Raw genomic sequence first — 57671 nt, forward strand, 5'->3', positions numbered from 1 at the left:
CCGCGAAAGCGGCTTGAATTTGCTACGCCAAGAGAGGTATTCTCCGAGTACCTGTTGCGCTGACCGTTAGAACTCGCCGCGCTTTCCGGGAACAGAACGGTGCAATCTCTCGAACGCGCCCGCAGCCTCCTTCGTGCGACCGCTCCCTCGCGAACCCGCTCGCTCCGTCTCGATCGAGGGCGACCGCTTCCTCGCGAACCCGCTCGCTCTCTCGCTCGCTCTCTCTCGAGCGCGGCCGTTCCCTCTCGAGCGAGCGCGCCCGCTCTCGCGGGCCGTGACCGGACGGATCGGCGCGCGACCTGCGACGGAACATTTGTGCTTGACGGATGTTCCGCGACGGGCCTAGCCTCGACCCTGCCCGACCCCACGGGATGGACCCCATCGAAGGAGATGACCGCGATGAGCGAGACCCAGACGATCCCCGCGACCGACCCCACCGCCGCGACCCCGGCCCGCGAGATTCCCGCCACCATGAAGGCCGTCGTGATGCATGCCCCCGAGGACTACCGCCTCGAGGAGCTGCAGGTCCCGACGCCCGCCGCCGACGAGCTGCTGATCCGCGTCGAGGCCGTCGGCGTCTGCGCGAGCGACCTGAAGTGCTACCACGGCGCCACGAAGTTCTGGGGCGACGAGAACCGCGACCGCTGGGTCCAGCCCGGCGTCACCCCCGGCCACGAGCTCGTCGGCGAGGTCGTCGCAGGATCCGACGAGGCGCTGGCCCACCACGGCGTCTCCCTCGGCGACCGCATCGCCTGCGAGCAGATCGTCCCCTGCGGCGAGTGCCTGTACTGCACCCGCGGCTGGTACTGGATGTGCGGCCCCCACGACATGTTCGGCTTCAAGCACTACGACGGGGCCATGGCCGAGTACATGATCGTGCCGAGCCTCGCCCGCGCCCACAGGGTCTCCGGCGACATCCCCGCCCACCACGCCGCCTTCTCCGAGCCGCTGTCCTGCTCCCTGCACGCCGTCGAGCGCGCGCAGATCACCTTCGACGACGTCGTCGTGGTCGCCGGCTGCGGCCCCATCGGCCTCGGCGCGGTGATCGGCGCGAGCCACAAGACCCCCAAGCAGGTCATCGCCCTCGACTTCGACGACGACAAGCTCGCCCTGGCGAAGAAGTGCGGCGCCGACCTCACCCTGAACCCCGGGAAGGTCGACGTGGTCGAGGAGATCCGCGCCCTGACCGGCGGCTACGGCGCCGACGTCTACATAGAGTGCACCGGCCACCCCAGCGCCGTGAAGCAGGGGCTGACCCTGCTGCGCAAGCTGGGCCGCTTCGTGGAGTACTCCGTGTTCAAGGACGACGTCACCGTCGACTGGTCGATCATCTCCGACGACAAGGAGCTCGACGTCCTCGGCGCGCACCTGGGGCCGAACTGCTGGCCGGCCGCCATCAAGATCATCGAGTCCGGGGTTCTGCCCATGGAGGAGATCTGCACCCACCAGTTCGGCCTGGAGGACTTCCAGACCGCGCTGGACACCGTCGGCGACTCCTCCGGCGCCTCCGTCAAGGTCTCCATCGTCCCCGGCTCCTGAGCCGTCGCCGTCCCTCCCCGCACGAAGGAGTGCCCCCATGAGCTCGACCTCCACCTCCTCGCCGGCATCGGCCGCCCCGATCCCCGGCACCGACCAGGAGTCCTTCCTGGACCGGCTCGGCATCCCCCACGCCCTGCGCTGGGGCTTCCTGGGCGTGCTCGTCTTCATGACGGGCAACGGCGTGGAGACGAACTTCGTCTCCCCGCACATCGCGAACGTCCTCGGCGGCGGCGACGACAAGATCAACCTCGCCGCCACCATCATCACCGTCTACAGCCTGTCGGCCCTGATCGGCTCCTACCTCGCCGGGGCGCTGTCGGACCTGTGGGGCCCGCGGCGCGTCATGCTGCTGGGCGTCACGGTGTGGGTCGTCTTCCAGGCCGCCTTCGTCGGCGCGCTGGCCACCGGCTCCGTGCCGCTGATCTTCCTCACCTACGCGGTGCGCGGCTTCGGCTTCCCGCTGTTCGCCTTCGCGTTCCTGGTGTGGATCAACACCGTGGTGAACAAGGAGCGCAACGGCGCGGCGGTCGGCTGGTTCTACGTCATGTTCACCGGCGGCATGCCGACCATCGGCTCCCTGGTCGCGATCGTGCTGATCCCGGGTCTGGGCGGCGGGCTCGGCGGGGAGCGCTGGACGATGATCGCCTCGACCGCGATCGTCATCGCCGGATTCCTCATCGCCCGCCTCGGCGTCCGCGAGGAGCACGGCGACAAGCGCCTGGCCCCCGCGGGGGAGAGCGCCGCCCGGGTGATCCTGTCCGGCGTCACCCTCGCCGCCACCAACCGCCGCGTGATGATGGGCTTCCTGACCCGCCTGATCAACACCGCCCCGCAGTTCGGCATGTTCATCATCCTGCCCACCGTCATCGCCGACACCCTGGGCTGGGGCCAGTCCCGCTGGCTGCTCATGACCTCGGTGATCTTCGCCGGCAACATCCTGTTCAACGCCGCCTTCGGGGCGCTCGGCGACAGGATCGGCTGGACCACCACGGTGCGCTGGTTCGGCATCGTCGGCTCCGCCATCGGCCTGCTGGCCTGGTGGTACGTGCCGCACTGGGTGCCGGCCGGCTCGGACTGGGGCTTCGTCGTCGCGGTCGCGGCGGGCACCGTCTTCGGCATCCTGCTGGCCGGCTTCGTGCCGCTCGGCGCGATCATGCCGGCGCTGGCCCCGCAGCACAAGGGTGCGGCGATGGCCATGTACACCACCGCCGCCGGCGGTGCGACCTTCCTCGGCTCCGCCGTGGTCGCCCTGGTCCGCCCCTGGGGCGGGGACGTCGGGGTGGTCTGGGCCTTCGTCGCCCTCTACGGCTGCGCCTTCGTGATGACCTTCTTCCTCAAGGTCCATCAGCCCCGGCTGCACGGCCCGGTCCCGGAGGCCGATGCCGTCCGCGCCTGAGGGCACCGTCCCGGTCCCTCCGCCCCGGGCGGCCCGCCCCGCCCCCGTCCCCGCCTCCCACCGCCGCACTCCCGCACACCTCGCCTTCCACGAACGGAGCCACCATGCCCACCCCGATCTCCCCCCTGTTCGACCTGACCGGCCGTACCGCCCTCGTCACCGGCGGCGCCAAGGGCCTCGGCCTGGCGATGGCCCGGGCCCTCGCCGAGCACGGCGCCGACATCGTGCTGGCGGACATCGACGACGCCGTCGGCGAGAAGGCGGCCGCCGAGCTGGCCGAGTCCGCCGGCGTGCGCACCGGCTACCGCCACGTCGACGTCACCTCTCCCGATGCCGTCGACGCGGTCGTGGCCGATGTCGTCGCCGAGTTCGGCGGGATCCACATCCTGCTCAACAACGCCGGCATGGTCATCCACCAGAACCTCGAGGACGTGACCGCCGAGAACTGGCGCAAGGTCATGGCACTGAACCTCGACGGCGTCTTCCACGTGCTGCAGGCCGTGGGCCGCCACATGCTCGAGCGCGGCAGCGGCAGCATCATCAACACCGGCTCGATGAGCGGCATCATCGCCAACGTCCCCCAGGCCCAGGCGTCCTACAACGCCTCCAAGGCCGCCGTCCACAACCTCACCCGCAGCGCGGCCCTCGAATGGGCGGGCCGCGGGGTGCGGGTCAACGCGATCGCCCCCGGGTACATGAAGACCGAGCTCACCCGCGAGTTCTTCGAGGCCGGCGGCCCGCAGATCGACCAGTGGATGCTGATGACGCCGATGTCCCGCCCGGGCGAGCCCCACGAGCTCGGCGGCGCGGCCGTCTACCTGGCCTCGGATGCGAGCAGCTTCGTGACCGGCTCGGTCCTCTCGATCGACGGCGGCTACACCGCGGCCTGAGCGCGATCACGCGTCCGATGGGCTGCGCCGCTCCGTCTGCGATGGGCGGCGCAGCCCTCTGCGGCGGGGAGGCTGCCGTCGGGGCGTCCGGGACCTCGAAGGGCGGCTGCGCCCTGCGGCGGCTCCGTATAGTGGCCCGCATGGTGGCACAGGGGGATCGGGAACGGTACATCGCCGGGGACCCCAGGACTTCCCCTCAGGAACTGGCGGATCTGGCCGGCCGCCGCTGGGATCTTCACGCCGTCATCGCGGCGAACCCGCGCACCCATCCGGCCCTGCGCCGCTGGATCGCCTCGGTGAACCCGCACGGCATGGCTCGCCCGCCCGCGGCGCCTGCTGCTCCGAGGCGGCATGGCCGCCCGCCCGCCGGCTTTCCGCCGCCCGGCCGCCCGCCCTTCGCTCCTCGGACGCCGCCGCGACGTGGTGGGATCGGAGGGTGTCTCGCAGGGTGCGGATGCTCCACGCTGGTGCTCGTGCTGGTGGCGATGGTGCTCCTCGGTGCCGGCGCGCTGCTCTCGCCCGACGGATCCGATCGCCCCGTTGCCGGTGGCGGTCACCCCTCGCCCTCGGGCGGTTCCGGTGACCCCGCGGTCGACGAGCAGCTGGCGATCTTCGACGCGGAACGGGAGCGATACTACGAGCTCGTGGCGGAGCTGGAGGGCAATCCCGCTGCTCCGCTGGTGACCCTTCCCGGCCAGTACGCACGGCTGGAGGACCGCGCGGCATCGGTGGGCACCAACGAGTTCTCGGCGCAGTCCGTGGCGCAGGAGGCGCAGCGGCGTCGCGAGGACCTGGAGCAGCACGTCGACGCCGCGGCGGATCGCGCCGCCAACAGCTCGGGTTCCCTCAGCGAGGGTCTCGTCGACGAGGCCGGGGACGGACTCATCGATATCCGCTGGGACGCAGATGCCGTGTGCGCGCAGAGCGAGAGGGAAGGCTGGACCACGTCCGGCTGCGTCCTCGGGGCGGACGCGCTCACTGTCCATCTCCAGCCCGAAGACTCGTTCACCGGGGAATGGGACATACAGATGACCGTTCAGCATGAACTGGCACACGTCTACCAGCGAGCGGATCGCGCCAGATTCGACGATGGGTCCAGCGAATACGACGAGCTGCTCGAGCAGGGTCTGTTCCAGGGCAGCGAAGAGCTGATGGCAGACTGCTACGCCCTCACCTACTACGACGAATGGACGCTGGAGACCGACTCCGTGGAGGTCGGCTACGGATACGTCTGCGACGAGAGCGAGCGCGATGCGATCCGCGCGTGGTCCGCGAGCATCGATGCGCCCATGCCTGGCTGAGCCTCGCCACCCGGCGTGAGGCGGAGGGCTCCGCCCTGGGCGGGGGCATGTTCGACACCGCCGCGGACACGGTGCGCGGCGGCAAGATGTGGGCCTTCGCCTACTCCGGCCACCCCGAGGTGATCACCGCGCAGCTGCAGCAGGGCCTCGCCGCCCAGGGCGTCCCGCACGCCGAGGCGCTGCAGGGCGTCGCCCTGCCCGAGCGCAGCGTCGGCGCCTCCCCGCAGGGGGCCCGGGCCCGGATCAACGGCCTGGCGCGCTGACCGGCGGGCCGACGGGAGCGCGCAGCTCGCGCGGAAGCTCCTCGAGCAGCCGCAGCCACAGCTCGGAGGCCGTCGGGTAGGACGCCACGGCGTGGCGCAGCACGGCGACCGGCACCCGCCCGGTGATCGCGACGGTCGCGGCGTGGACGAGCTCAGCGGCCTCCGGGCCGACGAAGGCCGCCCCGAGCAGCAGCCCCGTGGCGCGGTCCACGACGATCTGCGCCCGGCCGGGCACCGCGTCCCGCAGCAGCGCCGTCCCGGCCGCGGCCCCGAAGGGCACCTGCGCGGTGACGACCTCGGCGCCCCGCTCCCGGGCCTGCGCCTCCGTCTCGCCGACGCTCGCGACCTGCGGATCGGTGAACACGACCTGCGGCACCGGGGCGTCCGGCACCTCGAAGGGCGGCTGCGCCCCGGTCGCGGCGGCCGCGATCCGCGCCCCGACCACCCGGGCGCGGTGCTTGCCCCAGTGGGTCAGCGGCGCCTCGCCGCTCGCATCGCCGACGGCATGCAGCCAGGCCGGGAGGCGGCCGGCGAGCACCTCGTCCGCGCCGAGGCCGATGCTCTCCAGGCCCACGTCCCCCAGCCGGGGCCGGCGGCCCGTGGCCACGAGCACCTCGTCGGCCTCGTGCTCGGTGCCGTCCTCGCAGCGCACGGTCACCGTCCCGCCGTGGACCCGCCCCAGCCCGGTCGGCTGCGCCTGCGGCCGATGGGCCTGCGCGACACGCGCCTCGCGCACGATCCGGACCCCGGCGCCCTCGAGCGACTCCGCGACGGCCTCGCCGGCGAAGGGCTCCGCCGAGGACAGCAGCGCGTCCCCGCGCACCAGCATCGTCACCGCTGAGCCGAGCGCCCGCATCCAGGTCGCCGCCTCGCAGGCCACCACCCCGCCGCCGATGGTCACCAGACGCTCCGGCACCTCCACCACGCCCGTCGCATCGCGCGAGGTCCACGGCTCGATCCCCTGCAGCGGGCCGGGGATCGCGGCCTCGCTGCCGGTGGCGAGGACCACCGCGTGGCGGGCCGCGAGCACGCGCCGCGTGCCGTCGGCCGCGAGGACCTCGACGCGGCGCTCGCCGACCAGCCGTCCGTGGCCCCGCTCGAGGGCCAGCCCCGCTCCCTCGGCCCAGCGCGCCTGGCCGGCATCGTCGTAGTGGGAGACCCAGTCGTCGCGCCGCGCGAGCAGCGCCTCGGGCTCGAGGGCCGCGGTCGCCACGCCCGGCAGCGTCTCGGTGGTGCGGGCGACGTCGATCGGGCGCAGCAGCGCCTTCGAGGGCATGCACGCGTAGTACGAGCATTCCCCGCCCAGCAGGGCCTCCTCGACGATCGCGGCGGTGAGGTCGGTGCCCTCGATCGCGTACTGGGCGGCGTTCTCGCCGACGGGCCCGCCGCCGAGGACGATCACGTCGTAGGTGGCATCGGGCGCGGACGGGGACGCAGCCCCGGAGGCGGAGTCGTCCGGGGCGGAGTCGGCGGTGTCGCGGACGGCGGTGTCGGGGACGGCGGGGGCGGCGGACTGCTGCGGTGCGCTCATGGGGCCATGCTCCCACCCGGGCGCCCGCGACGGAGGTCCGCAGCTCCTGACGATCCGCGAGAGCCGATGGTGCCGACCGCGCGGGGCGGGGCAGACTGTCCGGCATGACCCTCCGTCCTCCTGCACCGCCGTTCCGCGGCGCGAAGCGGCGATGACCGCGGCGCGAGAGGCCCAGGCAGCGCTGCTCCCCCTGATCGCGGAGGCGAGCAGCCGGCCCTGCCGCGCGGGGGCGAGAGCGCTGACATGGGCGGGGGACGACGGTTTCGCCCTGCGCCTGACCCTTCAGCTGCCCTCGCGGCCGACCGGCACCCGCTCCGTCCCCGCGATCGTGCACGTGCAGGTCACCGCGCAGCGGCTGGGGCGGTGGCGCCGGGAGCACGATCTGCCGGCGGAGCAGGGGAGCGTCCTGTCGGTGCCGCTGGGGCTGCTGACCTCCCGCGCGCAGGGGCGGCGCTGGGAGATCGGGGACCCGCAGCGCGACCGGACAGCGCAGGAGATCGCCGATGCCGTCGAGGAGCACGCCCTGCCCCTGCTCGCGCTGCTGCAGGAGCCGGAAGCGGCCTGCCCTCTGCTCGCCCGGCACCTCTGGGGCATCTCCGCCCGGCTGCCGGAGGACGTCGCCCCGCCGCCCGTGGACTATCTCCTGTGCTGGGGCCGCGACGACCTGGTGGGGGAGATGGTGGTGCAGGCACGCACGGTGGCACGGTTCCGCCAGGACCTGGCGGGCCCGCACCCCTGCGACTGGGTGGAGCTGGCCCGATCCGTCGGCGCGGTCTGAGATCCGTCGCGCCAGCCTGCTGTGCGAGCATGACGCCATGGCCGAGCTGCTTCCCGATCCCGTCTTCTTCGCCTCCCTCCCCAAGGTGTACTCCTCCGGGTCGGTGATCCTGCGCGATGAGCGGGACCGGGTGCTCATCGAGAAGCCCAGCTACCGCGACCACTGGCTGCTGCCCGGCGGGCACGTCGACCCGGACGAGGACGTCCGCATGACCGCGCGCCGGGAGGTGCGCGAGGAGCTGGGCCTGGACATCGAGGTCGGGCGGCTGCTGACCGTGAACTGGCTGCCGGCTCTCGTGGAGTCCGGGCGGCCGATGGGCGTCCATTTCGTCTTCGACGGCGGCGTCATCCCGTCCGACGTCCTCGAGCGCGAGGTCGTGCTGCAGGAGTCCGAGCTCGAGGAATGGCGCCTGGTCGAGGAGTCGCAGCTGCACATGCTCAGCACCTGGGGCTCCCGCCGGGCCCTGACCGCGATGCGCGTCCTGCGCGGCGAGGAGCCGGCCGACCTCATCGGCTTCGGCGGCTGACCCCGACCCTCGTCCTGCGCCTGACCTTGCCGCGGCTCGCGGGGGCCGATGGGCTCGGTCTCCGTACCCGCCATCACGCGCGAACAGGCGCCGGAGCTACCGGCCGAACAGCTCGTCCGCTGTTGCCGATTCGGGGATGCTGTCCCCGCTCTCGCCGATCGAGTGGAAAGATTCTTCGCTCGTCCCGGCTGTTGCGGTGTCCTGCATGTAGATGCCGGCGTCGGCTCCGGTGATGAAGAACTTGTCCGAATCCGGGCCCTCCCGTCGCGTGCGGTTGAGGAAGAGAATGTATGTCTTCCCGAGCTCCAGGATCGGCGCTGGCGTTTCCTGCATGTCAGGCGTGCCGTGCTGTATGACCGTGAGCTCGGGGAACGACGTCGGGAGGAGCTCGTCGTCACCGTCCTGAGGTGCAGGTGACGAATGATCGTGAACCGTCGTCCGAATCTCTGTCGTCGAGAGCGTGCCCCCGTCTGGTGATGAATGCTCGCTCTCCCCGTACGAGTCGACGACCACTTGCGCGATCAGGTCGCAGTCCGCGCGCATCGAGTCGAGCGAGTCGTAGATCGTTGCGCGGGAACCGGACATTCCGGCGCCTGTCTCCTCTCGGGGGCCGCACGAGGACATGACGCCGGTGAGCATGACCGGGCCGGCGATCAGGAGCGTACGGCGGGTGCATCTGTTCATGGCTTCCTCTCGGGAGATGGTGTTCATGCCTGCTCCGTCAAGCCTCCGGAAGGGCGCGGAAGCGCACCGCCGTCCCCGGCGGGGCCTGGGCCAGCAGGTCGAGGCCGGACTCGGCGACGACGCCCACCACCGGGTACCCGCCCGTGGCCGGGTGGTCGCGGCCGAACACCACCGGCAGCCCGGACGGCGGGACCTGCACGGAGCCGGGAACGATGGCCTCGCTGGGAAGCGTGCCCGCCCCCGAGGGGACCGGCAGCGGCATGCCGTCCAGCCGCACCCCCACGCGGTCCGAGTCCGGTCGTACATGCCAGGTCCGTCCGGTCAGCGCGGCGACAGCCTCGGCGCCGAGCAGCTCCGCCCGCGGGCCGAGAGCCACGGGGAGCACGATCGCATCGGCATCGGCATCGGCATCGGCATCGGCATGGTCATCGGGGCCGGCGTCGGCTCCGGGGCCGATGCTCTGCGGATCGGCCTCGGCGTCGTCTTCCGCCTCGGCGTCGAGAGGCGGCGCGGGAACGGCGTCCAGGCCGATGGTGGGGCCTGCCCCGATCCGGTCGCCGGCCGCGAGCGGTGCCGGGCCGAGCCCGGAGAGCGTGTCGCGCGCCCAGGACCCGAGCACGGGGCCCTCGCCCGCCTCCACCCCGCCGCGCACGGCGATCACCACGCGCAGCCCGCGGCGGACGGCGCCGATGTCCAGCCGGTCCCCGGCGTCCAGGGCGACGGCACGGCCCCTCGGCACCCGCAGAGCCGGGACCTGGCCGTCCGCATCGGCGCCGGCCTCCGAGCCTGCCCGGTGCACGGTCAGCTCGGCCGGGGCGCCGGCGACGCTCAGCACCACCGCCCGCTGCGCGACGAAGGACGCGGGACCCAGCAGCAGCTCGAGCGCGCTCGCCGAGGGCGGGTTCCCCACCGCGACGTTCGCCCGGACCAGGGCGCCGTGATCGGCCGCCCCGGACCGGCCCACCCCCAGGTCCGCATAGCCGGGCCGCCCGGCATCCTCCACCAGCAGCAGCGGGCCCGGGGACAGCACCCCCAGGACATCGGCCGCCGGACGCCCGGAGGACGAGGCGCGGGCGCCGGTCCGGGGATCGCTGCGGGAGGCGGCGGGGCGCCCTGCCTCCCCGGCCGCGCGGCGCGCGGAGAGCCGCGCCCCGGCACGCACCGCGCGGAAGCGCACGGAGGTGCCGGGGGAGAGCAGCGCGGGGGAGTCCTCCCGCTCGGGTGCCCACAGCCGGGCCTCCGTGCGGCCGATCAGCTGCCAGCCGCCGGGGGAGGAGCGCGGATACACGCCGCTGTAGCGCGCGGCCAGCGCCACCGATCCGGCGGGGACGCGGGGGCGGGGCTCGGCGCGCCGGGGCACCTCGCCGAGCCCCTCGCCCTCCGGAAGGAGGTACGCGAAGCCCGGGGCGAAGCCGCCGAAGGCCGCCGTCCAGGTCTCGGCCCCGTGCGCCGCCACCAGCGCCTCGGAGGTCATGCCGAGCTGCGCCGCGAGATCGGCGAGGTCCTCCCCGTCGTAGACGACGGGGATCTCGACCTCGGCGGCGGGAGCCGCCTGCGCATCGGGCGCAGGGCGCAGGGACTCGAGGCGGCGGCGCAGCCCCGGCATGTCCAGCGGGTCGGCGGCGGACAGCAGCAGGGTCCGCTCGGCGGGGACCAGATCGACCATCCCGCGGGGCGGAGCCTTCCGCAGGGCGCGCGCCGCGGCGAGCACGTCGGGCGTGCCGGCGTACTCGGCGAGCCAGGCGCGGGCGCCGGCGCGATGCACGGCCCGCGGGCGCAGGCTCTCCGGGCCGTCCCCCGCTGCGGCCGACGGGCCGAGCCGGGACGGATCCGGCGGCTGCGCCGATCGGTCCGGAGCGCGGCGCGGGGTCACGGGATCGCCGGGCCGAGGGGGATGCCCGCCTCCTCCAGGCCGGAGCGCACCGCCCGGGCGAGCTCCACCGCCCCCGGCGTGTCCCCGTGCAGGCACACGCTGCGCGCCCCGAGCCGCACCCAGCTGCCGTCCACCGCCCGCACCCCGTGCTCGCGCGCGATCCCGAGCACGCGCTCGAGGACCTGTGAAGTGTCGGTCAGCAGAGCTCCCGGTTCGCCGCGCGGCACCAGCGTCCCGTCCGATCGGTAGCCTCGGTCGGCGAAGGCCTCCAGGACCACCGGGATGCCCTCCTCCTGCGCGCGGCGCGCGGCCACCGAGCCGGGGGCGGCGACCAGCGCCAGCTGCCCGCCCAGATCCGCGAGCGCGGCCACCACCGCGCCCGCCTGCGCCTCGTGATGGGCCAGGGCGTTGTAGAGCGCGCCGTGCGGTTTCACGCCCCGCACCCGCGTGCCCTCCGCCCGGGTGATCGCCTGCAGTGCACCGACCTGGACGAGGACCAGATTCCGCAGGTCATCGGCAGAAATGTCGAGAAATCGTCTCCCGAATCCCGCCAGATCCGGATAGGAGACATGCGCGGTGATCGCGACATCGGCCGCCGCAGCCATCGCCGCGCAGCGGCGCATCGTGCCCGGATCCCCGGCGTGCCCGCCGCAGGCGACGTTCGCCGTGGTGACGAACTGCAGCATCGCCTGGTCGTCGCCCATGGACCAGGCGCCGAGGCCCTCGCCGAGGTCCGCGTTGAGGTCGATCGGGGCAGCGGTCGTCGCGGTGCTCATGTCACGATCCTGCCTCATTATCCCGGGGCCCGGGTTTCGTCGCGTCGCTCGATGCGTTAGCGTGACGCGACCCCGTGCTCCCAGAGATTTCGGAGAAATAATGGATTTGACGTACAAGATCATCGCCGTGGGCGTCTACTTCGCGGTGATGCTCGCGATCGGCCTGTACGCCTACCGCAAGACGACCGACGGCGACGACTACATGCTGGGCGGGCGCGGACTGCACCCGTTCACGGCGGCGCTGTCCGCCGGCGCCTCGGACATGTCCGGGTGGCTCCTCATGGGCCTGCCCGGCGCCCTCTACATCACCGGCATGGTCGAGGCGTGGATCGCCATCGGCCTGACCGTCGGTGCGGCCCTGAACTGGATCTTCGTGGCCCCGCGGCTGCGCAAGTACACGCAGGTCGCCAAGAACTCGATCACCCTGCCGAGCTTCTTCGAGAACCGCCTGCAGGACCGCAGCCGCGTGCTGCGCGTCGCGGCCGGCGTGGTGGTCCTGGTGTTCTTCACCTTCTACGTGTCCTCCGGCATGGTCGCCGGCGGCATCTTCTTCCAGTCCACCTTCGGCGGCTCGTACGTCGTGGGCATGCTGGTGGTCGCCGGCATCACCGTCCTCTACACCCTGTTCGGCGGCTTCCTCGGCGCGACCTACACCGACATGGTGCAGGGCTCGATCATGCTGCTGGCGCTCATCGCCGTGCCGATCACCGCGGTCATCGTGGTCGGCGGCCCGGCCGAGATGATGACCTCCGTGCACGAGGCGAACCCGCAGTTCGGCTCCATGATCGCCGGCGTCAGCGTGATCGCCGTGATCTCGAACCTGGCCTGGGGCCTGGGCTACTTCGGCCAGCCCCACATCATCGTCCGCTTCATGGCCCTGCGCACCTCGCGGGACGCGAAGTACGGTGCGACCTTCGGCATCGGCTGGATGATCCTGTGCGTGATCGGCGCGATCCTCACCGCCATGTCCGGCCTGGCGTACTTCCAGCAGAACCCCGGCGCCGTCCTCACCGACGCCGAGAACGGCGAGTCCGTGTTCCTGGACCTCTCGCAGTTCCTGTTCCACCCGCTGATCGCCGGGTTCCTGCTGGCCGCGGTGCTCGCCGCGATCATGTCGACCATCTCCAGCCAGCTCATCGTCACCAGCTCCGCGCTGGTGGAGGATCTGCTGGGCATCTTCGGCAAGCGCTCCTCGGCGAAGGCCGAGCTGTGGTTCGGCCGCATCGGCGTGCTGGTCGTCTCCCTGGTCGCGGGCATCCTCGCGATCCAGCGGAACAACACCATCCTGGACCTGGTCGGCTTCGCCTGGGCGGGCTTCGGCTCCGCCTTCGGGCCGCTCGTGATCCTGTCGCTGTTCTGGCGCCGCCTCACGGCGCCCGGCGCGATCGTGGGCATGATCTCCGGTGCCGTGGTCGCCTTCGTCTGGGGCAAGACAGAGCTGGGCACCCTGTTCGGCCTGCTGGACTCGGCGCTGTACGAGATCATCCCCGGCTTCCTGGTCTCGCTCGTGCTGACCATCGTGGTCAGCCTGGCCACCCGGCCGCCCTCGGCCGAGGTCCTCGCGGACTTCGAGACCGCCCACGGCGAGATCGACGAGTCCCACGAGGCGCAGAAGGCGGCCAAGGCCGGGACCGCCACCGCCTGATCGGCTGCGGGCCGGCCGCGGGGCTGCTCACCCGGCAGCTCCCCGCGTGAACCGGCTCTCGAGCTCACGGACAGTCACCTGGCGAACCCTTCGCGCCCCGCGGATGGATCGCCCGGTGACTGTTCGTGTTCGGGGGTGGATCGGCCGGGAGGCGCGGCACGCGGCGGGCTCGCCCTGGCCGGCCGCGGCGGGCTCGCCCTAGCCGGCCGGGGCGAGGCGGGACTCCCAGCGGGCCAGGACCGACTCGATGCGGCCGTGCAGGCGCAGGCGCGCGTGGACGTCGCCGCGGGTGGGGCCGTCGTTGAGGATCACCACCGGGGTCCCGGCCCGCTCGGCGGCACGCACGAAGCGCAGTCCCGACCAGGCGGTGAGGCTCGAGCCGAGCACCAGTAGCGCGCCGGACTCCTCGAGGATCGCCATCGCGCGGCGCACCGTCTCCGGGCGGGCCGATTCGCCGAAGAAGACGACATCGGGCTTCAGCACGCCGCCGCAGAGCCCGCAGGGCGGGTAGCGGAAGGCGTCGGTGCGGTCGACCTCGGCATCGCCGTCGGGCGCGCTCGCGGCATCGGCCGCCAGCTGCGGCAGCCGGGCGGCGACCTCCGGGTTCATCGCCAGCAGCCGCTCGTGCAGGACTGCGCGCGAGGTGAGGGCGTCGCAGCCCAGGCACCGCACGGCGTCCAGCCGGCCGTGCAGGTCCACGACGGGGGACGAGCCGGCGCGGCGGTGCAGGTCATCGACGTTCTGGGTGATGATGCCGTGCACCGGCAGCAGCGGGCCGAGCCGGGCCAGGGCGTCGTGCCCGGGGTTGGGGCGGGCGGCGGCGAAGCGCGTCCACCCCACCGTCGAGCGCGCCCAGTAGCGCCGCCGGGCCAGATCGGAGCCGGTGAACTCCTGGTAGGTCATGGGGCTGCGCGGCACCGCGTCGCGGCCGCGGTAGTCCGGCAGGCCGGAGGCGGTGGACATGCCCGCACCGCTCAGCACGCAGGTCCGGGCGCCGGACAGGATCTCGAGGGCCGCGTCGAGCTCGGCGGGCGGGCTCTGCCGCCCGTAGAGCTCGCTGGGCAGCGGGCCCCAGGCCCTCCCGCGCAGGCCGCGGGCGGTGGCGAGCGGGCTCGCGGTGGAGAACCAGCGGCCGACGTCCGCGGGCTCCATCAGCCGGCGAAGGCGCGCTCGTCCGTCGCGCCCTGGACGCCCGGGACCGCCGCGAACAGGGAGCCGGCCTGCGGGTCGTCGTCCGCATCGAGACCCTCGCGGCTGGTGGTGATGAACAGGGTGCGCAGGTCCTCGCCGCCGAAGGCGCAGGCGGTGACCTGGCGGGCGCCCACCTCGATGCGCTCGGCGAGACGGCCCTCGCCGTCCAGCCCGATGACGGCGCTGCCGGAGTGCAGGGCCACCCAGACGTGGCCGGCGGCGTCCAGGGTGAGGCCGTCCGGGTGGCCGTCCACGCCCAGCGATGCCACATCGGCGAAGGGGCGGCGGTCGACCAGGCCCGCGGCGTCGTCCCAGTCCATGACGTCCACGCGGCCGGTGGGGGTGTCCACGTAGTAGGCGCGGGAGCCGTCGGCGGTGAACGCCAGCCCGTTGGAGATGGTGAGGTCCTCCAGCAGCGGCTCGGTGCGGCCGTCGGGGTGCAGGCGCCACAGGGCGGCGGCGCCGGGGGTCGCGCCGTAGGCCATCGACCCGCACAGGAAGGAGCCGTCCGGGGCGATGGCGCCCTCGTTCATGCGGATCGCCGCGTCCCACAGCGGCGGCAGCACGGTGACCGCGCCCTCCGGGTCCTCGAGGGCGAAGCCCTTCTCGACCGCGAGCACGGCGCCGCCGCCGGCGCGGGGCCGCACGCACGCGACCACGGGCGAGCCCGTCGCGCGGCGCTCGGCGGAGCCGTCCTCGCGCAGGGACATCACGTCGCCCGCGAGCAGGTCCACCCAGCGCAGCCCGCCCCAGGTCGAGGACCAGAACGGCCCTTCGGCGTGGTAGCAGATGGAATCGGTCAGGCGCTCTGCGCGCATGCGGGTCCTCCAGGGGTGCGGGCGGCCGATGGTCGGGCCGGGCCGTCGGGTCGGGGCGGGGAGTCGGGTCGGGGCGGCGGGGCCGGGTCGAGGCGGCGGGGCGCGCCGCGGGCACGGTCAGCCTGCGGCGTCCCTGCTCACGCTACGCCGTGCGCGCAGCCGGCGGCGCGCGAACACGGCGATCCCCAGCAGCCCGACCACCGCCAGGACCAGCGAGTAGGTGCGCACGAAGGACTCCAGGGCCTCGCCGCCCGCGATCCCGAAGAGATAGCCGGCCAGGACGAAGGCGGCGTTCCAGATCCCCGAGCCCAGCCCGGTCGCCGCGACGAAGCTGATCACGCGCATGCGCTCGATGCCGGCGGGGACGGAGATGAAGGTGCGCACCATCGGCACGAACCGGGCCAGCATCACCGCGGGGAAGCCGAAGCGGTCGAAGAAGCGCACGGCGGTGTCGACGTCGGCCGCGTCCAGCAGGGGGATCCGCGCGACCAGCGCCCGGGTGCGGCGCAGGCCCAGCGCCCGGCCGGCGCCGTACACGAGCAGCCCGCCGAGGACCGAGCCGAGCGTCGTCCAGAAGATCGGCACCAGCACGTTCTGCCCGGTCGCGGCCGCCGTCACCCCGGTGAAGGGCAGCAGGAACTCCCCGGGCACCGGGGGGAAGAGCGCTTCGGCGGCGATCACCAGGGCGATGCCCGGCCCGCCGAGGGCCTCCATCAACGAGATGGCGAGGTCGGCCAGGGACATGGCCGCACGCTATCGGCCGCGGGTGGCGCCGCGGTGAACGGGGCGTGGCCGCCTCCTGCCGGGGCGGCCGGTCGCCGCCCCGCCCGCCCGGGCGCGGTCAGCCGGAGACGGCGGCGGTGGCCTCGTCGAACCAGCCCTGCGCGGCATCGGCCGGGGACATGCGGCCGAAGAGCACCTCGGACTGGTAGCGCGGGGTGATCTCCTCGATCGCCGTCGAGCCCGCCGGCCCCACCCAGGTGGGCTGGAGGTCCAGGGTGGAGAGGTCGTCGATGTAGGCGACCTCCCGCTGGGCGGTCTCCGACAGCTCGGGGAGGATCGCCTCGCGGACGGCGGCGACGGCCGGGACGCCGCGGTCGGTGAGGATCAGCCGTCCGGCGTCGGGGTCGTTGACCAGGAAGTCCACGAAGGCGGCGGCGTTCTCGGGGGAGGCGGTGCGCGCGGAGATCGTGTACAGCTGCGAGGACTGCAGCCAGACCCCCGGCCGGGCGGACTCCCCGGGGATCCGCACCAGCTGCAGGTCCGCTCCCGAGGCGGTGGCCAGCGCGGTCAGCGAGCTCGACCAGGTCAGCATGAAGGCGGCCCGTCCTCGGCCGATGAGGGTCTGCTCGGGGCCGACGTCGGTGAGCTCGACCAGGACGTCCGCCGCGGGCCCGGCGCCGGTGTCCACGAGGGACTTCGAGAACTCGAGGAAGGACTGCACGGTGGGGACCGTCAGGCCCAGGGCGCCGTCCTCGGTGTAGAGGATCTCCCCGTGCTGGCGCGCCCACAGGTCCAGGGAGTCGTGGCTGAGGGTGGTGCCGGTGCCGAAGGTGCCGTCCTCGGTGGCCTCGGTGATGGCCTGGCACAGCGCCACGAACTCGTCCCACGTCCAGGCGGTGTCGTCGGGGGCCTCGAGCCCGGCCGCCTCGATCACGGCGGGGTCCATCACCATCGCCAGGGCGTTGATGCCGGTGGTGACGCCGAACGGGGTGCCGCCCACCTGGCCGTTGCGGCGGGCGGCCTCGTCCATGGTGGACAGGTCGAGCGTGTCCGAGACGGTGGACAGGTCCAGCAGGACGTCGCGGGCGGCGTACTCGGCGGGGTAGGCGCCGCCCATGGTGATGACGTCCGGCTCGTCCCCGGCCGCGGCGGTGGTGGCCAGCCGGTCGAAGTAGCCGGCGATGTCCCCGGGCTCCGGGGAGATGGTGATCCCGGGGTGGCGCTGCTCGAAGAGATCGATGACCTCCTGCGTGGTGGCGGCGCGCTCGGGGTTGCCCCACCAGGAGAAGCGCAGCGGAGCCTCGGCGTCCCGGCCCGCCGAGCGGTTCGGGTTGCAGGCGGCGAGGGTCGCCAGGGCCGGGGCCGCCGCGCCCAGGGCGAGGGCGCTGCGGCGCGGGAGCGGGACAGGGCGGCGACGGGACACGGGGGCTCCTGAGGTGCGGGCGCGCGGTCGGGGGAGGGCCGGTCGGGGGAGGGAGGGACGCTCAGGCCTTCGGCTGCATGCCCTCCAGGCTGGCGACGATCTCCTCGGCGACCTCCGCCGCGGGGCGCGTGCCGAAGAGCGCCTCCTCGGCCATGCGGGTGAACTCGTCGCCGAAGGACACGCCCGAGGCGGGGGTGACCATCGGCGGGGGGACCACCTCGGCCTGCATGTCGCGGGCGAAGTCCAGGACGATCATCTCGCTCTCGTCGAGCACGGACTCGAGGGAGTCCTGGACCTCCGGGAACGAGGTCACGCCGCGCTCGAGGCGGAGGATCTTCGCGCACTCGAGATCGCGCAGGAGGAAGTCCATCAGGGTCGCGGCATTCTCGGGGCTCGCGGACTTCGCGCTGATCGACCAGTACATGGAGGCCTTGTTGACCATCTGGTGGTCGCCGCTGGTGCGCGCGGGAAGGCGCAGCAGCGTCATCGGCGAGCCGGAGGAGGCCATGAAGGTCTGCACCTGGGAGTGGAACTGGAGATGGAAGGCGGCGCGGTTGTTGCCGAAGCGGCCCTGCTCGACGCCGGCGGCCCCGTCCTCGACCTGCTCGGAGACCGCAGGCACGGCGCCGACCTCGACGAGCTTCGCGGAGTACTCGAGGAACTCGGTGACGGTCTGCGCGGTCAGCGGCGACTCGCCCTCGCGGGGGAACAGCTGCTCCCCGCTCTGGCGGGCCCAGGCGCCCAGCTCGGCGGCGCCGCGGCCGAAGAAGTCGAAGCCGTAGACGTCCTCGCCGGCGCCCTTGGCCCAGTCGGTGACCTGCTGGGACAGGGCGAGGAACTCGTCCCAGGTCCAGGTCGTGTCATCGGGCAGGGGGATCCCGGCCTTCTCGAGGATCGCGGTGTTCGCGCCGACGGCGAAGATGCCGATGCCCAGCGGGGCGCCCACCAGGGTGCCGTCGGCCAGACGACCGGTGTCCAGCACCGCGGCGTCCATCGCGCTGAGGTCGAGCTGGTCGGAGACCGTCTCGAGGTCCAGCAGCGTGGAGCGGGTGCCGTAGGAGTCGATGTACGACTCGTCCATCTGCAGCAGGTCGGGCATGGCACCGCCGGCGGTCTGGGTGGCGAGCTTGTCCCAGTAGCCGGTCCATTCGGAGTACTCGGGGGAGACCGGGATGTCCGCGTGGGACTGGGAGAACAGGTCCAGCGCCTCGTTCGTCATCGAGTTGCGCAGATCGCCGCCCCACCAGTAGATGCGCACGGCGCCGCCGCCGCCGTCCCCGCCCGAGCCGGCGTTGGGCCCGCAGGCGGCGAGGGCGGGAAGGGCGCCTGCGGCGGCGAGCAGGGCGAGAGCAGTGCGTCGAGTGGTCATCATCGGCCTCCGTCGGGTCCGGGGCAGCGGCGGCCCGGAGTGGGTGAGTCCAGTGTGGAGGTTGACAAGCGACCCGTCAAGCGCTTTCCTGGTCCCTCGGAGCACTGCTCCGCCCCGTCTCCCCCGGCGGGGACGCGGCGACCGGCCCGGCGTCGGACGCCCGATATGAAACCTTTCATCACGATCCGATCACCATGCGGGAGTTTCCTCCCCACATGTGGTTCCGTTCCGTCAGGTAGCCGGATGCGCCGAAGTCGTCGCCCGGCACCGCGCGGGACCCCCGCCGTCCGACACCACGAGCTCGTGCTTCCGGGCCGAGCCGGCAGATCAGAGGAGATCTCATGTTCACCAGGCGCCAGACCATCGCCCTCGGGGCCGCAGCCCCCGCCCTCGTCGCCCTCGCCGCCTGCGGGCCCAACTCGGGCTCCGGCGGCAGCGGCGGATCCGACGGCGGCTCGGGCACGCTCCGCTTCGCCTGGTGGGGCAACCCGACGCGCAACGAGAACACCGCCAACGTCATCGAGGCGTACAAGAGCGTGGACGACTCCGTGACGATCTCGGCCGAGCCGGGGGAGTGGAGCGGCTACTGGGACAAGCTCGCCACCCAGACCGCCGGCGGCGACATGCCCGACATCATCCAGATGGACGAGAAGTACCTCTCCGAGTACGGGCAGCGCGGCGCCCTGCTGGACCTCGCCGAGGCCGGCCTGGACACCAGCAAGTTCGCCCCGGGCACCGTCGAGGTGGGCGAGGTCCCCGACAAGGGGCTGATGGCCATCAACGCGGGGCTGAACGCCGTGTCCATCATCGTGAACCCCGCCGTCTTCGAGGAGGCGGGCGTCGAGCTGCCCGACGACTCCACGTGGACCTGGGAGTCGATGGCGCAGCTGGCCGCGCAGATCACCGAGGCCACCCCCGACGGCACCTACGGCATGTCCCAGATGGGCGGCGTGCAGGGCGTCTTCCAGCTCTACGTGCGCCAGCTGGGCCAGGACCAGTACAACGCCGAGGGCGTCGGCTTCGACGCCGCGGCCGCCACCCAGTTCCTGGAGTGGGGCAAGTCGCTCCAGGACACCAAGGCCTGCCCCGACGCCTCCGTCTCCGTGGAGGACGCCTCCAAGTCCATGGACCAGTCCCTGTTCGCCACCGGCAAGATCGGCATCACGATGGTCTGGTCCAACCAGGTCGTCGCCCATGACGCGCTGGTCCCCGGCGGGGTGAAGGTGCTGCGCCCGCCGTCGATGACCGGCAGCTCCAAGGACGTCCAGCTCTGGTACAAGGCCTCGATGTACTGGTCGGTCTCGGCGAAGACCGCCGATCCCGAGGCCGCGGTGAAGTTCGTGGACTTCCTCGTGAACTCGCCCGACGCCGGCAAGATCCTCTCCGTCGAGCGCGGCGTGCCCGGCAACCTCGACGTGCGCGAGGCGATCACGCCGGAGCTCGACGCGGCCAACGTCATGGCCGTGGAGTACCTCGACTCCGTCGAGTCCGAGCTGGGCGAGCCGCCGGCCATCACCCCGCAGGGCGGCGGCGAGTTCGAGGCGATCCTCACCCGCGTCAGCGAGGACCTGCTGTTCGGGACCATCGATGCCGCCGCCGGCGGCCAGCGGCTGGTCGACGAGCTGAACGCGGCGCTGGCCTGAGCGGCCGGCATCGCGCAGACCCCCATCGACCGAGGAGCATCATGACCATCATCAGCACCCCGCCCCCGGGAGGGATCGCATGAGCGCCGTGGGCGAGCTCGCCTCCCTGGCCAAGCGCCGCTCCGCGGGCGGTCCGAAGGAGAAGCACCCGGACAACCGGGCCGGCCTGGCGTTCATGGCGCCGTGGCTGATCGGCCTGCTGGTCATCACCATCCTGCCGATGATCGCCTCGTTCGTGCTCTCCTTCACCGACTACAGCCTGATCGCCCCGCCGGAGTTCACCGGGCTGGACAACTACAAGGAGATGATCGGCGACACCCGGCTGCACAAGTCCCTCGCGGTCACGTTCATCTACGTGCTCGTGGGGACGCCGCTGCAGCTCATCGTGGCGCTGCTGCTGGCGGTGCTGCTGAACCAGGGCATGAAGGGCCTGTCCTTCTACCGCTCGGTGTTCTACCTGCCCTCGCTGCTGGGCGGATCGGTCGCCATCTCGATCCTGTGGCGGCAGATGTTCGGCGCCGGCGGCCTGGTCAACCAGCTGCTGGAGGCGATCGGCTTCACGAACCTGCCCGGCTGGGTCTCCAACCCGGACACGGCGCTGGGCACGATCATCCTGCTGCACGTGTGGACGTTCGGCTCGCCGATGATCATCTTCCTGGCGGGGCTGCGGCAGATCCCGCAGATGTACTACGAGGCGGCCGGGGTGGACGGCGCCTCGAAGCTCCACCAGTTCTTCCACATCACGATCCCGCTGCTGACCCCGATCATCTTCTTCAACGTGGTGCTCCAGGTCATCAACGCGTTCCAGTCGTTCACCCAGGCGTTCGTGGTCTCGGGCGGGACGGGCGGGCCCTCGGACTCCACGCTCTTCTACACCCTGTACCTGTACCAGAAGGGCTTCACCCAGTTCGACATGGGCTACGCCTCGGCGATGGCGTGGCTGCTGCTGGCCATCGTCGCGATCTTCACCGCGATCAACTTCTTCGTCTCCAAGTTCTGGGTGTTCTACGATGACTGATTCCACCGCCACCGCCCCCGCCCCGGCCGCCGCTCCCGCCCTGCGGGTGCGCCGCACGAATCCGACGCGCTCGGTGATCAAGCACATCGTGATGATCGCGGTCAGCCTGGTCATGATCTATCCGCTGCTGTGGATGATCGTCTCCTCCCTGCGGCCCAACGACGAGATCTTCCGCAATCCCTCGCTGCTCCCGCTGAGCTTCGACGTCTCCAACTACGTCGACGGCTGGAACGCGCTGGCGCAGCCCTTCTCGCACTACCTCATCAACTCGACGCTGCTGGTGCTGGGCTGCGTGATCGGCAACCTGGTGGCCTGCTCGCTGACCGCCTACGCCTTCGCGCGGCTGCGGTTCTGGGGCCGGAACATCGCGTTCGCCATCATGCTCATGACGCTCATGCTGCCGATCCACGTCGTGATCGTGCCGCAGTACATCATGTTCTCCCAGACCGGCTGGGTGAACACCCTGGTCCCGCTGGTCCTGCCGAAGTTCCTCGCGACCGACGCGTTCTTCGTGTTCCTCATGGTGCAGTTCATCCGCGGCATCCCCCGCGAGCTCGATGAGGCGGCGCGCATCGACGGCTGCGGCCATTTCCGGATCTTCTTCCAGGTGATCCTGCCGCTCATGCTCCCGGCGCTCGCGACGACGACGATCTTCACCTTCATGTGGATGTGGAACGACTTCTTCGGCTCCCTCATCTACCTGACCACGCCCGAGAACTTCACGGTGCCGCTGGCGCTGCAGTCGTTCCTGGACTCGCAGGGCACCTCGAACTGGGGCGCGATGTTCGCGATGTCGATCCTCTCGCTGGTCCCGCTGTTCCTCGTGTTCCTGGTGGGCCAGAGGTTCCTCGTCAAGGGCTTCGCCACCACCGGCATCAAGTGACCCCGTCCCGACCTCGGATCCCCGGAAGGATTCCCCTCATGACCACCCGCTATGCCGTGATCGGCACCGGACACCGCGCCCAGATGTACATGAACGCCATCGCCGGCGACCACGCCGAGGTCGCCGACCTGGTGGCTCTCATCGACATCAACCCCGGGCGCGCCGCCTGGCACCGTGACCAGCACGCGGCGTTCCAGGACGCGGTCCTCGCCGCCCCCGAGGATCTCGAGGACGTGATCCGCGAGCAGCGGGTGGACCGGGTGATCGTGACCTCGATCGACCGCTGCCACGCCGAGCACGTGGTGCGGGCCCTCGAGGCCGGGGCCGACGTCGTGGTCGAGAAGCCGCTGACCATCGACGCCCCGAGCGCCCGCGCCATCGAGGAGGCGGCGCGGCGCACGGGGCGCGAGGTCGTGGTGACCTTCAACTACCGCTACAGCCCGCGCAACAGCGCGCTGCGCGAGGTGATCGCCTCGGGGCGGATCGGCACCCCCGTCTCCATGGTCTTCGAGTGGGTGCTGGACACCTCCCACGGGGCGGACTACTTCCGCCGCTGGCACCGGGACAAGACCAACAGCGGCGGCCTGTTCATCCACAAGGCCAGCCATCATTTCGACCTCGCCTCCTGGTGGCTGGACGCCGTCCCCTCCCGCGTGTACGCCCGGGGCGGCCTGCGCTTCTACGGCGAGGACAACGCCCGCGAGCGCGGCCAGGAGCTCGGGGCCGAACGCGGCACCCACGACGGCGAGCACACCCCCTTCGAGCTGGACCTGCGCGGGGACGAGCGCCTGCGGGCGCTGTACCTCGAGCAGGAGCAGCACGACGGCTACCGCCGCGACCAGTCCGTGTTCGGCGCGGGGATCACCACCGAGGACAACCTCACCGCGATCGTCGACTTCGACAGCCGTGCGGTGCTCACCTACGCGCTGAACGCCCACAGCCCCTGGGAGGGCTACCGCGTCCACGTCAACGGCACCGAGGGCCGCGCCGAGCTCGAGGTCGTCGAGCGCGCCGAGGTGATCCCCACCGACGACGGCAGCAAGGTCGTCGACCCCAGCGCCGTGCGCGTGGAGACCGGTGCGCAGGTGCGCGCCGAGGGCGAGCGGCTCATCGTCCAGCGCCACTTCGAGGCCGCCGAGGAGGTCGAGATCGTCCAGGGCGAGGGCAGCCACGGCGGCGGCGACGCGCTCATGCTGGCCGAGGTCTTCCGCGGCCGGCAGCACGACCCGCTGGGCCGCGCCGCCGACTGGACCGACGGGCTGCGCGCCATCTCCGTCGGCATCTGCGGGAACGAGTCCCTGGCCACGGGCGGGCCGGTGGAGGTCACCGACTTCCTCGGCATCGACCTGCGTGCGGCCGCCGCCGCGGCCGCGGAGCGCTCGGCGGGCGCGACGGCCGCGCCGGAGGGAGCCTCGCGGCAGGCCCTCGAGTCCGACGGCGCCCGCGCATGAGCGCCGTGCGCGTCGCGCTGGTCGGCACCCGCGGCTTCGGGCGCGTCCACTTCCAGGGCCTGCAGAAGCAGATCTCCGAGGGGCTGGCCGAGCTGGTCGGCGTCGTGGACGTCGCCGAGCCGGAGGCCGATGTCACCGCCCCGTGGTTCCTCACCCTCGGCGAGCTGCTCGAGCAGCTGCCCGGCGAGCGGGCCCCCGAGGTCGTCATCATCGCCACCCCGATCACCACCCACATGGCGATGGCCCTCGAGGCGCTCGCGGCCGGCTGCCACGTGCTGCTGGAGAAGCCGCCGGTGCGCTCCCTGGCCGAGCACTGGCAGCTGCTGCGCGCCGCCCGCGAGGCCGGGCGCTCCGTGCAGGTCGGCTTCCAGGCCCGCGGGGGCGGCGGCATCGACCGCCTGCGCCGCATCGTGCGCGGCGGCGAGCTGGGGCGGGTGCTGCGGGTGACCGCCTACGGCGCCTGGCAGCGCGACCGCGCCTACTACTCCCGCAGCCGCTGGGCCGGCCTGCGGCGCCTGGGCGGGGAGCGGGTGGCCGACGGCGTGGCCACGAACCCGCTGGCCCACGGCGTCCACGCCGCGCTCACCGTCGCGGGGATCGATCGCGCCGACCAGATCGCCGAGGTCACCACCGAGCTGCGCCGCGCCCACGACATCGAGGCGGACGACACCACCTACCTGGGCATCCTGCCGGCGCAGGCGGACCTGCCGCCCGTGCACTGCGCTCTGGTGACCACCGCCCCCGACCAGTCCGACCCGTGGGTCGAGGTCGTCGCCGAGCGCGGCCGCGCCCGCCTGTACTACACCGCCGACCGCGCCGAGATCGGCCCCGCGCAGGTCGTGCCCTCGCAGATCGTGCCCGCCGGGGTCGCGGCCGCGGACATCGGCGCCGCCGCCCGCCGCGAGGACTACGAGCGGATCTCCCTGGTCGAGAACCTTCTGCGCCACGTGCGGGACGCCTCCGTCCCGCTGCTGTGCCCGCTGGAGTCCACCAGCGCGTTCACCGCGGTGCTCGATGCGACCCAGTCCGTCCCGGATCCCACGCCCATCGGCCCCGAGCACGTGACCTGGGTGGGGGAGGGGCCGGCGGCCCATCCGGTGGTCGAGGACGTCGAGGCGTGGATGACCGCGGCTCTCGACTCCGGTGCTCCGTTCGCGGAGGTCGGCGCCCCCTGGGGCGACGCCTCGGCCGTGCACCGCTGGTCCCCGCGCCGGGTGCTGCGCACCCAGGAGATCGCCGGGTCCGAGATCGCCGTGCTCGTGGACGGCAGCGACATCATCCCGCGGTCGAGCCCGCGCCCCTACCTGCACCCGCTGCGCACCCTCGGCGGGACCGTGATCACGGACGCCCACCCGGCCGACCACGACTGGCACAACGGCCTGGGCGTGGTGATCCAGGACGTCGCGGACGTCAACTTCTGGGGCGGGCGCACCTACGTCGAGGGCGCCGGGTACATCTGGCGCGAGGACCACGGCACCATCGCCCATGAGGCCTTCGAGGAGACCTCGGCCGACGGCACCGCCTGGACGCAGCGCCTGCGCTGGCGGGGCCCGGAGCCCGCGGCCGATGCCTCCGCTGCCGATGTCTCTGCGGCCGATGCCTCCGGCGGCTCCGCTCCCTCGGACGGGCCCGGACCACGCGTGGAGCTCGAGGAGACCCGCACCCACGTCTTCGCGCCCGTCGAGGGCGGCTGGAGCGTGGAGCTGACCTCGCAGCTGCGCCCCGTGAGCGCGGAGGCCATGGAGCTGGGCAGCCCCGGCAGCCACGGCCGCGAGGGCGGCGGATACGGCGGCCTGTTCCTGCGCCTGGCCCCGCTGGCCGAGGCGACCGTCGCCGTCCCCGGCCCCGACGGCGGCCGTCTCACCGGGGAGGACGCCGTCCACGGCGCCCGTGCCCCGTGGGTGGAGCTGTGCGGCACGGCCGCCACCGGCGGACGCTTCGCGGTGCGGATCGAGCACCTCGACGAGCACGACGACCCGTGGTTCGTGCGCGTGGCCGGGTACCCCGGCCTGGGATCGGCGATCGCCTGGGACAGCCCGGTCACCACCACCGCCGAGCAGCCGCTGACCCGTGCCTTCCGCATCACCGTCCGCGACCTTCCCTGACCGACCTTCCTGCCCGACCTTCCCCGGTCCGGCCGCGACTCTCCCTGACGCGGCCGGGCCCGTCCTGACCTGACCGCCCCCTCGACCCCGGGAGCCCTCTCATGTCCCCTGCCGCCGACGCCGCCTGGGCGCCGCAGCTCGCCGCCCGCGCCCACCTGCTCGAGGTCCTCGGCCCCGAGGACTCCCTGTCGCCCGAGGCCGAGGCCGCCTGGCGCGCGCCCTTCGGCGCGCCGGAGAGCTGGGACCTCGACATCGTCGACCGCGACCTGCCCGGACCGCACGGCCGGGTGCCGGTGCGGATCTACGCCCCGCGCCCCTCCGGGGGCGCGGTCGAGGCGGCCGACGCCGGATCCGCCCCGGCCCGCCCGGCGCTGGTGTGGATCCACGGCGGCGGCTTCCAGCACGGAGACCTCGACATGCCCGAGGCCCACGAGGTCTCCCGGGGCGTGGCCGGGCGCGCCGACGCCGTGGTCGTCTCCGTGTTCTACCGCCTGTGCGACGAGCCCTCGGGCAGGCCCGCCCCGAACCTCGACGGGGAGACGGGCATCCACGCGCCGATCCCGCTGGACGACGTGCACGCCGCCTTCACCTGGGTGCGCGAGCACGCCGCGGAGCTGGGGGCGGACCCGGCACGGATCGCCGTGGGCGGGGCGAGCGCCGGCGGCGACCTCGCCGCCTGCCTCAGCCTGCGCCTGGCCGCCGAGGGCGCGCCGCCGTGGCAGTCCTTCCTCATGTACCCCGTCGCGCACATCGAGATGCCGGCCCCGGATGCGGAGGAGGCCGCGGCGCTGGCGGCCTGCGCCCCGCTGGGCGGGTTCCCCGCCGAGTCCGTCGCGGTGATGGGGGAGACCTACACCGGCCGTCCCCGCAGCGAGGCGACCGGCTACGAGTTCCCGGCCCTCGCGGCGCGGCACGACCATCTGCCGCCGACGCTGATCGACGTCGCCGAGTTCGACGGGCTGCGCCCCAGCGGTCGCGCCTATGCCCAGCAGCTCGAGGCCGCCGGGGTCGAGGTCGAGCTCGCGCTCAGCCGCGGCGTCCCGCACGGGCATCTCAACAAGGTGGGGCTGGCCGAGGCCCACGCCAGCATGGACCGCATGGCCCGCCGCCTGCGGGAGCGCTGAGCCCCGCAGTCCGGGTCAGGCCCCGGTGACGGCCGCGCGCAGCGCCCGGGCCGCGGCCTCCGGATCCTCGGCCTCGGTGACGGCGCGGACCACCACGATGCGGTCGGCGCCGGTGGAGAGCACCTCGGGCACCCGGTCCAGGTCCACGCCGCCGATCGCGAAGAACGGCGTCGGATGCGCGGCGGCGTCGCGGTGCTCGGCCGCGGCGCGCGGCAGCGCCAGGCCCACCGCGGCGCGGCCCGGCTTGGTGGGCGTCTCCCAGACGGGCCCCGTGCAGAAGTAGTCGATCCCCGGGTCGTCGTGCGCCTGCCGCATCTGCTCCTCGGTGCGCGTGGAGCGGCCGATGAGCACGTCGGGACCCACGAGGGATCGGGCATCGGCCGTGGTCAGGTCGCCCTGCCCGAGGTGGAGCACGTCGACGCCCGCGAGCACCGCGACATCGGCCCGGTCGTTGGCCGCCAGCAGCGCCCCGAAACGGTCCGCGATCGGGCGCAGGGCCCGCAGGGCCTCCACCTCGGCGCGCGCCTCCGCGGACTTGTCGCGCACCTGCAGGATGTCCACACCGCCGCGGAAGGCGGCCTCGGCGAAGGCGAGCAGCTCCTCGAGGCCGCGCGAGAGGTCCACGCACACGTACAGCCGGGCGCGGGTCAGCCGGCCGCGACGCCGGGCGCCCTCCGGCGAGACCGCCCGTCGCCGGGCCGCCGCCGTCGCCGCCGCGCCGGACTGCGCCGTGATCGCGCCGGGCTCCTCCGTCCCCGCGCCGGACTGCGCCGTGCTCGGGGCGGGCTCCTCCGTGCCCGGGGCCGGGACCCCCGGCATGTCCTGGGGCTCCGCGCCCGTCAGCTGGTCAGCACTCATGGTCATAGCGTCCCACAGGTACACTCGCGGACGTTCCGTGGGAGCCCGGAGGAACGGGCTGAGAGGGCGTCAGGCGCCGACCACTACGACTGGATGCGGGTCATGCCGCCGTCAGGAGGAATCGCACACGTGCATGTCGTCGTCATCGGCGCGGGGATCGTCGGTCTGCTCACCGCGCTCGAGCTGCGCCGTCGCGGCCACGAGGTCGAGGTCCGCTCCACCGGGGTGGCCGAGGGCGCCACCCACGCCGCCGCGGGCATGCTCGCCCCCGCCGCCGAGGTGCAGGTCGGCCAGGGGCCGCTGTGGGGGATCATGCGCGAGGCGGCCCTCGCCCATCGGCGCCTCGCCGCCCGGCTTCCCGAGCTGACGCGCGAGTTCTCCCGGCCGGCGACGGCGCGATCCGCCGGATACCGGGATGACCCGACCCTGGTCGTCGGCCGCGACCACGCCGACCTCGCGGCCCTGCACGACCTGGCCGTCCTGCAGCGCCGCGCCGGAGCCGAGGTGCAGGAGCTGCTGCCCCGCGAGGCGCGCCGCCTCGAGCCGGCGCTGGCCCGCGGCATCGCCGGCGCCGTGCGCATCGGCAGCGACCACCAGGTCGACCCGCGCACCCTGGCCCGCACCGTGGTCGCGGCCCTCGAGGCCCACGGGGTGCGCCTGCGCATCGGCGCCGTCCCGGGCCTGGACGCCGTCCCCGCCGACCGCATCGTCCTGGCCGCCGGGCTCGGGGCGCCGGCGATCGCGGGCCCGCATCAGCAGCTCGACCTCGCGCTGCGTCCCGTGCGCGGCGACATCCTCCGCCTGCGCGTCCCCTCGTCCCTGCTCATGCCGGGGGAGGAGCATCTGCTGACCGGCACCGTCCGGGCGATCGTCCGCGGCCGTGCCGTGTACTGCGTGCCGCGCGACGGCGGCGGGATCGTCCTCGGCGCCACCAGCCGGGAGGACACGCTGCAGGGCCCCTCGACCGGCGGGGTGCTGCAGCTGATCCAGGACAGCGCCGAGATCCTCCCCTCGATCCGAGAGACGGAGCTGGTCGAGGTCACCGCCCGCGACCGCCCCGGAACTCCCGACGACCTGCCGCTGCTGGGTCCCGTCCCCGGCCACGAGCAGGTGATCGTCTCCACCGGCTACCACCGCCACGGCATCCTGCTCTCGGCCTGGGCGGCCGAGCGCACCGCCGACATCATCGACGGCCGTGACGCGTCCCTGCCCGCGGCCGTCCGCCCCGAGCGCTTCACGAAGGAGCCCGCATGATCCCCGTGACCATCAACGGCGAGCCCGCCGAGGTCCCGGCCGGCTGGACCGTCCGCGACCTGGTCGCCGACCGCATCGGCCACCCCGTCGGCGAGGACGGCCGCGCCCTGGACGGCCGCGCGCTCGGCGTCGCCGTCGCGCTGGACGACACCGTCGTCCCCCGCAGCCGCTGGGCCGCCACGGCGCTCGCCGCCGACGCCCGCTGCGAATTCGTCACCGCCGTCCAAGGAGGCTGAGCATGACCACCACCGACACCCCCACCCCGGCGACCGCCGCCCCCGCCGCCGCGCCCTCGACCACCGCCCCCGCGCAGCCGGGAGCCGCCGCGGACCCGCTGGTCATCGCCGGGAGGACCCTCGGATCCCGCCTCATCATGGGCACCGGCGGCGCCACCGACCTCGCCGCGCTCGAGCGGGCGCTGATCGCCTCCGGCACCGAGCTGACCACCGTCGCCATGCGCCGCTTCTCCGCCGATGCCGGCACCTCGGTGTTCGCCCTGCTGCAGCGCCTGGGCATCATGGCGCTGCCGAACACCGCCGGCTGCTACAGCACCCGCGACGCCGTCCTCACCGCGGAGCTCGCGCGGGAGGCCCTCGAGACCGACTGGGTCAAGCTCGAGGTCATCGCCGATGAGGACACCCTCCTGCCCGACGGCGTGCAGCTGCTCGAGGCGACGGAGGAGCTGGTGCGCCGCGGATTCACCGTGCTGCCGTACACGACCGACGACCCGGTCCTCGCCCGCCAGCTGGAGGAGGCGGGCGCCGCCGCCGTGATGCCGCTGGGCTCTCCGATCGGCACGGGGCTGGGGATCCTCAACCCGCACAACATCGCCCTGATCACCGCGCGCGCCGGGGTGCCGGTGGTGCTGGACGCCGGGATCGGCACCGCGAGCGAGGCCGCGCAGGCCATGGAGCTGGGCTGCTCCGCGGTGCTCGTCGCCAGCGCCGTCACCCGGGCGCAGGACCCGGAGGCGATGGCCCGTGCGATGGACCTCGCCGTCCGCGGCGGGCGCGAGGCCTCCCGCGCGGGGCGGATCCCGCGGCGGCAGCTGGCGCTGGCCTCCTCGAGCTTCGAGGGGATCATCGAGACCGCCGGCACCAGCCGCGAGGCGGAGTCCCTGTGAGCGCCGACGGAGCGGAGCTGCCGCCGCTGGTCGAGCCCGGCCCGGAGCTGACACCCGAGCAGATCGCCCGCTACCGCCGCCAGATCACCCTCGCCCAGATCGGCACCCTGGGGCAGCGCCGCCTGCGCGCCGCCTCCGTGCTGGTCGTCGGCGCCGGAGGGCTCGGGTCGCCGGCGCTGCAGTACCTCGCCGGCGCCGGCATCGGCACCCTCGGGATCGTCGACGACGACCTGGTGGACGTCACCAACCTGCACCGGCAGGTCGTGCACGGCATGGACGCCCTCGGCCGGCCCAAGGCCGACTCCGCCGCCGCGGCCGTCGCCCGGATCAACCCCGAGGTGGCCGTGCGGATCCACCGCGAACGCGTGGGCCCGGACACCGTCGTGGAGCTGATGCGCGGCTACGACGTGGTGCTGGACGGCACCGACAACTTCGCCACCCGCTACGTCGTGGCCGATGCCAGCGAGATCACCGGCGTCCCCGTGGTCTGGGGCGCGATCCTGCGCGGGCACGGGCAGGTCAGCGTGTTCTGGCCCGGTCGCGGCGCCCACTACCGGGACGTGTTCCCTGAGCCGCCCGCCCCCGGCGAGGCGCCCTCCTGCGCCGAGGCCGGGGTGCTGGGGACCCTGCCGGGCCTGCTCGGCACCATCATGTCCACGCAGGTGATCCAGCTGATCACGGGGACGGGGTCGCCGCTGGTGGGCCGGCTGCTGCTGTGGGACGAGGCCACCAGCACCACCCGCACCCTGCGCATCGCCCCGGACCCGGAGCGGGCCCCGGCGACCCGGGTCGAGATCCCGGCCGCCGCCGATCCGTCCTGCCGGATCGGCGGGCCGTCGCCGGAGGAGACCCTGCAGGCCGCCCAGCTGCGGGAGCTGCTGGGGCGGGCCGATGCCGGGCCCGAGGGGACGGTGCGCGGGGAGGTCACCCTGGTCGACGTGCGCGAGCCGTGGGAGTTCGCGGCCGGGGCGATCGACGGCGCGGTCAACGTCCCGCTGCAGCAGGTGCTCGACGGCGGCGCCGCGGCCCTGCCCCGCGGCGACGACGTGGTGCTGTACTGCCAGGGCGGGGTCCGCTCGGCGCGGGCCCTCGAGCGGCTGCGCCCGGACTGGGCCCTGCGCGAGGGGCGCCTGCGCCACCTCGACGGCGGCTATCAGGCGTGGACGGCGCCGTCCGAAGGGTGAGGCGCGCGGCTGCTCTGCCGGGGAACGTTCCCGCGGGAACGTCTCCGACGCGGCGGCCGACGGACGCGCAGAGGTGGAGTGCGGCTGGTACTAGAAGTACTCCGCCGGCAGCGTCCCGCGCAGCCAGGCGAGCTCGTTGTCGCGGATGAACACCGACAGCGACTCGTCGACGCCCATCCCGCCCTCGGGGCCGAGCCACTCGTCGAGGATCTCGACCAGGCGGCCGGCGGTCCCGATGGACGGGCCGGCCAGGAGCCGGTCCCAGGCCTCGACGAACCCGTCGGGGCTCGGGACCTCCCGGACGAGGCGGTGGATGTACTTCGCCCCGGGCATCAGGCGGCGGTCCGCGGCGAGAGCGGCGCGCGCTGCGGCGAGGGCCAGGTGCGTGCCCGCATGCTGCAGCAGGAACGGGTCCCCGCGCTGCTCGGCCTGGCGCAGGAAGTAGCCGCCGTGCAGGTGGGCCTGTGCCAGATGCGAGCGCACCCGGCCGGCCCAGGCGTCCTCGGACAGGCGGGGGATCGCGGCGACCAGTGCGGGGAGCTCCTCGCGGCGCGAGAAGGCGACCCGGGCGCCCAGGAACGAGGCGCGCGTGGGATCGTCCCCGGACGCCGCCGCCGTGCGCAGGTAGTCCGGGCTCGCCGCCTTCACGTCGACGTAGGAGCCCGGATAGTCCTCTCCCACCCGGTCGGTCCATGCCCAGCGGTCCTCGCGGCCCAGCTGCGCGAACCGCGCCGCGTCGACGATCAGGTAGACGTCGACATCGGAGTCCTCGCGCTCGGTGCCGCGGGCCAGCGAGCCGACGAGCACGACGCCGAGGGTCGCCGGATCCTCGGCGACCTGCTCGACATAGGCCGCGAGGGCTCTCTCCTGGTGCTCCATGGATGCTGCTCCCGTCCTCGGGGCCCTGCGGCCCGCTGCGGAGGCACCGTCACATGACGGCGCCGATGTGCCAGGGGATGAACTCCTCGAGCCCGTAGCCCAGCTCCTCGCTCGCGGACTGCGTCCCGGAGGCGAGGTCGAGCAGGGCGTGGTAGATCTCCAGGCCCTTCTCCTCGATCGAGACGTCGTGCTCGACCATCTCGCCGGCGTCGATGTCCATGTCGTCGCCCATCCGGCGGTACAGGTCCGAGTTCGTGGCGACCTTGAGGGTCGGCGCCGGACGGCTGCCCAGCGCGGAGCCGCGGCCCGTGGTGAAGCAGACGAGGTTCGCGCCCCCGGCGACCAGGCCCGTCACGGACACCGGGTCGTAGCCCGGGGTGTCCATGAAGCCGAACCCGCGGGTGTCGATCTTCTCCGCGTAGCGGTACACCGCGGCCAGCGGTGCGTGACCGCCCTTGGCGACCGCGCCGAGGGACTTCTCGAGGATGGTCGTGATGCCGCCCTCCTTGTTGCCGGGGGAGGGGTTGTTGTCCATGCTCGCGCCGGTGGACTCGGTGTACTTCTCCCACCAGGCGATCACGTCCAGCAGATCCTGGGCCACCCGGGGGTCCGTGGCGCGCTCGACGAGGAGGTCCTCGGCGCCGTAGATCTCCGGGGTCTCCGCCAGGACGCTCGTGCCGCCCTGGGCGACGATGAGATCCGAGGCGTGGCCCAGCGCGGGGTTCGCGGTGATCCCCGACCAGCCGTCGCTGCCGCCGCAGTTCAGGCCCAGCACCAGCTCGGAGACGGGGACCTCCTCGCGCCGCACATCGGCGACCCGGGGGAGCATGGCCTCGATGGCCTCGATGCCCTTGGCGATGGTGGCGCGGGTGCCGCCGGAGTCCTGGATGGTCATCCGCACCAGGGGCAGGTCGCGCGCGGGCCGATGCGGCCCGGTCTCGAACTCCGCGAACAGCTGCTCCATCTGGTTGACCTCGCAGCCCAGGCCGATCGCGAGCACGCCGCCCACGTTGGGGTGGTCCGCGTAGCCGAGGATCGTGCGGCGCAGGATGTCCATGCCCTCGCCGCTGGGGGCCATCCCGCAGCCGAGGTCGTGGGCCAGCGGCAGCACGCCGTCGACCGTGTCCGGCAGGATGCCGGCCCGCTCGATGCGGTCGGCGATCGCCTTGACGACGGTCGCCGAGCAGTTCACGGAGGCGACGATCGCGATGTGGTTGCGGGTGGCCACGCGGCCGTCCTCCCGCCGGATCCCGAGGAACGTGCGGCGCTCGGGCAGCTCCGGCGGGGTCCAGGAGCCGGTGGAGCCGGCCTGGGCGGCGCTCGTGGCGGCATGCGCGGAGAAGGTGAGGTTGTGGGAGTGCACGTGGTCGCCCGGGGCGATGGGCGCCGTCGCCGTGCCGATCACGTGGCCGTACTTCTCCACGGGCTCGCCGCTCGCGCGCGCGAGGACGGCGACCTTGTGCCCGCGCGGGACGTCGGTCGCGACCGTGAGGTCCTGGCCGTCCACGGCGAGCTGCTCGCCCGCAGCGATGTCGCGCAGGGCGATCGCGACGTGGTCCCCGGCGTGCAGCAGCCGCAGCGCGGCGGCCGGCGTGCCGGTCATGCCGGCACCGGCTTCGGGTAGGACAGCCGGGGCAGGCGGTAGGCCAGGTCGACGGCGGTCTCGATCGCCTCGTCCTCCTCGAGGCGGTGCTCGGCGACCAGCCGCGCCAGGTAGCCGGCGTCGACGCGGCGCGCGAGGTCGTGGCGGGCCGGGATCGAGGCGTAGGCGCGGGTGTCGTCGACGAAGCCGGACATGTTCGCGAAGCCCGCGGTCTCGGTGACCAGCTCGCGGAAGCGGCGCATGCCGTCCGGGGAGTCGAGGAACCACCACGGCGCGCCGAGGCGCACCGAGGGGTAGGCCCCGGCCAGCGGCGCCAGCTCGCGCGAGTAGACGGTCTCGTCGATGGTGAAGAGGATGACGCGGAAGCGCGGGTCCAGCCCGTGGCGCTCGAGCATCGGCCGCACGGCGCGGGCGTACTCCGCGCCGATCGGGATGTCGTAGCCCTTGTCCTGGCCGTGCCGCTCGAACACCTGCGTCGAGTGGTCGCGCAGCACCCCCGGGTGGATCTGCATGACCAGGCCGTCCTCGCAGGACATCCCCGCCATCTCCAGGAGCATGTGGGCGGAGAAGGCCCGGGCCTCCGCGGCGGTCGGCGTCTCGCCGCCCAGCACGCGGGAGTACAGGGAGGCGGCATCGGCCGGATCCATCGGATGCGTGTCGGCGTAGAGGTGGCCGTGGTCGGTCGCGCGGGCGCCCGCCGCGACGAAGGCGGCACGGCGCTCCCGCAGCGCGTCGAGGTAGCCGGCGTAGCTGCTCGTGTCGATGCCGGAGACCTCCGCCAGCGTCGCGATCTCCTCGCGCCACGTCGGGCGCTCCAGCTGCAGGACCCCGTCGGGGCGGAAGGTCGGCACGACGCGCTCGCCGAGGCCGTCCTCGGCGATCCGGCCGTGGACGGAGAGGTCCGAGGAGGCCGGGTCGGTGGTGGAGATGATCTCGATGTTGAAGCGGTCCAGCAGGGCGCGCGGCCGGAAGGACGGATCGGCCACGCACTCGGAGATGCGGTCGTAGAGGCGATCGGCGCTCTCGGCGCTGGGCCGCTCCGTGACGCCGAAGACCTCGACCAGCTCGTGCTCGAGCCAGTAGCGCGAGGGCGTGCCGCGGTACAGGTGCCAGTTCTCGCAGAAGGTGCGGAAGATCTTCCGGGAGTCGGTCTCCACCGGGCCGCCGTCCCGGCGCGGGACGCCCAGGGATTCGAGGGGGATGCCCTGCGAGGCCATCATGCGGGTGACGTAGTGGTCGGGGACGATGAGCAGCTGGGCCGGGTCGGCGAAGGGCTCGTCGTCGGCGAAGACGGAGGCCTCGACGTGCCCGTGCATGCACACCAGCGGGAGGGAGGCGGTCTGCTCGTAGATCCGCACGGCGATGTCGCGCAGGCCCGGCTCGGCGGGCAGGGCGCGATGGGGGTGGAGGGTCCAGTCCGCGGTCGCGGGGCGGGACGAGGTCATGCCATCTCCTTCGACGGGGCGGTGTCCGTGCCGGAGCGGACGCCGGCACGAGACGGTGCGTAAACGGTTGCACATTCCCGGCCCGTCGCGCAAGATGGAGGCGGTGCAAACGTTTGCGGATCCCGTCCGGGACCCGACGATGCACCGGATGACGCATCCGCGCGAGCGAGCCGACGAGGAGGCCCCATGGCGACGACGCTGCGAGACGTGGCCGCCCGCGCCGGGGTGTCGGTCGCGACCGCCTCGCGGGCCCTGCAGGGGTCCGAGCGCATCGGCGAGGCCACCCGGGAACGGGTCCGGGCGGCCGCGGCGGCGCTGGCCTACACCCCCAACCGCACCGCCCGGGCGCTGAGCACGGGGCGCACGGCGACCCTGGGCCTCATCGTCCCGGACCTGCTGAACCCGTTCTTCCCGGCCGTGGTCAAGGGCGCTCAGGCCCGCGCCCGCGAGCTCGGTCTGCAGCTGCTGCTGGCCGACACCGACGAGTCCCCCGCCGAGGAGCTCCCGCTGGTGCGCACCCTCGCCCCGCAGGTCGACGGGGTGATCCTCTGCTCGAGCCGGATGGACGAGGACGAGCTCGGCCAGGCCGCCTCGCTCACCCGCACGGTGCTGGTCAACCGCGAGCACGGGCAGCTGCCGTCGGTCGTGCTCGACCCGGGGCCCGGCGTCGAGGCCGCCCTGCGGCATCTCCACGCCCTCGGCCACACCCGGATCGGGTACGTGGGCGGCCCGGCGACCTCCAGCTCCGACGACCGGCGCCGCCGCAGCCTCGCGGAGCTGGCCCCGCGGATCGGCCTCGAGGTCGTCCCGCTGGGTGCGCGGAAGCCCGATGCCGCCGGCGGCGCCGCGGCCGCCGAGGAGCTGCTGGCCCTCCGGCTCGGCGCCGCGATCGTCTACAACGACCTGATGGCGCTAGGGCTGATGGACCGCCTGCGCACCTTCGGGCTGGACGTCCCGAGGGACGTCAGCGTCATCGGGTGGGACGACATCGAGTTCTCCGCGATGGCCCGGCCCGCCCTGTCCACGGTGCGCATGCCCCGCCGCGAGGCCGGGCGCACGGCGGTGGACCTGCTGGGCGAGATCATCGCCGGCGGCACCGGCGGGGCGATCCGCCTGGGGACCGAGCTGGTCCTGCGCGCCAGCACCTCCCGTGCCCCCCTCCGCATCGACGAGGCCCGCCCCGACGGCGAGCTGCGCATCTCCCTTCCCGATCCCGAGCGAGGGACCTCCTCGCCCGCGAGCCCCCTCCCCGAGCTCCAGGAGCACACGAGCCCATGACCCGACTGGACCGCACCTCCCTGCCGACCCTCACCCCGCGGGAGGACCTCGTCCTGCCCTCGCACCTGCCGGCCGACGGCGCGCCCTCCGGGATCGTCCACTTCGGCATCGGCGCCTTCCACCGCGCCCACCAGGCGGTCATCACGCAGGCGGCGATGGAGGCCACCGGCGACGATTCGTGGTGGATCACCGGCGTCACGCAGCGCTCGGACTCCGTGCGCCGCCAGCTCGCCCCCCAGGACGGCCTCTACACGGTCCTGGAGAAGTCGCCCGCCGGGGCGAAGGCCCAGGTCATCAGCGCCGTCCGGGAGGTGATCTTCCCCGCCGAGCAGCAGGACCGGCTGGATGCGCTGCTGGCGGACCCGGCCCTGCGGATCATCACCCTCACCGTCACCGAGAAGGGCTACCGGCGCCGCGCCGACGGCCGCCTGGACCTGTCCGACCCGCTGGTGGCCGCCGACATCGCCGGGGGAGCAGGGGCCGCACCGGCCTCCGCCGTCGGGCGGCTGGCCCGCGGCCTGCAGGGCCGCGCCCGCGCCGGCGGCGCCCCGATCACCGTCGTGTGCTGCGACAACCTCACCGCCAACGGCGAGGTCCTGGAGCGTCTGGTGCGGGACTTCGCCGAGGCCCTCCCCGCCGCCGAGGCCGAGGAGCTCACCGCCTTCCTGGACGCCCACGTCCGCTTCCCGTCCACGATGGTCGACCGGATCGTCCCCGCCACCACCGACGCCGACCGCACCGAGGGCCGCGCCATCCTGGGCCTGGAGGACGCCGGCCTGGTGGTCGCCGAACCCTTCCTGCAGTGGGTCGTCGAGGACTCCTTCGCCGGGGAGCGGCCCGCCTGGGAGCAGGGCGGCGCCCAGCTCACCGCGGACGTCGCGCCCTTCGAGCTGATGAAGCTGCGCACCCTCAACGGAGCCCACTCGACCCTCGCCTATCTCGGCGCGCTGCGCGGCCACGAGACCATCGCCGAGTCCGTCGCGGACCCGCAGGTGCTGCAGGCCGCCCGCGACCTCATCGCGCAGGACGTCATCCCCACGCTCACCGCCCCCGACGGCACCGACCTCGTCGCCTACGGGGAGACCGTGCTCGAGCGCTTCGCGAACCCGGCGCTCGCGCACCGCACCGTGCAGATCGCCATGGACGGCTCCCAGAAGCTGCCGCTGCGGCTGCTCGGCACGATCCGCGACCGTCGCACCGCGGGCGCCGAGCCGCTGGCCGCCGCCCGCGGCGTCGCCGCCTGGATGGCCTACGTGGCCTCCGACCTCCCCCTGGACGACCCGATCGCGGACCGTCTCGCGCAACTGGCCCGAGGCCGCACCGACGCCGGGGCGATCGTCGAGAACCTCCTCGGGGTCCGCGAGGTGTTCGGCGAGGACCTCCCCGCGGACGCCTGGCTGCGCGGGGTGCTGCGGGACGAGGTGGCATGCCTGCTCGCGCGGTGACCCTCGCCCAGGCCCGGGCCGGCCTCGCGGACCCGGACCCCTCCGCGCGGCCGATGATGCGCTGGTGGTGGTTCGGGCCCGAGGTCGAGCACGCCGAGATCGACCGCGAGCTGCGGGCCATGGCCGCGGCCGGGATCGGCGGCGCCGAGGTCGCCTTCGTCTACCCGCTGCGGGAGACGACCACCCCCTTCCTCTCGCCGGCCCATCGCGAGGCCCTCGCCCATGCGGCCCGCACCGCCCGGGAGCTGGGGCTGCGTTTCGACGTGACACTCGGCAGCGGCTGGTCCTACGGCGGCGGGCACATCGGCCCCGAGCATGCCGCGCGCCGGCTGCACTGGGAGCGCCGGGACATCGGCCTCGAGAGCCTCGCCGTGCCGCTGGACGGGGGCTGGCCCGGGGACGAGCTGGTGGCCGCCTACCTCGGGGAGGGCGCCGACGCCGCCGACTGGCAGCTGCTGCCCCGCACCGGCGGCACGCTCACCATCCCGCCGGGCCGCGGGCCGCGCCGCGTCCTGCTGGCCTGGTCGCGCCCCACGGGCCAGCAGGTCAAGCGGGCCGCCGCGGGAGCCGAGGGGCCCGTGCTGGACCACTTCAGCGCCGCGGCGACCCGCCGTCACCTCGACGTCGTCGGGACGGCGCTGCTGGACGCCGTCCCCGCAGAGCTCATCGGATCCGTGTTCAGCGACAGCCTCGAGGTCTACGGCGCCGACTGGACGCCGCGCCTGCCCGAGGAGTTCCGGCGGCGCCGCGGCTACGACCTCCTCCCGGTGCTGCCGCTGGTCCTGGACGGCGCACGGATCACCGGCGAGGGCGCGGACGTCGACCCGGCCCGCCTGCGCATCGACCTCGGCCGCACGCGCAGCGAGCTCGTCGAGGACGGCTTCGTGGCCACCTGCCAGGAATGGGCCCGCGAGCACGGGGTCCGCTTCCGCCTGCAGGGCTACGGCGAGCCGCCCATCGAGCTGAGCACCAACCGGCTCGTCGACCTCATCGAGGGCGAGGGGGTGGGCTGGAAGGGCCTCCCGCAGACCCGATGGGCCACCTCCGCCGCCCACCTCGACGGGCGGGACGACGTCTCCACCGAGATCTGGACCTGGGTGCACTCGCCGTCCTTCCGGGCGACTCCGCTGGACCTCAAGGGCGAGGCGCACGAGCACCTGCTGCTCGGCTCGACCCACTTCGTCGGCCACGGCTGGCCGTACTCGCCGCCCGACGCCCCCGGCCTCGGCTGGGTGTTCTACGCCGCCGGCGCCCTGGACGACCGCAACCCCTGGTGGCCGGCGATGCCGGAGCTGACCCGGTACCTCACGGGCCTGTGCTGGCTGCTGCGCCAGGGCCGCGGCGTCGCCGACGTGAAGATCTACGTCCCGGCCGACGACGTGCGCGTCGAGAACCCGGGGCCGCTGGACCTGTGGCGCGCCGTCGCCGCCCGCATCGGACCGGACATCCCCGCCGCGATCCGCGAGAACGGCTACGACCTCGACCTCGTCGACGACCGCGCCCTGGAGACCCTCGACCCCGCCGAGGTCCCGATCCTCGTCCTTCCCGGCACCCGCCGCCTTCCGGCGGACACCGCGCACCGGATCGCGGCGATACGCGCCGCCGGCGGCGCCGTCCTGGCGGTCGCGGCCTCCGGCACGACACCGCCGGCCGGCCCCGCCGAGGGCCCGCAGCCGATGGCAGAGCTCGCGACCGCACACGTCCCGGAGGGCGGCCTCGCCGCCGCCCTGCACGCGGCGCTCGCCCCGGACCTCGCCCTCGACGGCGACGGAGGGGAGATCGGCGTCGTCCACCGCCGCCTGGAGGACGGCGACGTCTACTTCGTCGCCAACACCGGCCCCCGCACGCGCACCCTTTCGCTGCGGCCGCGCGACGAGCACGCCGCCTACGAGGCCTGGGACCCGGCCACCGGGCACCGGCGCCCCGTCGACCTGAGCGCCGTGGAGCTGCACCCCTACGCAGCGATCGTGCTGGCCGGCGCCGATGCCGTGGAGAACGCCGCGGCGAGGGCCGAGACCCTCGCCCCGGCCCGCCCGGACACCGGCGACACGGCGCCCGTCGCGCACCGGAGAGAGCGGGTCGGCCTGCGCCTCACCGAGGTCGCCGAGCACGTCCACGAGGCAGCTCTCGAGATCGACCCGGCCTGGCTGCGGCCCGGGGCGGGCGTCGTCCTGGACCTGGGCCCCTGCACGCCCGCGCCCGCCCCCGCGGATGCCCACGGCTACCGCGCCGAGGTCCACGGGCCCGTGCGCGAGATCGCCGTCGTCCGCCTGGACGGGGTCCAGGTCGGGGTGCTGTGGGATGCTCCCTTCCGCCTCGATCTCACCGAGCATCTGCGCGCGGGCACCAGCACCCTGCGTCTGGAGGTCCACGGGACGGCGGCCGCGGCGCTCGCCGCCGACCCGCACCTCGACGAGACGGTCGCCGGCGCGCGGCGCGCCTCCGGGGACCGCTTCACGCTGCAGGACCTCGACCGCGCCCTCGACGAGCACGCGGTGGGTCTGCGGGAGTCCCCGGTGCTGGAGGTGCGCCTCCCGGTCTGACCCGGCATGCCGCCCCTGCCGCGGGCATCGGGATCACCGCGGCCGCCGGACTCACTGCGGCCGCCGAGATCGGCCGACGCCGGCGTCCCGGGCACACCCGCCGCCGCCGGACATGCCGCGGGCCCCGCCCCTCGGGATCGAGGAGCAGGGCCCGTGGCGGCCGATCAGAACTCGTGCGTCCCCGCGCCGACCTCGTGCGTGGTGCCGTCGGGCAGGACGACCGTCGCGCTCGCGCCCTCGGGGATGGCCACCTCGAGCTGGAACGGGCCGTCGACGGTGCGCCAGGCCACCTCGATGCGCCCGACGGCCGACTCGTAGGCGCCGCGCGCCCAGTCGAGGCCCGGCCCCGGGGTGGGCTGGACGAGGATCTGCGAGTAGCCCGGGGCGGCGGGGCGGATCCCGAGGACCACCTGGTAGATCCAGTCGGCCACCGCGCCGAGGGCGTAGTGGTTGAAGCTCGTCATCTCGCCGGGGTTGATGGATCCGTCCTCGAGCATGGAGTCCCAGCGCTCCCAGATCGTCGTCGCCCCCATGGAGACGGGGTAGAGCCAGGACGGGTTCCCCTCCTCCAGCAGCAGGCGGTACGCATCCTCGACATGCCCCGTCTCCGATAGCGCCCAGGTGACGAAGGGCGTGCCCGCGAAACCGGTGGAGACCCGGTAGCCGGCCGCGCGCACGACCTCGCTGAGCCGTGCCGCGGACTTCTCGCGCAGCTCCTCGGGGAGGATGTCGAAGGCGATGGCCAGGGAGTACACCGTCGCGCAGTCGGACAGGACGGTGCCGTCCTCGGAGACGTACGCGGACAGGAACGCCTCGCGGGTGCGGTCGGCCAGCTGCTGCCAGCGCTGAGCATCGGCCGGCTCGCCGATGAGCTCCGCGGTGCGGGCCGCGAAGCGGGCGGAGCGGATCAGGCAGGCGGTGGCGACCACGCCCTTGTCGGCCTTCGCATCGGCCGGCGCATGCGGGGACGCATCGGGGTCCAGCCAGTCGCCGAACTGGAACCCGGTGTCCCACAGCCCCGTGGGGGAGAGGGCCTTCTCGACCGACTCCAGGTGCAGCACCATGCCGGGGTACTGCTCGCGCAGCTGGTCGAGGTCGCCGTACGCGGTCCACAGCGCCTCGGCCACCCAGACGGCGGCATCGCCCCAGACGGCGGTCGCTCCCTTCCACGCCTCCGCCGCCTCGACATCCGAGCCGGGATCGAAGGCGGCGTACTTGAGGATGTCGGGGATGACGAAGGGGACGTAGCCCTCGGGGTTCAGGCGGGTCTCGGCCGCCAGGTCGATCAGCCAGGTGTGCAGGAACGACTTCACGTCGAACTGGAAGGCGGAGGTCGCGGCGTAGGCGGCGATGTCCCCGGTCCAGCCCAGGCGCTCGTCGCGCTGCGGGCAGTCGGTGGGCACCGCCAGGAAGTTGCCGCGCTGGGACCACACGGAGTTGGAGACCAGCTGGTTCACGCCGGCGTGGGAGGACTCGAACCATCCGGTGCGGGGGATGTCGGAGTGCACGACCACGGCCTCGATCGCGCCGGGGTCCAGCTCCCCGGGCCAGCCGGTGATCTCGGCGTAGCGGAAGCCGTGGAAGGTGAAGGTCGGCTCGAAGGTCTCCCCGTCGGCCTCGCCGGCCAGCACGATCGTGTCGGTGGCGGCGGCTCCGCGCAGCGGGCGCGTGCCCAGCTCCTCGTGCTCGAGCACCTCGGCGTGGCGCAGCGTGATCTCGGTGCCGGCGGGCCCGGTGACCGTCAGCCGCAGCCACCCCACCAGGTTCTGGCCGAAGTCGACCAGGGTCCTGCCCGAGGGGGAGGTCCAGATCTTCTCGGGGGCGCGGGCCTCGTGGCGCAGGATCAGCGGGGAGGACTGCTCGATGAGCGTGCCGCGGTCGATGTCGCCGACGGCGGCGGGCACCGGCGCCGGGGCCTCGCGGCGGCGGTCCTCGCGCTGGCCGCCGTAGATGCTCGCGGACTCGATCGCGGTGGTGGTCGCTCCCCAGGTCTCGTCGGTCGTCACGGTCTGCCTGCTGCCGTCGCGATAGGTGATGACCAGGGCGCCGAGGAAGGCGGTGGAGTCCCCGTAGTTGGCCTGGGCGCCGGCGAAGCCGAAGTCGCCGCGCCACCAGCCTCCGGCGAGGACGACGCGCACCTCCAGCCGGTCGCCCGCGGCGCGCACCAGCGCGGTCACGTCGAAGCGCTGGACCTGCAGCCGCGTCTCGTAGACGGTCCACCCCGGGCTCAGGACGGCCTCGCTCACGGGCGTCCCGTCGATGCTCGCCTCGTAGACGCCGTGCGCGGTCGCGAGCAGCTCGGCGCTCTCGACCTGGTCGGCCGGGGAGTCCAGGTCGACGGTGCGCAGGAAGGCATGCACGTCGGTGACGGCGCGGGGGAGGGACTCCGGCGCGCAGATGGCGGTCGCGGAGTCCAGGACGGAGAGAGCGGGGGCGGGGGTCGTGGTCATGGAGAGCACCTCTGGTTCGGTGATGGTCGAGGGATGGTGCGGGAGCCGCGACGGCGGCGTCGCGGCGGAATGCGTCGGTGGGAGCCGGGCACGGATGCGCCGGCGGGGCGGTCCCGGGTGCGGCGGCGGATCGAGCCACCGGGTGCCAGGGCGTGAAACGAATCAACCGGAAGCTAGCACGCCGCTGCGGAGGGCGACAAGCATGCCGGTGAAGGCCTCGGGGCCTCGCCCGGGCCCTGGCGGGCGCCCGGCCCGGGGTCGGTCATCCCGGGCCGCGCCCGCGGCACCCCCGGCTGGCCTGCCGGTAAGCGTTTCCCCAGGCTGTCCCGGGATTTCGGGAGGTCACGAAGCGGTGTCGCGTCGTTGACAGCCGCCGCACCCGGGCCTACTCTCGTCATGCTTGGAGCGTTTCAACGACGTTCCTCCCTCAGTCCCTCCGACCCGGACGGGACGCGACCCGACAACGAAGTGGGGACGACCGACCATGTTCATGAACCGACGCTCTTTCCTCGGCGCGAGCGCCGCGGCAGCCTCCGTCATCGCGATCACCGGCTGCAGCCGCGGCGGTGGCGGCGGCGGAGGGGTCACCTTCCTGATCGACAACGATCCCAGCGCCGTGGCCGGGGCGGAGGCGCTCACCGAGGCGTTCAACTCCTCGCAGGAGGAGTACACCTTCTCCGTCGACACGCGACCCGGCGGCACCGAGGGCGACAACCTCGTCAAGACCCGCCTGTCCACGCAGGACATGCCGGACGTCTTCGTCTACAACTCGGGCTCCCTGTTCCAGGCCATCCGCCCCACCCAGAACCTCACGGACCTCTCCGACCAGCCGTGGGTCTCCCGTCTGCAGGAGAGCTTCGTGCCGGCCGTCTCCGCGGAGGACAAGGTGTACGGCGCGCCCTACGGCGGCGCCTCCGCCGGCGGCATCATGTACCACCGCCCCACCTACGAGAAGCTGGGCCTGGAGATCCCGCGGACCTGGGACGACTTCATCGCCAACTGCCAGGCCGCCCACGCCGAGGGCGTCACCGGCATCATCCAGAGCTTCGGCGACACCTGGACCTCGCAGCTGCTGGTGCTCGGCGACTTCCACAACGTCGCGGCCAACAACCCCGACTTCGCCGAGCAGTACACGGCCCACCAGATCGGCTTCGCGACCGATCCCAACGCCCTGCGCGGCTTCGAGCACACCGCCGAGGTGTGCAGCTCCGACTTCATCAACGAGGACTACGTCTCGGCCACGTACCAGCAGGCCATCGGGTACGTCGCCGCCGGCGAGGGCGCCCACTACCCGATCCTCTCCAGCGCCGTCGCGGAGATCGCCGCGAGCACCCCCGACCTCGTCGAGGACCTCGGGTTCTTCGCCATCCCGGGCGAGGACGCCGCGAAGAACGGCCTGACCATCTGGCTGCCCAGCGGGATGTACGTCCCCGCCTTCGCGGAGAACCCCGACGCCGCCCTGGCCTTCATCGAATTCGTGACCTCCCAGGAGGGCCTGGACATCCTCGCCGCGGAGGCCCCGCCGACCGGCCCCTACATGGTCACCGACGTCGACCTGCCCGCCGAGGTCCCCACCGCGACCAAGGACCTGCAGGTCTACTTCGACACCGAGGGCGCCACCACCCCCGCGCTCGAGTTCCTCTCCCCGATCAAGGGGCCGAACCTCGAGAACATCCTCATCGAGCTGGGCACCGGCTCCATCGATGCGAAGACCGCCGCCCAGAACTACGACAAGGACGTCGAGAAGCAGGCCCAGCAGCTGGGCCTGGAGGGCTGGTGATCCGATGGCGACGACAGCCGCCCCGGCCGCGCTCACGGCCGCATCGCCGCCGCGGCGCCGGGCCCGCAGCTACCTGCACCGCAGCTACCCGCTGTGGTACTACCTGCCCGCCGCGGTGCTCTTCCTCGTGTTCTTCGTGGTGCCGACCTTCGCGTCGTTCTTCTTCAGCCTGACGCGCTGGTCGCTGTTCGACTGGGAGTTCATCGGCCTGAAGAACTACGCGCAGTTCCTCAGCGAGCCGCAGATGATCGGCTCCCTGCGCAACACGGTCGTGTACGCCTTCCTCACCAGCGGGGCGAAGGTCGTGCTCGGCATGGCGCTGGGCCTGCTGCTGACCTCGCAGATACGGGCCCGCGGCCTGCTGCGCTCGATGGTGTTCTTCCCCGTGCTGGTCTCGACCATCGGCGTCGGCATCATGTTCACGACGATGATGCATCCGACCGAGGGGCTCATCAACAGCGCCCTGTCGATCGTGGGGATCGAGGGCCCGAAGTGGCTCGCGAACCCCCAGCTCGCGCTGATCTCGGTGGCGCTGGTGGACATCTGGAAGGGCGTGGGCCTGGCCACGGTCATCTACATGGCCGGCATCACCGCGATCCCGGTCGAGTACTACGAGGCCGCGAAGGTCGACGGCTCCAGCGCCGCCAGCTCCTTCTGGCACATCACCCTGCCGCTGGCGCGGCCGGCGACGTTCACGGTGATCACGCTGTCGCTGATCGGCGGCCTGCGGTCCTTTGACCTCATCTGGGCGATGACCAAGGGCGGCCCGGGATTCGCCTCCGACGTCCTCGCGTCCGTCGTCTACAAGCAGTACCAGGCCGGGTTCTACGGGCTCTCCACCGCCGGGAACGTGGTCATGTTCATCGTGGTCATGGCGATCGTGCTGCCGCTGAACTACTTCATGCGCAAGGCGGAGGTCGAGCAATGAGGCATCAGGTCCGTGTCAACGTCGTCAGCGCGCTGACGTTCCTCGTCTTCTTCGTGGTCTTCGTCGTGCCGTTCGCGCTGGTGATCAACAATGCGGTGAAGGACCGGCAGGAATCGGCGAAGCTCGACCTGTCGATGCCCACCTCCTTCCATCTGCTGGAGAACCTGCAGGAGGTGTTCGCGGCCCGGGACTACATGCTCGTCACCGCGATGATCAACTCGACGATCCTCACCGTGACCTCGGTGGCGGCGATGGTCGTGGTCGCCGCGATGGTCGGGTTCGTCCTCCAGCGCCGCAGCAGCCGGGTGAACGGGCTGGTCAACGCGATGGTGCTGATGGGGCTGATCGTGCCGCCGGCCGTGGTGCCGACGATCTGGGTGCTGCAGAGCCTGGGGCTGTTCAAGACCCTCCCCGGCCTGATCCTCATCGAGATCACCTACGGGCTCGCGTTCTGCGTCCTGCTGTTCCGCGCGTTCGTGAGCACCGTCCCGCGGGAGCTGGACGAGGCCGCGATCATCGACGGCTGCGGGCCGCTGCGTCTGTTCTTCCAGGTGATCCTGCCGCTGCTGAAGCCGACCGTGGTGACCGTGATCGTGGTGCAGTCGGTGGCCGTGTTCAACGACTTCGTCCACCCGCTGTACTTCCTGCCCGGCGACGAGAACGCGACCGTGCAGCTGACGCTGTACAACTTCCTGAGCCAGTACTCCACGCAGTGGAACCTGCTGTTCATGGACATCCTGCTCATCACCATCCCGCCGCTGCTGGTCTTCCTGTTCTTCAACCGCCAGATCGTCGCCGGCATGACCTCGGGAGCGGTCAAGGGCTGATCGACGACGGCTCCGCCCGGAGGCGGCGCGAGGGACGAGCGTCGCCGCAGGGCGGTGCCGAGGAGATCGGCCGGAGGAGAAGAGGCTGATCGACGACGGCTCCGCCCGGAGGCGGCGCGAGGGACGGCTCTTGCACGTTTCAAAACGCTGTGACTAGGCTCGAAGCGCCGCACCCGCCGTTCGAAGGAGAACAGATGCCGGCCCATCCCCGCCCCCTGCCCACCTCCCGACTCCCGCGCCGCGCCGCCCTCGCGGTCCCGCCCGCCCTGCTCGCCCTCTCCGCCTGCGGGCCGAACCGGTCCGGAGGCGGCGACGGCGAGGGCGGCGACGGCTCCCTCCGCTTCGCGTGGTGGGGCAACGAGAAGCGCGATGCGCTCACGAACCAGGCCCTCGAGCTGTACCTCGAGCAGCACGACGGCGTGAGCGTCTCGGCCGAGCCCACCGACTGGGGCGGCTACTGGGACCGGCTCGCCACCCAGATCGCCGGCGGCGACATCCCCGACATCATCCAGATGGACGAGGGGTACCTGGCCGAGTACGCCAGCCGCGACGTGCTGCTGGACCTCTCGGGGACCGACCTCGAGACCTCGGCCTTCGACCCGGCGGCGCTGGATGCCGGCACGGTCGACGGCGGGCTGTTCGCGATCAACGCGGGGATCAACGCCCCCGTGCTGCTGGCGAACCCGGCCGTGTTCGAGGCGGCCGGCGTGGAGATGCCCGACGACTCCACCTGGACGTGGGACGAGCTCGTCGACCTCGCCTCCCGCATCACGGAGGGCACCGAGGACGGCACCTACGGCGTGCAGCAGCTCGGCATCCAGGGCGATCCGCCGCTGAGCGTCTTCCTGCGCCAGCTCGGCGCGCAGAGGTTCTCCGACGAGGGGATCGGCTTCACCGCCGAGCACCTCCAGCAGTGGATGGAGCTCGCCCTGCGCCTGCAGGACACCGGCGCCGCCCCGCCGGCGGACGTCGCCGTCGAGGAGTCCGGGCAGACGGTCGACCAGTCCCTGTTCGCGGTCGGCCGGTGCGCGCTGCAGTCGCAGTGGTCCAACCAGATCGTCACCCTCGACGGGCCGCTGGACGGGACCGTCGTCCCCCTGCGGATGCCGTCGATGACCGGCTCGGCGGCTGATGCCCAGCTCTGGTACAAGGCCTCGATGTACTTCTCCGTCTCGGCGAGCTCCTCGAACCAGGATGCCGCCGTGGCCCTCGTGGACTGGCTGGTCAACTCTCCCGATGCCGGGAGGATCCTGCTGGCCGAGCGCGGCGTGCCCGCCAACCTCGACGTGCGGGAGGCGATCGCGGGGGAGCTCGGGGCCTCCGATGCGAAGGCGGCGGACTTCATCGCGGCCATCGCCGAGGAGCTGGGCGACCCGCCGCACATCACCCCGCCGGGCGGCAGCGCCGTCGGCGATGCGGTGCAGCGCGCGATGGAGGACGTCGTCTTCGGCCGCGCGGACCCGGCGACCGCGAGCGCGGCCGCGGTCGCCGAGGCCGAGGCGGCCCTGGGCTGAGCGGAGCCGCCGCGGAGCGCCGCCCGGGCCGATAGGCTCCAGGCAACCCTGACCAGCGAAGGAGCATGCCCGACATGGCAAGCATCAAGGACGTGGCCCGCGCCGCCGGCGTGTCCATCGGCACGGTCTCCAACGTCCTGAACCGGCCCGACATCGTCTCCCCGGCCCGGCGCTCGGCCGTGGAGGCGGCGATCGCGGAGCTCGGCTACGTGCGCAACGACGCGGCCCGGCAGCTGAAGGCGGGCCGCTCCCAGACCGTCGGGTGCATCGTCCTGGACATCTCCAACCCGTTCTACGCCCAGCTCGCCGCCGGCGCGGAGATGGCGGCGGAATCCTCCGGCATCGGCGTGCTCACCGGGAACTCGGGCCATCGCGTCGAGCGGGAGCGCCTGCAGCTGTCGCTGTTCGAGGAGCAGCGGGTGCGGGGCATCCTGCTGGCCTCCCGCGGCGGGACCGAGGACCTGGTGCGCGCCATCCATGACCGCGGCACCCCGATCATCCTCATGGAGACCGATGAGCACGAGGACTCCTTCTGCTCCGTCTCCACCGACGACCGCGCGGGGGGCCGCATGGCCGTCGCGCACCTGCTGCAGACGGGCCGGCGGCGCATCGCCGTGGTCGCCGCGAAGCTCGAGCTGCGCCAGGTCGAGGCCCGCATCGCCGGGGCCCGGGCCGCGGTGGACGCCGTCGAGGGCGCGAGCCTGGAGATCATCGAGGCCGATGACCTCACCGTCCTCGCCGGCCGGGCGGCCGGCTCCGCGATCGCCGCCCGCCCAGCGCGGAAGCGGCCCGACGGCGTGTTCTGCGTCAACGACCTCGTCGCCGCCGGCGTGATGCAGGCCTTCGCCTTCGAGGACCGCATCCGCATGCCCGAGGATGTCGCGCTGATCGGCTACGACGACATCGCCTTCTCGCGCAGCACCATCGTCCCGCTCAGCTCCGTCGCCCAGGCCGCCGAGATGATGGGCCGCACCGCCTACGCCCTGCTCGAGGAGGAGGTCGCCTACGGCGACGAGCACGTGCACCGCCACGTGACCTTCCGCCCCGAGCTCGTGGTGCGCCGCTCCACCGACCCGGAGGCGAAGGACCCGATGGAGACCGACGGGCGCTGACCCCACCGCACGCCGCGCCGGCCGCCCGACGGCCGAGCCGCGGCCCGCACCCCACCGGACCAGCCCGAACCCCACCGGACCAGGAGGTCCCCCATGCCCGTCGCCGCCGACGCCGGCCCGTCCGCCGATCCCTCCCTCGGGCATCTCGCCGAGGCCGCCGCGATCTGGGCCCCCGCGGCTCCGGTCCCCTGGAGGGACGTGGTGCTCGAGGCGACCGTGCGCCGCGACGCGATCCGCCAGGACGGCGCGCGGCCCGTGGTCGGAGCCGGCATGGACACCGACGGCGCCCGCCGGTTCCAGCTGCTGGTGCGCGCGGCCGATGCCGGCACCGCGTACGTCGCGACCGTCGACCCCGAGGCCGGCCGGGCGAGCCTCGTCCTGCTGCAGGCCGGCGTCGAGACGCCGCTGGCCACGGGGGAGTGGCCGCTCGAGGACCGCGCCGAGGAGACCGTCCGCCTCGCCGCCCGCGGCGACCGCCTCACCCTCGAGGTCGGCGGGACGGTGATCCTCGAGGCGCGCGACGGGACGCTCGCGCACGGGGCCGTGGGCATCGGCTGCCCGGGCCGCGCCCGCGCCCAGATCCTGCGGTTCTGCGCCCGCGACGGCGAGGGCGCCCTGCTGGCCGGGGACGGCACCCCCTGGGACCGCCCTGCCAGCGGGGAGCGCGACGAGGACGGGGTGCTCCACCTCGCCGAGCGCTCCCGCGGCCTGCTGCCGCCGCAGGCCCAGTGGGCCTTCCTGCGCCGCGGGTTCGACCTCCCCGCCGATCAGGCGGTCCGCTCGGCGACGGTGCGCCTGGCCGCCGCATCGGCCGAGCCGGCCCGGCAGTTCGTGGCGCGGGTGCGCCTGAACGGCCAGGAGCTGGGCCTCGGTCCCGTGCGCGCCATCGCGCAGGAGCATCGGGTCGAGGTGCTCGATGCCGCCGCGGCCGTGCGCCCGGGGGCCAACGCCCTCGGCATCATCGCCTGCACCAGCGCCGACCAGCGCGTCCAGCTCGAGCTGGAGGTCGTCCTCTCGGGCGGCGCGGTGCACCGGATCCTCACCGACGGCAGCTGGCGCGCCCTCGCCGGGGACGCCGCCTACCCGCCGGCCGGCAGCATCGGCACCGGCTACTTCTCGGCCCCGCGCGAGCATCTGCGGGCGCCCGCGTACCCGCACGGCTTCGACCTGCCCGGCTTCGACGACTCCGCCTGGGACGCCCCCGTCCTGCGGCCCTCCCTGGCCCCGCTGGCGGTGAACCCGGCCCGTCCCGTGCGCGCCGTGATGCATCGGCCCATCTCCTCGCGGCGGCTCGCCGACGGCACGCTCGCCCTGGACCTGGGCGGGACGGTCGTCGGCGGCCTCGCCCTCGAGGGCGTGCCGGAGGCCTGCGACCTCACCCTGCGCTTCGGGGAGATGCTCGACGCCGACGGCCGGGTGCGCTCGCGCCTGTCCACCGGCAACCACTACGAGGACCGCTGGGAGCTCACCGGGCGGCAGGGCCCCGTCGCCACCTGGGGATGGAGGGTGTTCCGCTATGCCGAGATCAGCGGGCTGCCCGAGGGCTTCGACGCCTCCGGGATCCGCGCCCTCGGCCACGAGCTGCCCCTGGGGGAGCTGAGCACCTACACCGCGAGCGACCCGGCGCTGCAGCGGATCCTCGACCTGTGCACCCGGACCATGGTGCAGAACAACGGGAACCTGCTGGTGGACTCGTGGAGCCGCGAGCGCGAGCCCTACGAGGCCGACGCCTACCTCCAGGCCCGCGCGAACGCCGCCCTGAGCACGGACGAGCCCTTCGCCGGCTACGCGCTGGACTACCTGCTGCGCCGCCGCACCTGGCCCACCGAATGGCCGTTCTACCTGGTGCTCCTGGCCTGGCACCACTACCTGCGCTTCGGGGACCGCGAGGCGCTCGCGCGCCGCCGCGACCAGCTGGCGCAGCTGCTGCCCCTGGCATGGATCGACCCCGCGACCGGGCTGGTGCGGAAGCGGCACGGCAGCGACGGCTCGAGCAGCCGGATCGACCACGACATCGTCGACTGGCCCCCGTCCGAGCGGGACGGCTACCTCTTCGGTCCGGTGAACACCGTGGTCAACGCCGTCGCCCTCGGGGCGATCGACGCGATGGCGCGGATCGACGCCGCGCTGGAGCACCCCGGGGCCCGGCGCCACGCCGAGACCGCCGATGCCCTCCGCGCCGCCATCGGCGCGCACCTGTGGGACGAGGCGCAGGGCACCTACCACGACGGCCTCGACGCCGACGGCGCGCCCCTTCCCCATGCCGGCTCCCACGCCGGGGCCTTCGCCGTGTCCATGGGCGCGGCCGACGCCGAGCGCACCCGCCGCACGGCCGACTTCCTGGCCCGGCGCGGCATGCGGGTGAGCGTGTACGCGGCGCCCTACCTGCTGGACGCCCTGATCCTGGGCGGCCGGGCCGATGCGGCGCACGCCCTCCTCGTCGGGACGGGAGAGCGATCCTGGACGGCGATGCTCGAGGCGGGCGCCGGCGCGACCATGGAGGCCTGGAGCGAGCGGCTCAAGCCCAACGTCAGCTGCGCCCACCCCTGGGCGGCCTCCCCGCTGTTCCTCGTGGCCGAGTCCTTCCTCGGCCTGACGGCCCTGGTCCCCGGCTGCTCCGAGGTCGCCCTCGTCCCGCAGCTGCCCGCCGCGATGGGGGAGATCCGCGCCCGCATGATGCTGCCGCCGGGCTGCCTGGAGGTCCTCGCCCGCACCGACGCGGAGGGTCTCACGCAGCTCGCCGTGACGGTCCCGGAGGGCATGACCTGCCGGGTCGGCGAGGGGGCCGGCGCCCCCGTGCTCGGCCCCGGCCGGCACACGGCCTCCGTGCCCGGCCCGCCGCAATGATCCCGCCCGGCTCCCGGCGGTGATCCCGTCCGGCCCGCCGCAGGGACCGCACCTGGCGGCGCGGTGACCCCGTCCCGTCCACGGCGGGCGTTGCCGGGGCGGGCGGACACGGAAGGCGCTCTGAGGTCCTCGAGCCAGGCAATCGCCTGGCTCGAGGCTCTGGGGCGGCCGTTCGTGTTCGCGGCCGTGCGGTGATCGGCGGCCGCGCCGCGATCAGGCGCTCGGCGTGAAGACCTCCAGGTCGACGCTCGCGCGCACGGCCTCGCGCATCGCACCCGGCGCAGAGCCGATGGCCCCGAGGGCGCGGGCCTGGACCGCGACGTTGCCCAGCGCGGTCGCCTCCATCGGGCCGGCCACCACCTCGATGCCGAGGGCATCGGCCGTGAGCTGGTTCAGCAGGGCGTTGCGGCTGCCGCCGCCGACGACGTGCAGGCGCTCCGGCAGCGGCTGACGGGCCAGACGGCAGGCGGTGTGCAGCTCGGTGCGGTACGTCTCGGCCAGGGACTCGAGGATGCAGCGCACCAGCTGCGCGGGAGAGCGCGGGAACTCGTCCTCGCCGCCGATCACCTCGGCGGCCGCGGTGACGCGGTCGGCCATGCGCCCGGGGGCGAGGAACTGCGGATCGGTCGGGTCGATGCGGAACCGCCCGCCGGGGACCGCGGCCGCGGCGGCCAGCAGCCCGTCCAGCTCGACGGAGGCGCCGTCCTCCTCCCACTGCCGGATCGACTCGCTGACCAGCCACATCCCGGCGACGTTCTTGAGGAACCGGAAGGTCCCGTCCACGCCGCGCTCGTTGGTGAAGCCGGCCTCGCGGGCGGCCTCGGTCGTGATCGGCGCGGACAGCTCGAGGCCGATCAGCGACCACGTCCCCGAGGAGATGTAGGCGACGGGGCCGTCCGCCGCGGCCGGCACCGCGAGCACCGCCGAGGCGGTGTCGTGCGAGGCCGCGGCGATCACCGGCACCTCGCCGATGCCCAGCTCCGTCGCGAGCTCCGGCAGGACGGTGCCGACCCGCTCGCCGGGCTCGACGAGCGGGGCCAGCAGGCCGGCGTCGAGCCCGGCCGAGCCGGCCGCTCCGGCCGGACCGTCCGCCCCGGCTGTACCGCCCGCTCCGGCCGCATCCGCTGCGTCCCGGCCGCCGGCCGCGGCGGCGAGCAGCTCGGTGGCCCAGGCGGGGGAGGCGGCCTCCAGCATGCCGGTGCTCGAGGCGTTGGTGATCTCCGTGCGCCGCTGCCCGGTGAGCAGGAAGGCGACGAGATCGGGGACCATCAGCAGCTGCGAGCCCTCCGGCAGCCGGCCCAGGCGGTCATCGGCCGCGAGCTGGTAGAGCGTGTTGAAGGGCTGCTGGGCGATGCCGGTCAGCGCGAACTGCCGCTCGCGGGAGACGATCCGCGCCACCTGGTCGGCGACCCCGTCGGTGCGGGAGTCGCGGTAGGCGATCACCTCGCCGCGGCGCGCGCCGTCCGGCCCGACGAGGGCGTAGTCCACGGCCCAGGAGTCGATGCCGATCGAGGAGATCCCCTCCAGCCCCCTCTCGCGGGCGAGGGCGCCGGCGGCGCGGAGACCCTCCCGGATCTGCTCCCACAGCGCGTCGATGTCCCAGCTCAGGTGCCCGTCGCGCTCGGCGAGGACGTTGGGGAAGCGCCGCGCCTCGTGCAGCTCGAGGCGGGCGGTCTCGCCCGGGCGGACGAGGCCGAGCATGACCCTGCCCGAGGTCGCCCCGAGGTCCACGGCCGCGACGGCGAGGGAGGGGTCGGCCGCCGCCCCATCGGCCGCAGCCGATGGGGCCGCCTCGGCGGATGCGACTGCCGCGGCCGATGCCGCTGCCTCGGTCGATGCGGGTGCCGCAGCGGATGCGGCTGCCGGCCCGGCGGCGTCCGCGCCGCTCATCGCAGGAAGGCGGCCGCGACGCCCGCGTCCACCGGGATGTGCAGGCCGGTCGTGTGCGAGAGGTCCCCGGCCGTCAGCGCGAAGACGGCGTTGGCGACGTTCTCCGGCAGCACCTCGCGCTTGAGCAGGGTGCGCTGCGCGTAGAACTCGCCGAGGTTCTCCTCCTCGACGCCGTACACCTTGGCGCGGGAGGCGCCCCAGCCGCCGGCGAAGATCCCGGAGCCGCGCACCACCCCGTCGGGGTTGATGCCGTTGACGCGGATCTGGTGCCCGCCGAGCTCGGCGGCGAGCAGGCGCACCTGGTGGGCCTGGTCGGCCTTGGTCGCCGAGTAGGCGATGTTGTTGGGGCCGGCGAACACGGAGTTCTTCGAGGAGATGTAGATGATGTCCCCGCCCATGTCCTGGTCGAGCATGACGCGGGCCGTCTCGCGGGAGACGAGGAAGGAGCCGCGGGCCATGACGTCGTGCTGGAGGTCCCAGTCCTTGGCGGTGGTCTCCAGCAGCGGCTTGGACAGCGACAGGCCGGCGTTGTTGACGATGAGGTCCAGCCCGCCGAAGAACAGCACCGCCTCGTGGACGGCGTCGATCACGGCCTGCTCGTCGGAGACGTCGGCGCGGATCGCGGCGGCCCTGTCCGGGCCGCCGAGCTCCTCGGCGACCTTCTGCGCGTTCTCGAGGTTGAGGTCGGCGATGACGACGTGGGCGCCCTCGGCGACCAGGCGCTCCGCGGTCGCCTTCCCGATCCCGGAGCCGCCGCCGGTGACGAAGGCGACGCGGCGGGCCAGCGGCTTCTCGGCGGGCATGCGCTGCAGCTTCGCCTCCTCCAGCGCCCAGTACTCGATGCGGAACTTCTCCGCCTCGTCGATGGGGGCGTAAGTCGACACGGACTCCGCCCCGCGCATCACGTGGATGGCGTTGACGTAGAACTCGCCGGCCACGCGCGCGGTCTGCTTGTCCTTGCCGAAGGAGAACATGCCCACGCCCGGGACCAGGACGATCGCCGGGTCCGCGCCGCGGATCGCGGGGGAGTCGGCCTCGGCGTGGCGCTCGTAGTAGGCGGTGTAGTCCGCGCGGTAGGCCTCGTGCAGCTCCTTCAGGCGGGCCACGGAGTCCTCGATCGAGGCATCGGCGGGCAGGTCCAGGACCAGCGGCTTGACCTTGGTGCGCAGGAAGTGGTCGGGGCAGGAGGTGCCCAGCTCCGCGAGCGCGGCGAGCTTCTCGGAGGCGAGGAACTCGTGGACGTCCGCGGAGTCGGTCCAGTGGCCCACCATCGGCGCATCGGTCGAGGCGAGGCCGCGGATCACGGGGAACAGGGCGGAGGCCTTCGCCCGGCGCTCGGCCTCGGGCAGGGCGGCGCGGGCCGCGTCGTGGGCGCCGAAGGGCTCGGCGGCGCCGTGCGCATCCAGGTAGGCCTGCGCCTCGCGGATGATCCGCAGGGAGTTCTCCTGCGCCTGCTGCGAGGTCTCGCCCCAGGCGGTGATCCCGTGCCCGCCCAGGATGCAGCCGATGGCCTGGGGGTTCTCCTCCTTGATCGCGGCGATGTCCAGGCCCAGCTGGAAGCCGGGGCGGCGCCACGGCACCCACACGACGGCGTCGCCGAAGACCTCGCGGGTCAGGCGCTCGCCGTCGGCTGCGGTGGCCAGGGCGATGCCGGCATCGGGGTGGAGGTGGTCCACGTGCGCGGCGTCGACCAGGGCGTGCATGGCGGTGTCGATCGAGGGGGCGGCGCCGCCCTTGCCGAACAGGCAGTGGTCGAAGGCGGCGACCATCTCGTCCTCGCGCTCGAGGCCGGGGTACACCTCCCGCAGGGCACGCACGCGGTCCAGGCGCAGCACCGCGAGGCCCTTCTCCTGCAGCGTCCCGAGGTCGCCGCCGGAGCCCTTGACCCACAGCAGCTCGACGTCCTCGCCGGTGACGGGGTCGCGGTCGGTGCCCTTGGCGGAGGTGTTGCCGCCGGCGTAGTTGGTGTTCGCCGGGTCCGAGCCCAGGGCGTTGGAGCGCTGGAGGAGGTCGGCGATGGTGCGAGCGGCGTCGCTCATGGGGACTCCTTGACTGCGGTCGGGGACGCGCACGGTCGATTGTTCGATCGTGTGAGAGTTTACAACTTAGAACATCGGGAGGGAAGGGGTCGGGAGGATCCGATCGGCCCGGTCGAGACGCGGGCCCGCGTCAGAGGATCTCGACCAGGTCCCGGTAGGGGTCCAGGGCCGCATCGGCCGGATCCAGGTCGGTGACCAGGACCTCCACCTCCTCGAGGTCGAGGGAGCGGGCCAGGGCCGCGACGCCCAGCTTGCCCGCGTCCACGCACAGCACGGTGCGGCGGGCCCGGGCGGCGAGGACGCGCTTGACCTCGGCCTCCTCGAGGGAGGCCTCGCTCGCCCCGGCCCGGGGATCCACGCCGCCGCTCGAGGTCACGAACAGCTCGGTGAACAGCTCGCCGGCGCTGCGGCAGGCGAGCGGGCCCACCAGGCTGCCGGTGCGGGGGTCCGGCTGCCCGCCCAGCAGCAGCGGGGTCACCCCGGGAACGGCGACCAGGGCGGACAGGGTCTGGATCGCATTGGTGAGGACGGTGAGGTCCTCCCGCGGTCCCAGCATCCCCGCGAGCGTGGCGACCGTGGTCGAGGCGTCGAAGGCGATGGTGCCCGCGGCCGGGACCAGGTCCCGCGTCTTCTGGGCGATGCGGGTCTTCGCCGCGCGGCCGCTCTCGCGGCGCTCGTCGAAGGGCCGCGGGCCGCTGGCGCGGACGGCGCCCCCGCGCACCCGGCGCATCTCGCCCGCCGCCTCGAGCGCCGCGAGGTCGCGGCGGATCGTCATCTCCGAGACGCCCAGCTCCCGGGCGGCCTCCTCGATGCGGACGTCGCCGTGCGCATCCACCCGGGCGGTCAGCTCGCTGCGGCGCTGCTCGGCGCTGAGGGTTCCGGTGATCGGCATGCCGCGATCCTAAGCCGAGGCGTCCTCGCGGTCCCGGGCCAGCTCCAGCAGGCGGGCGAAGCGCCGGCGGCGCCGAGCGTAGTCCTGCGTGAGCGCGGCGTCCGGGGTGAAGGTGCGGGTGATCTCCGCGGTGCGCTCGCGCAGCTGCGCGGGCTCGAGCAGCCCCAGGCCGATGCCGGCGAGGAAGGCCGCGCCGTGCGCGGCGCCGTGGCCGGTGCGGGGACGGGAGACGGGGATCCCCAGGACGTCGGCCTTGATCTGCATCCACACGTCCGAGGCGGAGCCGCCGCCGGTGGCGCGCATCTCCGGGACGGGGAAGCCGTGCGCGGCCAGCTGCTCGAGGTCGGCGGCGAGGGCGAGGGCGTTGCCCTCCATGGCGGCGAGCATGAGGTCCACGCCGTCGGTGTCCAGCCCGATCCCGTCGATCATCCCGCGGGTGCGGGGGTTCCAGCTGGGCGTGCGCTCCCCGGCCAGCGCGGGGACCACCATGAGCGGGGAGGGGCGCCGCCGCGCCCGCAGCGGCCCGGTCTCGCGCAGGTCCTGCGGGCCTCCGGCGAGGCCGTTGACCCAGTCGACGGTCGCCCCGGCGGTGACCTGGGCGGTGATCAGCAGATCGACCCCCGGCAGGCAGTGGCGGGTATGGATGAACCCCGGCACGTGCACGCCGGCGGGGACGGGCAGGATCGTCACGCTCGAGAAGCCGTTCATCTCCACCAGCGGATCGCCCACCGCGAGGGCCCCGGCCTCGAGCGCGGAGCCGACGGAGTCGATGGCCCCGGCCAGCACCGGGGTGCCCGCGGGGATGCCGGTGGCGGCCTCTGCCGCCGCGG

45 protein-coding genes and 1 riboswitch (1 of these 46 running past the window's edge) are annotated in these 57671 nt (G+C 73.6%); of the genes, 27 read left to right on the forward strand and 18 right to left on the reverse strand.

The features are described from left to right. The first annotated feature begins 399 nt into the window (after positions 1 to 399). From BF93_RS03090 to BF93_RS03110, 5 genes are all read left to right on the forward strand, one after another. A complete protein-coding gene (locus BF93_RS03090) occupies positions 400 to 1539 on the forward strand; it encodes a zinc-binding dehydrogenase (RefSeq protein WP_051486542.1) in 1140 nt (379 codons plus the stop codon). A gap of 37 nt (positions 1540 to 1576) precedes the next feature. Beyond that, the gene (locus BF93_RS03095; protein ID WP_038370613.1) at positions 1577 to 2935 is read left to right on the forward strand and encodes an MFS transporter; all 1359 of its coding nucleotides are present in this window, start codon (positions 1577 to 1579) and stop codon (positions 2933 to 2935) included. 104 nt (positions 2936 to 3039) lie between these two features. Continuing rightward, a complete protein-coding gene (locus BF93_RS03100) occupies positions 3040 to 3825 on the forward strand; it encodes an SDR family oxidoreductase (RefSeq protein ID WP_038370614.1) in 786 nt (261 codons plus the stop codon). Positions 3826 to 3965: 140 nt separating this feature from the next. Continuing rightward, on the forward strand, positions 3966 to 5126 hold the full coding sequence (locus BF93_RS03105; RefSeq protein WP_156954024.1) for a variant leucine-rich repeat-containing protein: 1161 nt from the start codon (positions 3966 to 3968) through the stop codon (positions 5124 to 5126). Further along, on the forward strand, positions 5090 to 5389 hold the full coding sequence (locus tag BF93_RS03110; protein WP_038370616.1) for a hypothetical protein: 300 nt from the start codon (positions 5090 to 5092) through the stop codon (positions 5387 to 5389). Before BF93_RS03105 ends, BF93_RS03110 begins: the two co-directional genes overlap by 37 nt. On the opposite strand, the gene BF93_RS03115 is transcribed toward BF93_RS03110, so the two are convergent. Beyond that, on the reverse strand, positions 5370 to 6920 hold the full coding sequence (locus tag BF93_RS03115) for a dihydrolipoyl dehydrogenase family protein (RefSeq protein ID WP_084148217.1): 1551 nt from the start codon (positions 6918 to 6920) through the stop codon (positions 5370 to 5372). The genes BF93_RS03110 and BF93_RS03115 overlap by 20 nt on opposite strands. A gap of 151 nt (positions 6921 to 7071) precedes the next feature. Between BF93_RS03115 and BF93_RS03120 the strand changes: the two genes are divergently transcribed. Both BF93_RS03120 and BF93_RS03125 read left to right on the forward strand, forming a co-directional pair. After that, complete coding sequence (locus BF93_RS03120; RefSeq protein ID WP_038370617.1) at positions 7072 to 7698, forward strand: hypothetical protein; 627 nt, start codon at positions 7072 to 7074, stop codon at positions 7696 to 7698. A 37-nt stretch (positions 7699 to 7735) separates the two neighbouring features. Next, positions 7736 to 8224 (forward strand): NUDIX domain-containing protein, encoded by a 489-nt coding sequence (locus BF93_RS03125; protein ID WP_038370618.1) that lies wholly within the window; start codon positions 7736 to 7738, stop codon positions 8222 to 8224. A gap of 96 nt (positions 8225 to 8320) precedes the next feature. Here BF93_RS03125 and BF93_RS03130 read toward each other — a convergent pair whose 3' ends face one another. The 3 genes from BF93_RS03130 to BF93_RS03140 all read right to left on the reverse strand — a co-directional run bounded on the left by BF93_RS03130 (position 8321) and on the right by BF93_RS03140 (position 11557). Next, the gene (locus BF93_RS03130) at positions 8321 to 8935 is read right to left on the reverse strand and encodes a hypothetical protein (RefSeq protein ID WP_038370619.1); all 615 of its coding nucleotides are present in this window, start codon (positions 8933 to 8935) and stop codon (positions 8321 to 8323) included. A gap of 10 nt (positions 8936 to 8945) precedes the next feature. Continuing rightward, positions 8946 to 10673, reverse strand: a complete 1728-nt coding sequence (locus BF93_RS03135) for a 5-oxoprolinase subunit B/C family protein (RefSeq protein ID WP_232226175.1) — start codon at positions 10671 to 10673, stop codon at positions 8946 to 8948. Positions 10674 to 10777: 104 nt separating this feature from the next. Beyond that, positions 10778 to 11557, reverse strand: a complete 780-nt coding sequence (locus BF93_RS03140; RefSeq protein ID WP_038370621.1) for a LamB/YcsF family protein — start codon at positions 11555 to 11557, stop codon at positions 10778 to 10780. 100 nt (positions 11558 to 11657) lie between these two features. Between BF93_RS03140 and putP the strand changes: the two genes are divergently transcribed. Continuing rightward, complete coding sequence (putP, locus tag BF93_RS03145; protein WP_051486469.1) at positions 11658 to 13202, forward strand: sodium/proline symporter PutP; 1545 nt, start codon at positions 11658 to 11660, stop codon at positions 13200 to 13202. A gap of 198 nt (positions 13203 to 13400) precedes the next feature. On the opposite strand, the gene BF93_RS03150 is transcribed toward putP, so the two are convergent. From BF93_RS03150 to BF93_RS03170, 5 genes are all read right to left on the reverse strand, one after another. Then, positions 13401 to 14354 (reverse strand): Sir2 family NAD-dependent protein deacetylase, encoded by a 954-nt coding sequence (locus tag BF93_RS03150; protein ID WP_084148218.1) that lies wholly within the window; start codon positions 14352 to 14354, stop codon positions 13401 to 13403. Next, positions 14354 to 15211 (reverse strand): SMP-30/gluconolactonase/LRE family protein, encoded by an 858-nt coding sequence (locus BF93_RS03155; protein ID WP_038370623.1) that lies wholly within the window; start codon positions 15209 to 15211, stop codon positions 14354 to 14356. The genes BF93_RS03150 and BF93_RS03155 overlap by 1 nt, the downstream gene beginning before the upstream one ends. A 117-nt stretch (positions 15212 to 15328) precedes the next feature. After that, entirely contained in the window at positions 15329 to 15955 is a 627-nt protein-coding gene (locus BF93_RS03160; protein ID WP_038370625.1) for a DedA family protein, read from the reverse strand. Positions 15956 to 16052: 97 nt separating this feature from the next. After that, positions 16053 to 17357, reverse strand: coding sequence for an ABC transporter substrate-binding protein (locus BF93_RS03165; protein ID WP_038370627.1), 1305 nt, complete (start codon positions 17355 to 17357; stop codon positions 16053 to 16055). Positions 17358 to 17418: 61 nt separating this feature from the next. Further along, complete coding sequence (locus tag BF93_RS03170) at positions 17419 to 18726, reverse strand: ABC transporter substrate-binding protein (RefSeq protein ID WP_038370995.1); 1308 nt, start codon at positions 18724 to 18726, stop codon at positions 17419 to 17421. 341 nt (positions 18727 to 19067) lie between these two features. On the opposite strand from BF93_RS03170, the gene BF93_RS03175 reads away from it, so the two are divergent. The 6 genes from BF93_RS03175 (at position 19068) to BF93_RS03200 (ending at position 26950) form a co-directional block, all read left to right on the forward strand. Next, complete coding sequence (locus BF93_RS03175; RefSeq protein WP_038370629.1) at positions 19068 to 20369, forward strand: ABC transporter substrate-binding protein; 1302 nt, start codon at positions 19068 to 19070, stop codon at positions 20367 to 20369. A gap of 79 nt (positions 20370 to 20448) precedes the next feature. Then, entirely contained in the window at positions 20449 to 21387 is a 939-nt protein-coding gene (locus tag BF93_RS03180; protein ID WP_038370631.1) for a carbohydrate ABC transporter permease, read from the forward strand. After that, positions 21380 to 22270 carry a carbohydrate ABC transporter permease gene (locus BF93_RS03185; protein WP_038370633.1) on the forward strand — a complete coding sequence of 297 codons (891 nt, stop codon included), beginning with the start codon at positions 21380 to 21382 and terminating at the stop codon, positions 22268 to 22270. The genes BF93_RS03180 and BF93_RS03185 overlap by 8 nt, the downstream gene beginning before the upstream one ends. Positions 22271 to 22308: 38 nt before the next feature. Next, positions 22309 to 23721, forward strand: a complete 1413-nt coding sequence (locus tag BF93_RS03190; RefSeq protein WP_084148219.1) for a Gfo/Idh/MocA family protein — start codon at positions 22309 to 22311, stop codon at positions 23719 to 23721. Next, positions 23718 to 25826: a DUF6807 family protein gene (locus tag BF93_RS19725; protein ID WP_051486470.1), complete on the forward strand. Its 2109-nt coding sequence runs from the start codon at positions 23718 to 23720 to the stop codon at positions 25824 to 25826. The genes BF93_RS03190 and BF93_RS19725 overlap by 4 nt, the downstream gene beginning before the upstream one ends. Before the next feature lie 101 nt (positions 25827 to 25927). Beyond that, entirely contained in the window at positions 25928 to 26950 is a 1023-nt protein-coding gene (locus BF93_RS03200; RefSeq protein WP_038370635.1) for an alpha/beta hydrolase, read from the forward strand. A 15-nt stretch (positions 26951 to 26965) separates the two neighbouring features. On the opposite strand, the gene thiE is transcribed toward BF93_RS03200, so the two are convergent. After that, positions 26966 to 27808: a thiamine phosphate synthase gene (thiE, locus tag BF93_RS03205; RefSeq protein ID WP_332248902.1), complete on the reverse strand. Its 843-nt coding sequence runs from the start codon at positions 27806 to 27808 to the stop codon at positions 26966 to 26968. A 27-nt stretch (positions 27809 to 27835) separates the two neighbouring features. Then, positions 27836 to 27942: riboswitch (TPP riboswitch) on the forward strand. On the opposite strand from thiE, the gene thiO reads away from it, so the two are divergent. The 4 genes from thiO (at position 27938) to BF93_RS03225 (ending at position 31369) form a co-directional block, all read left to right on the forward strand. Next, positions 27938 to 29062, forward strand: a complete 1125-nt coding sequence (gene thiO, locus BF93_RS03210; protein WP_051486471.1) for a glycine oxidase ThiO — start codon at positions 27938 to 27940, stop codon at positions 29060 to 29062. (Overlaps the previous riboswitch by 5 nt.) Continuing rightward, the gene (gene thiS / locus BF93_RS03215; RefSeq protein WP_038370637.1) at positions 29059 to 29298 is read left to right on the forward strand and encodes a sulfur carrier protein ThiS; all 240 of its coding nucleotides are present in this window, start codon (positions 29059 to 29061) and stop codon (positions 29296 to 29298) included. The genes thiO and thiS overlap by 4 nt, the downstream gene beginning before the upstream one ends. A 137-nt stretch (positions 29299 to 29435) precedes the next feature. After that, positions 29436 to 30185, forward strand: coding sequence for a thiazole synthase (locus tag BF93_RS03220; RefSeq protein WP_232226201.1), 750 nt, complete (start codon positions 29436 to 29438; stop codon positions 30183 to 30185). Next, on the forward strand, positions 30182 to 31369 hold the full coding sequence (locus BF93_RS03225; protein WP_038370639.1) for a ThiF family adenylyltransferase: 1188 nt from the start codon (positions 30182 to 30184) through the stop codon (positions 31367 to 31369). Before BF93_RS03220 ends, BF93_RS03225 begins: the two co-directional genes overlap by 4 nt. 90 nt (positions 31370 to 31459) lie before the next feature. On the opposite strand, the gene BF93_RS18800 is transcribed toward BF93_RS03225, so the two are convergent. Genes BF93_RS18800 through uxaC form a run of 3 tightly spaced genes read right to left on the reverse strand, consistent with a single transcriptional unit; the run spans position 31460 to position 35296 of the window. Continuing rightward, positions 31460 to 32248, reverse strand: a complete 789-nt coding sequence (locus BF93_RS18800) for a nucleotidyltransferase domain-containing protein (RefSeq protein ID WP_051486472.1) — start codon at positions 32246 to 32248, stop codon at positions 31460 to 31462. Positions 32249 to 32297: 49 nt separating this feature from the next. After that, complete coding sequence (locus BF93_RS03235) at positions 32298 to 33851, reverse strand: UxaA family hydrolase (RefSeq protein WP_038370640.1); 1554 nt, start codon at positions 33849 to 33851, stop codon at positions 32298 to 32300. Beyond that, positions 33848 to 35296: a glucuronate isomerase gene (uxaC, locus tag BF93_RS03240; RefSeq protein WP_038370641.1), complete on the reverse strand. Its 1449-nt coding sequence runs from the start codon at positions 35294 to 35296 to the stop codon at positions 33848 to 33850. The genes BF93_RS03235 and uxaC overlap by 4 nt, the downstream gene beginning before the upstream one ends. Before the next feature lie 186 nt (positions 35297 to 35482). Here uxaC and BF93_RS03245 point away from each other — a divergent pair, with 186 nt between their 5' ends. The 3 genes from BF93_RS03245 to BF93_RS03255 are packed head-to-tail and all read left to right on the forward strand — an operon-like array spanning position 35483 to position 40562. Beyond that, positions 35483 to 36574: a LacI family DNA-binding transcriptional regulator gene (locus BF93_RS03245; protein ID WP_084148222.1), complete on the forward strand. Its 1092-nt coding sequence runs from the start codon at positions 35483 to 35485 to the stop codon at positions 36572 to 36574. After that, positions 36571 to 38019, forward strand: coding sequence for a mannitol dehydrogenase family protein (locus BF93_RS03250; RefSeq protein WP_038370643.1), 1449 nt, complete (start codon positions 36571 to 36573; stop codon positions 38017 to 38019). The genes BF93_RS03245 and BF93_RS03250 overlap by 4 nt, the downstream gene beginning before the upstream one ends. After that, positions 38001 to 40562 (forward strand): glycosyl hydrolase, encoded by a 2562-nt coding sequence (locus BF93_RS03255; protein ID WP_038370644.1) that lies wholly within the window; start codon positions 38001 to 38003, stop codon positions 40560 to 40562. The genes BF93_RS03250 and BF93_RS03255 overlap by 19 nt, the downstream gene beginning before the upstream one ends. A gap of 164 nt (positions 40563 to 40726) precedes the next feature. Here the strand turns inward: BF93_RS03255 and BF93_RS03260 are convergent, their stop codons facing one another. Further along, entirely contained in the window at positions 40727 to 43012 is a 2286-nt protein-coding gene (locus tag BF93_RS03260) for a family 78 glycoside hydrolase catalytic domain (protein ID WP_051486473.1), read from the reverse strand. A gap of 490 nt (positions 43013 to 43502) precedes the next feature. Here BF93_RS03260 and BF93_RS03265 point away from each other — a divergent pair, with 490 nt between their 5' ends. The 6 genes from BF93_RS03265 (at position 43503) to BF93_RS03290 (ending at position 52020) form a co-directional block, all read left to right on the forward strand. After that, positions 43503 to 44792 carry an ABC transporter substrate-binding protein gene (locus BF93_RS03265; RefSeq protein ID WP_232226176.1) on the forward strand — a complete coding sequence of 430 codons (1290 nt, stop codon included), beginning with the start codon at positions 43503 to 43505 and terminating at the stop codon, positions 44790 to 44792. Between the two features lie 4 nt (positions 44793 to 44796). Beyond that, positions 44797 to 45720, forward strand: coding sequence for a carbohydrate ABC transporter permease (locus tag BF93_RS03270; protein WP_038370646.1), 924 nt, complete (start codon positions 44797 to 44799; stop codon positions 45718 to 45720). Then, complete coding sequence (locus BF93_RS03275) at positions 45717 to 46547, forward strand: carbohydrate ABC transporter permease (protein WP_038370647.1); 831 nt, start codon at positions 45717 to 45719, stop codon at positions 46545 to 46547. The genes BF93_RS03270 and BF93_RS03275 overlap by 4 nt, the downstream gene beginning before the upstream one ends. Positions 46548 to 46741: 194 nt before the next feature. Further along, on the forward strand, positions 46742 to 48061 hold the full coding sequence (locus BF93_RS03280) for an ABC transporter substrate-binding protein (RefSeq protein ID WP_038370648.1): 1320 nt from the start codon (positions 46742 to 46744) through the stop codon (positions 48059 to 48061). Positions 48062 to 48135: 74 nt separating this feature from the next. Beyond that, entirely contained in the window at positions 48136 to 49173 is a 1038-nt protein-coding gene (locus BF93_RS03285; RefSeq protein ID WP_198025333.1) for a LacI family DNA-binding transcriptional regulator, read from the forward strand. A gap of 93 nt (positions 49174 to 49266) precedes the next feature. Continuing rightward, positions 49267 to 52020: a family 78 glycoside hydrolase catalytic domain gene (locus BF93_RS03290; protein ID WP_038370649.1), complete on the forward strand. Its 2754-nt coding sequence runs from the start codon at positions 49267 to 49269 to the stop codon at positions 52018 to 52020. A 213-nt stretch (positions 52021 to 52233) separates the two neighbouring features. Here the strand turns inward: BF93_RS03290 and BF93_RS03295 are convergent, their stop codons facing one another. The 4 genes from BF93_RS03295 to BF93_RS03310 form a co-directional block, all read right to left on the reverse strand. Continuing rightward, complete coding sequence (locus tag BF93_RS03295) at positions 52234 to 53910, reverse strand: rhamnulokinase (RefSeq protein WP_084148223.1); 1677 nt, start codon at positions 53908 to 53910, stop codon at positions 52234 to 52236. Next, positions 53907 to 55949 (reverse strand): bifunctional rhamnulose-1-phosphate aldolase/short-chain dehydrogenase, encoded by a 2043-nt coding sequence (locus BF93_RS03300; protein WP_038370650.1) that lies wholly within the window; start codon positions 55947 to 55949, stop codon positions 53907 to 53909. The genes BF93_RS03295 and BF93_RS03300 overlap by 4 nt, the downstream gene beginning before the upstream one ends. Positions 55950 to 56079: 130 nt before the next feature. Continuing rightward, complete coding sequence (locus BF93_RS03305; RefSeq protein ID WP_038370651.1) at positions 56080 to 56841, reverse strand: DeoR/GlpR family DNA-binding transcription regulator; 762 nt, start codon at positions 56839 to 56841, stop codon at positions 56080 to 56082. A 9-nt stretch (positions 56842 to 56850) separates the two neighbouring features. Next, a protein-coding gene (locus BF93_RS03310; protein ID WP_038370652.1) for a xylulokinase crosses the window boundary here: on the reverse strand, positions 56851 to 57671 show its 3' portion. It continues 631 nt past the right edge of the window; 821 of the gene's 1452 nt are visible here — the last part of the coding sequence; its start codon lies beyond the right edge, outside the window; it ends in the stop codon at positions 56851 to 56853.

Source organism: Brachybacterium phenoliresistens (genome assembly GCF_000576425.1).
Lineage (GTDB): Bacteria > Actinomycetota > Actinomycetes > Actinomycetales > Dermabacteraceae > Brachybacterium > Brachybacterium phenoliresistens.

Bases quoted from the DNA above. Each gene is read 5' to 3' on its own strand.
- BF93_RS03090 (WP_051486542.1), top strand. From the start codon at position 400: ATGAGCGAGACCCAGACGATCCCCGCGACCGACCCCACCGCCGCGACC.
- BF93_RS03095 (WP_038370613.1), top strand. From the start codon at position 1,577: ATGAGCTCGACCTCCACCTCCTCGCCGGCATCGGCCGCCCCGATCCCC.
- BF93_RS03100 (WP_038370614.1), top strand. From the start codon at position 3,040: ATGCCCACCCCGATCTCCCCCCTGTTCGACCTGACCGGCCGTACCGCC.
- BF93_RS03105 (WP_156954024.1), top strand. From the start codon at position 3,966: ATGGTGGCACAGGGGGATCGGGAACGGTACATCGCCGGGGACCCCAGG.
- BF93_RS03115 (WP_084148217.1), bottom strand. From the start codon at position 6,920: ATGAGCGCACCGCAGCAGTCCGCCGCCCCCGCCGTCCCCGACACCGCC.
- BF93_RS03120 (WP_038370617.1), top strand. From the start codon at position 7,072: ATGACCGCGGCGCGAGAGGCCCAGGCAGCGCTGCTCCCCCTGATCGCG.
- BF93_RS03125 (WP_038370618.1), top strand. From the start codon at position 7,736: ATGGCCGAGCTGCTTCCCGATCCCGTCTTCTTCGCCTCCCTCCCCAAG.
- BF93_RS03130 (WP_038370619.1), bottom strand. From the start codon at position 8,935: ATGAACACCATCTCCCGAGAGGAAGCCATGAACAGATGCACCCGCCGT.
- BF93_RS03140 (WP_038370621.1), bottom strand. From the start codon at position 11,557: ATGAGCACCGCGACGACCGCTGCCCCGATCGACCTCAACGCGGACCTC.
- putP (WP_051486469.1), top strand. From the start codon at position 11,658: ATGGATTTGACGTACAAGATCATCGCCGTGGGCGTCTACTTCGCGGTG.
- BF93_RS03150 (WP_084148218.1), bottom strand. From the start codon at position 14,354: ATGGAGCCCGCGGACGTCGGCCGCTGGTTCTCCACCGCGAGCCCGCTC.
- BF93_RS03155 (WP_038370623.1), bottom strand. From the start codon at position 15,211: ATGCGCGCAGAGCGCCTGACCGATTCCATCTGCTACCACGCCGAAGGG.
- BF93_RS03160 (WP_038370625.1), bottom strand. From the start codon at position 15,955: ATGTCCCTGGCCGACCTCGCCATCTCGTTGATGGAGGCCCTCGGCGGG.
- BF93_RS03170 (WP_038370995.1), bottom strand. From the start codon at position 18,726: ATGACCACTCGACGCACTGCTCTCGCCCTGCTCGCCGCCGCAGGCGCC.
- BF93_RS03175 (WP_038370629.1), top strand. From the start codon at position 19,068: ATGTTCACCAGGCGCCAGACCATCGCCCTCGGGGCCGCAGCCCCCGCC.
- BF93_RS03180 (WP_038370631.1), top strand. From the start codon at position 20,449: ATGAGCGCCGTGGGCGAGCTCGCCTCCCTGGCCAAGCGCCGCTCCGCG.
- BF93_RS03185 (WP_038370633.1), top strand. From the start codon at position 21,380: ATGACTGATTCCACCGCCACCGCCCCCGCCCCGGCCGCCGCTCCCGCC.
- BF93_RS03190 (WP_084148219.1), top strand. From the start codon at position 22,309: ATGACCACCCGCTATGCCGTGATCGGCACCGGACACCGCGCCCAGATG.
- BF93_RS19725 (WP_051486470.1), top strand. From the start codon at position 23,718: ATGAGCGCCGTGCGCGTCGCGCTGGTCGGCACCCGCGGCTTCGGGCGC.
- BF93_RS03200 (WP_038370635.1), top strand. From the start codon at position 25,928: ATGTCCCCTGCCGCCGACGCCGCCTGGGCGCCGCAGCTCGCCGCCCGC.
- thiE (WP_332248902.1), bottom strand. From the start codon at position 27,808: ATGAGTGCTGACCAGCTGACGGGCGCGGAGCCCCAGGACATGCCGGGG.
- thiS (WP_038370637.1), top strand. From the start codon at position 29,059: ATGATCCCCGTGACCATCAACGGCGAGCCCGCCGAGGTCCCGGCCGGC.
- BF93_RS03220 (WP_232226201.1), top strand. From the start codon at position 29,436: ATGGGCACCGGCGGCGCCACCGACCTCGCCGCGCTCGAGCGGGCGCTG.
- BF93_RS18800 (WP_051486472.1), bottom strand. From the start codon at position 32,248: ATGGAGCACCAGGAGAGAGCCCTCGCGGCCTATGTCGAGCAGGTCGCC.
- BF93_RS03235 (WP_038370640.1), bottom strand. From the start codon at position 33,851: ATGACCGGCACGCCGGCCGCCGCGCTGCGGCTGCTGCACGCCGGGGAC.
- uxaC (WP_038370641.1), bottom strand. From the start codon at position 35,296: ATGACCTCGTCCCGCCCCGCGACCGCGGACTGGACCCTCCACCCCCAT.
- BF93_RS03245 (WP_084148222.1), top strand. From the start codon at position 35,483: ATGGCGACGACGCTGCGAGACGTGGCCGCCCGCGCCGGGGTGTCGGTC.
- BF93_RS03250 (WP_038370643.1), top strand. From the start codon at position 36,571: ATGACCCGACTGGACCGCACCTCCCTGCCGACCCTCACCCCGCGGGAG.
- BF93_RS03255 (WP_038370644.1), top strand. From the start codon at position 38,001: ATGCCTGCTCGCGCGGTGACCCTCGCCCAGGCCCGGGCCGGCCTCGCG.
- BF93_RS03260 (WP_051486473.1), bottom strand. From the start codon at position 43,012: ATGACCACGACCCCCGCCCCCGCTCTCTCCGTCCTGGACTCCGCGACC.
- BF93_RS03265 (WP_232226176.1), top strand. From the start codon at position 43,503: ATGAACCGACGCTCTTTCCTCGGCGCGAGCGCCGCGGCAGCCTCCGTC.
- BF93_RS03270 (WP_038370646.1), top strand. From the start codon at position 44,797: ATGGCGACGACAGCCGCCCCGGCCGCGCTCACGGCCGCATCGCCGCCG.
- BF93_RS03275 (WP_038370647.1), top strand. From the start codon at position 45,717: ATGAGGCATCAGGTCCGTGTCAACGTCGTCAGCGCGCTGACGTTCCTC.
- BF93_RS03280 (WP_038370648.1), top strand. From the start codon at position 46,742: ATGCCGGCCCATCCCCGCCCCCTGCCCACCTCCCGACTCCCGCGCCGC.
- BF93_RS03285 (WP_198025333.1), top strand. From the start codon at position 48,136: ATGGCAAGCATCAAGGACGTGGCCCGCGCCGCCGGCGTGTCCATCGGC.
- BF93_RS03290 (WP_038370649.1), top strand. From the start codon at position 49,267: ATGCCCGTCGCCGCCGACGCCGGCCCGTCCGCCGATCCCTCCCTCGGG.
- BF93_RS03295 (WP_084148223.1), bottom strand. From the start codon at position 53,910: ATGAGCGGCGCGGACGCCGCCGGGCCGGCAGCCGCATCCGCTGCGGCA.
- BF93_RS03300 (WP_038370650.1), bottom strand. From the start codon at position 55,949: ATGAGCGACGCCGCTCGCACCATCGCCGACCTCCTCCAGCGCTCCAAC.
- BF93_RS03305 (WP_038370651.1), bottom strand. From the start codon at position 56,841: ATGCCGATCACCGGAACCCTCAGCGCCGAGCAGCGCCGCAGCGAGCTG.